Source organism: Blastococcus aggregatus (assembly GCF_900221005.1).
Taxonomy (GTDB): domain Bacteria; phylum Actinomycetota; class Actinomycetes; order Mycobacteriales; family Geodermatophilaceae; genus Blastococcus; species Blastococcus aggregatus.
In genome coordinates this window covers 1,070,678-1,127,083 of the sequence record NZ_OBQI01000001.1, presented here as the reverse complement: position 1 = coordinate 1,127,083, position 56,406 = coordinate 1,070,678, and the positions used below count along the sequence as shown (strand labels likewise).

General features: G+C 74.9%; 51 protein-coding genes (2 of these 51 only partly in view). 22 read left to right on the top strand and 29 right to left on the bottom strand.

Annotation, left to right across the window (positions count from 1 at the left end):
- Positions 1 to 706: the 5' portion of a cryptochrome/photolyase family protein gene (locus tag CRP29_RS05600; RefSeq protein ID WP_217991455.1), read on the bottom strand. It extends 656 nt beyond the left edge of the window; 706 of the gene's 1,362 nt are visible here — the first part of the coding sequence; its start codon is at positions 704 to 706; its stop codon lies beyond the left edge, outside the window.
- 157 nt (positions 707 to 863) lie between these two features.
- On the opposite strand from CRP29_RS05600, the gene CRP29_RS05595 reads away from it, so the two are divergent.
- A complete protein-coding gene (locus CRP29_RS05595; protein ID WP_097193969.1) occupies positions 864 to 1,718 on the top strand; it encodes an Fpg/Nei family DNA glycosylase in 855 nt (284 codons plus the stop codon).
- Between the two features lie 4 nt (positions 1,719 to 1,722).
- On the opposite strand, the gene CRP29_RS05590 is transcribed toward CRP29_RS05595, so the two are convergent.
- The 6 genes from CRP29_RS05590 to CRP29_RS05565 all read right to left on the bottom strand — a co-directional run bounded on the left by CRP29_RS05590 (position 1,723) and on the right by CRP29_RS05565 (position 9,001).
- Positions 1,723 to 2,931, bottom strand: a complete 1,209-nt coding sequence (locus tag CRP29_RS05590; RefSeq protein WP_097193968.1) for an MBL fold metallo-hydrolase — start codon at positions 2,929 to 2,931, stop codon at positions 1,723 to 1,725.
- 104 nt (positions 2,932 to 3,035) lie between these two features.
- A complete protein-coding gene (locus CRP29_RS05585; protein ID WP_097193967.1) occupies positions 3,036 to 5,504 on the bottom strand; it encodes an FtsX-like permease family protein in 2,469 nt (822 codons plus the stop codon).
- 4 nt (positions 5,505 to 5,508) lie between these two features.
- Positions 5,509 to 6,285 (bottom strand): ABC transporter ATP-binding protein, encoded by a 777-nt coding sequence (locus CRP29_RS05580; RefSeq protein ID WP_217991454.1) that lies wholly within the window; start codon positions 6,283 to 6,285, stop codon positions 5,509 to 5,511.
- Positions 6,286 to 6,488: 203 nt separating this feature from the next.
- A complete protein-coding gene (locus CRP29_RS05575) occupies positions 6,489 to 7,187 on the bottom strand; it encodes a response regulator (protein WP_097193966.1) in 699 nt (232 codons plus the stop codon).
- The gene (locus CRP29_RS05570) at positions 7,184 to 8,380 is read right to left on the bottom strand and encodes a sensor histidine kinase (protein WP_097193965.1); all 1,197 of its coding nucleotides are present in this window, start codon (positions 8,378 to 8,380) and stop codon (positions 7,184 to 7,186) included. The genes CRP29_RS05575 and CRP29_RS05570 overlap by 4 nt, the downstream gene beginning before the upstream one ends.
- 75 nt (positions 8,381 to 8,455) lie before the next feature.
- On the bottom strand, positions 8,456 to 9,001 hold the full coding sequence (locus tag CRP29_RS05565; RefSeq protein ID WP_097193964.1) for a copper chaperone PCu(A)C domain-containing protein: 546 nt from the start codon (positions 8,999 to 9,001) through the stop codon (positions 8,456 to 8,458).
- Between the two features lie 106 nt (positions 9,002 to 9,107).
- Between CRP29_RS05565 and CRP29_RS23535 the strand changes: the two genes are divergently transcribed.
- Positions 9,108 to 9,242, top strand: coding sequence for a hypothetical protein (locus CRP29_RS23535; RefSeq protein ID WP_281256775.1), 135 nt, complete (start codon positions 9,108 to 9,110; stop codon positions 9,240 to 9,242).
- A 7-nt stretch (positions 9,243 to 9,249) separates the two neighbouring features.
- Here CRP29_RS23535 and CRP29_RS05560 read toward each other — a convergent pair whose 3' ends face one another.
- Positions 9,250 to 10,521, bottom strand: a complete 1,272-nt coding sequence (locus CRP29_RS05560) for a Rieske 2Fe-2S domain-containing protein (RefSeq protein WP_245852480.1) — start codon at positions 10,519 to 10,521, stop codon at positions 9,250 to 9,252.
- A 223-nt stretch (positions 10,522 to 10,744) separates the two neighbouring features.
- On the opposite strand from CRP29_RS05560, the gene CRP29_RS05555 reads away from it, so the two are divergent.
- The 6 genes from CRP29_RS05555 to CRP29_RS05530 all read left to right on the top strand — a co-directional run bounded on the left by CRP29_RS05555 (position 10,745) and on the right by CRP29_RS05530 (position 16,760).
- Positions 10,745 to 11,893, top strand: a complete 1,149-nt coding sequence (locus tag CRP29_RS05555) for a histidine kinase (protein WP_217991453.1) — start codon at positions 10,745 to 10,747, stop codon at positions 11,891 to 11,893.
- Complete coding sequence (locus CRP29_RS05550; RefSeq protein WP_217991452.1) at positions 11,890 to 12,633, top strand: LytR/AlgR family response regulator transcription factor; 744 nt, start codon at positions 11,890 to 11,892, stop codon at positions 12,631 to 12,633. Before CRP29_RS05555 ends, CRP29_RS05550 begins: the two co-directional genes overlap by 4 nt.
- A gap of 3 nt (positions 12,634 to 12,636) precedes the next feature.
- Positions 12,637 to 13,011: a hypothetical protein gene (locus CRP29_RS05545; protein ID WP_097193961.1), complete on the top strand. Its 375-nt coding sequence runs from the start codon at positions 12,637 to 12,639 to the stop codon at positions 13,009 to 13,011.
- A gap of 10 nt (positions 13,012 to 13,021) precedes the next feature.
- Positions 13,022 to 14,551, top strand: a complete 1,530-nt coding sequence (locus tag CRP29_RS05540) for a sodium/solute symporter (RefSeq protein WP_097193960.1) — start codon at positions 13,022 to 13,024, stop codon at positions 14,549 to 14,551.
- 189 nt (positions 14,552 to 14,740) lie between these two features.
- A complete protein-coding gene (locus tag CRP29_RS05535) occupies positions 14,741 to 15,127 on the top strand; it encodes a DUF485 domain-containing protein (RefSeq protein ID WP_097193959.1) in 387 nt (128 codons plus the stop codon).
- Positions 15,120 to 16,760 (top strand): solute symporter family protein, encoded by a 1,641-nt coding sequence (locus CRP29_RS05530; RefSeq protein ID WP_097193958.1) that lies wholly within the window; start codon positions 15,120 to 15,122, stop codon positions 16,758 to 16,760. Before CRP29_RS05535 ends, CRP29_RS05530 begins: the two co-directional genes overlap by 8 nt.
- Positions 16,761 to 16,870: 110 nt before the next feature.
- On the opposite strand, the gene CRP29_RS05525 is transcribed toward CRP29_RS05530, so the two are convergent.
- Together CRP29_RS05525 and CRP29_RS05520 are read right to left on the bottom strand one after the other, a co-directional pair.
- Complete coding sequence (locus CRP29_RS05525) at positions 16,871 to 18,379, bottom strand: PH domain-containing protein (RefSeq protein WP_097193957.1); 1,509 nt, start codon at positions 18,377 to 18,379, stop codon at positions 16,871 to 16,873.
- Positions 18,376 to 18,888: a PH domain-containing protein gene (locus CRP29_RS05520; protein WP_097193956.1), complete on the bottom strand. Its 513-nt coding sequence runs from the start codon at positions 18,886 to 18,888 to the stop codon at positions 18,376 to 18,378. Before CRP29_RS05520 ends, CRP29_RS05525 begins: the two co-directional genes overlap by 4 nt.
- A 79-nt stretch (positions 18,889 to 18,967) precedes the next feature.
- Here CRP29_RS05520 and CRP29_RS05515 point away from each other — a divergent pair, with 79 nt between their 5' ends.
- Positions 18,968 to 19,276 carry a rhodanese-like domain-containing protein gene (locus CRP29_RS05515; protein ID WP_245852478.1) on the top strand — a complete coding sequence of 103 codons (309 nt, stop codon included), beginning with the start codon at positions 18,968 to 18,970 and terminating at the stop codon, positions 19,274 to 19,276.
- A gap of 55 nt (positions 19,277 to 19,331) precedes the next feature.
- On the opposite strand, the gene CRP29_RS05510 is transcribed toward CRP29_RS05515, so the two are convergent.
- The 4 genes from CRP29_RS05510 to CRP29_RS05495 form a co-directional block, all read right to left on the bottom strand.
- On the bottom strand, positions 19,332 to 19,670 hold the full coding sequence (locus tag CRP29_RS05510; protein WP_097193955.1) for a TFIIB-type zinc ribbon-containing protein: 339 nt from the start codon (positions 19,668 to 19,670) through the stop codon (positions 19,332 to 19,334).
- Positions 19,671 to 19,779: 109 nt separating this feature from the next.
- Positions 19,780 to 21,396 (bottom strand): long-chain fatty acid--CoA ligase, encoded by a 1,617-nt coding sequence (locus tag CRP29_RS05505; RefSeq protein WP_097193954.1) that lies wholly within the window; start codon positions 21,394 to 21,396, stop codon positions 19,780 to 19,782.
- 95 nt (positions 21,397 to 21,491) lie between these two features.
- The gene (locus CRP29_RS05500; protein WP_097193953.1) at positions 21,492 to 21,938 is read right to left on the bottom strand and encodes a hypothetical protein; all 447 of its coding nucleotides are present in this window, start codon (positions 21,936 to 21,938) and stop codon (positions 21,492 to 21,494) included.
- Between the two features lie 74 nt (positions 21,939 to 22,012).
- On the bottom strand, positions 22,013 to 23,212 hold the full coding sequence (locus CRP29_RS05495; RefSeq protein WP_097193952.1) for a cytochrome P450: 1,200 nt from the start codon (positions 23,210 to 23,212) through the stop codon (positions 22,013 to 22,015).
- Between the two features lie 73 nt (positions 23,213 to 23,285).
- Between CRP29_RS05495 and CRP29_RS05490 the strand changes: the two genes are divergently transcribed.
- The gene (locus CRP29_RS05490) at positions 23,286 to 24,218 is read left to right on the top strand and encodes a DUF5926 family protein (protein WP_097193951.1); all 933 of its coding nucleotides are present in this window, start codon (positions 23,286 to 23,288) and stop codon (positions 24,216 to 24,218) included.
- Positions 24,219 to 24,285: 67 nt separating this feature from the next.
- Here the strand turns inward: CRP29_RS05490 and CRP29_RS05485 are convergent, their stop codons facing one another.
- Together CRP29_RS05485 and CRP29_RS05480 are read right to left on the bottom strand one after the other, a co-directional pair.
- Positions 24,286 to 25,731: a M20/M25/M40 family metallo-hydrolase gene (locus tag CRP29_RS05485; RefSeq protein WP_097193950.1), complete on the bottom strand. Its 1,446-nt coding sequence runs from the start codon at positions 25,729 to 25,731 to the stop codon at positions 24,286 to 24,288.
- Positions 25,732 to 25,906: 175 nt separating this feature from the next.
- A complete protein-coding gene (locus CRP29_RS05480; protein ID WP_097193949.1) occupies positions 25,907 to 27,139 on the bottom strand; it encodes an arginine deiminase in 1,233 nt (410 codons plus the stop codon).
- A gap of 118 nt (positions 27,140 to 27,257) precedes the next feature.
- Here CRP29_RS05480 and CRP29_RS05475 point away from each other — a divergent pair, with 118 nt between their 5' ends.
- On the top strand, positions 27,258 to 28,019 hold the full coding sequence (locus tag CRP29_RS05475) for a glucose 1-dehydrogenase (protein ID WP_097193948.1): 762 nt from the start codon (positions 27,258 to 27,260) through the stop codon (positions 28,017 to 28,019).
- On the opposite strand, the gene CRP29_RS05470 is transcribed toward CRP29_RS05475, so the two are convergent.
- The gene (locus tag CRP29_RS05470; RefSeq protein ID WP_176522834.1) at positions 27,971 to 31,207 is read right to left on the bottom strand and encodes an ATP-binding protein; all 3,237 of its coding nucleotides are present in this window, start codon (positions 31,205 to 31,207) and stop codon (positions 27,971 to 27,973) included. The two genes, CRP29_RS05475 and CRP29_RS05470, sit on opposite strands and share 49 nt — an antisense overlap.
- Before the next feature lie 189 nt (positions 31,208 to 31,396).
- Between CRP29_RS05470 and CRP29_RS05465 the strand changes: the two genes are divergently transcribed.
- Positions 31,397 to 32,842: an FAD-binding oxidoreductase gene (locus CRP29_RS05465; protein ID WP_097194136.1), complete on the top strand. Its 1,446-nt coding sequence runs from the start codon at positions 31,397 to 31,399 to the stop codon at positions 32,840 to 32,842.
- Between the two features lie 81 nt (positions 32,843 to 32,923).
- On the opposite strand, the gene CRP29_RS05460 is transcribed toward CRP29_RS05465, so the two are convergent.
- Positions 32,924 to 34,597: an FAD-binding oxidoreductase gene (locus CRP29_RS05460; protein WP_097193946.1), complete on the bottom strand. Its 1,674-nt coding sequence runs from the start codon at positions 34,595 to 34,597 to the stop codon at positions 32,924 to 32,926.
- A 38-nt stretch (positions 34,598 to 34,635) separates the two neighbouring features.
- Here CRP29_RS05460 and CRP29_RS05455 point away from each other — a divergent pair, with 38 nt between their 5' ends.
- Both CRP29_RS05455 and CRP29_RS05450 read left to right on the top strand, forming a co-directional pair.
- Positions 34,636 to 36,162, top strand: a complete 1,527-nt coding sequence (locus CRP29_RS05455) for a glycerol-3-phosphate dehydrogenase/oxidase (protein WP_097193945.1) — start codon at positions 34,636 to 34,638, stop codon at positions 36,160 to 36,162.
- A gap of 57 nt (positions 36,163 to 36,219) precedes the next feature.
- On the top strand, positions 36,220 to 37,014 hold the full coding sequence (locus CRP29_RS05450; protein WP_245852476.1) for a methyltransferase domain-containing protein: 795 nt from the start codon (positions 36,220 to 36,222) through the stop codon (positions 37,012 to 37,014).
- A 3-nt stretch (positions 37,015 to 37,017) separates the two neighbouring features.
- Here CRP29_RS05450 and CRP29_RS05445 read toward each other — a convergent pair whose 3' ends face one another.
- From CRP29_RS05445 to CRP29_RS05435, 3 genes are all read right to left on the bottom strand, one after another.
- Positions 37,018 to 38,100, bottom strand: a complete 1,083-nt coding sequence (locus CRP29_RS05445) for an FUSC family protein (RefSeq protein WP_097193943.1) — start codon at positions 38,098 to 38,100, stop codon at positions 37,018 to 37,020.
- A gap of 84 nt (positions 38,101 to 38,184) precedes the next feature.
- A complete protein-coding gene (locus tag CRP29_RS05440; protein WP_097193942.1) occupies positions 38,185 to 38,937 on the bottom strand; it encodes a MerR family transcriptional regulator in 753 nt (250 codons plus the stop codon).
- Positions 38,938 to 39,046: 109 nt separating this feature from the next.
- Positions 39,047 to 39,643 (bottom strand): TMEM165/GDT1 family protein, encoded by a 597-nt coding sequence (locus CRP29_RS05435; protein ID WP_176522833.1) that lies wholly within the window; start codon positions 39,641 to 39,643, stop codon positions 39,047 to 39,049.
- A 277-nt stretch (positions 39,644 to 39,920) separates the two neighbouring features.
- Here CRP29_RS05435 and CRP29_RS05430 point away from each other — a divergent pair, with 277 nt between their 5' ends.
- Positions 39,921 to 41,060 (top strand): MFS transporter, encoded by a 1,140-nt coding sequence (locus CRP29_RS05430; protein ID WP_245852474.1) that lies wholly within the window; start codon positions 39,921 to 39,923, stop codon positions 41,058 to 41,060.
- On the opposite strand, the gene yczE is transcribed toward CRP29_RS05430, so the two are convergent.
- The 3 genes from yczE to CRP29_RS05415 all read right to left on the bottom strand — a co-directional run bounded on the left by yczE (position 41,057) and on the right by CRP29_RS05415 (position 46,182).
- Positions 41,057 to 41,662: a membrane protein YczE gene (yczE, locus tag CRP29_RS05425; RefSeq protein WP_217991450.1), complete on the bottom strand. Its 606-nt coding sequence runs from the start codon at positions 41,660 to 41,662 to the stop codon at positions 41,057 to 41,059. The genes CRP29_RS05430 and yczE overlap by 4 nt on opposite strands.
- Before the next feature lie 21 nt (positions 41,663 to 41,683).
- The gene (locus tag CRP29_RS05420) at positions 41,684 to 44,362 is read right to left on the bottom strand and encodes a diguanylate cyclase domain-containing protein (RefSeq protein WP_245852472.1); all 2,679 of its coding nucleotides are present in this window, start codon (positions 44,360 to 44,362) and stop codon (positions 41,684 to 41,686) included.
- A 128-nt stretch (positions 44,363 to 44,490) separates the two neighbouring features.
- Positions 44,491 to 46,182: a GGDEF domain-containing protein gene (locus tag CRP29_RS05415; RefSeq protein ID WP_245852470.1), complete on the bottom strand. Its 1,692-nt coding sequence runs from the start codon at positions 46,180 to 46,182 to the stop codon at positions 44,491 to 44,493.
- 115 nt (positions 46,183 to 46,297) lie between these two features.
- Between CRP29_RS05415 and pheA the strand changes: the two genes are divergently transcribed.
- Together pheA and CRP29_RS05405 are read left to right on the top strand one after the other, a co-directional pair.
- A complete protein-coding gene (gene pheA / locus CRP29_RS05410; protein ID WP_245852468.1) occupies positions 46,298 to 47,245 on the top strand; it encodes a prephenate dehydratase in 948 nt (315 codons plus the stop codon).
- Between the two features lie 39 nt (positions 47,246 to 47,284).
- Complete coding sequence (locus CRP29_RS05405; protein WP_097193939.1) at positions 47,285 to 47,629, top strand: hypothetical protein; 345 nt, start codon at positions 47,285 to 47,287, stop codon at positions 47,627 to 47,629.
- Position 47,630: 1 nt separating this feature from the next.
- Here CRP29_RS05405 and CRP29_RS05400 read toward each other — a convergent pair whose 3' ends face one another.
- Positions 47,631 to 49,763 carry an MMPL family transporter gene (locus tag CRP29_RS05400; RefSeq protein ID WP_097193938.1) on the bottom strand — a complete coding sequence of 711 codons (2,133 nt, stop codon included), beginning with the start codon at positions 49,761 to 49,763 and terminating at the stop codon, positions 47,631 to 47,633.
- 76 nt (positions 49,764 to 49,839) lie between these two features.
- On the opposite strand from CRP29_RS05400, the gene CRP29_RS05395 reads away from it, so the two are divergent.
- A complete protein-coding gene (locus CRP29_RS05395; RefSeq protein WP_097193937.1) occupies positions 49,840 to 50,319 on the top strand; it encodes a MarR family winged helix-turn-helix transcriptional regulator in 480 nt (159 codons plus the stop codon).
- A gap of 69 nt (positions 50,320 to 50,388) precedes the next feature.
- On the opposite strand, the gene CRP29_RS05390 is transcribed toward CRP29_RS05395, so the two are convergent.
- From CRP29_RS05390 to CRP29_RS05375, 4 genes are all read right to left on the bottom strand, one after another.
- Positions 50,389 to 50,724 carry a GroES family chaperonin gene (locus CRP29_RS05390; RefSeq protein ID WP_245852466.1) on the bottom strand — a complete coding sequence of 112 codons (336 nt, stop codon included), beginning with the start codon at positions 50,722 to 50,724 and terminating at the stop codon, positions 50,389 to 50,391.
- A gap of 64 nt (positions 50,725 to 50,788) precedes the next feature.
- Complete coding sequence (locus tag CRP29_RS05385) at positions 50,789 to 51,220, bottom strand: rhodanese-like domain-containing protein (protein WP_097193936.1); 432 nt, start codon at positions 51,218 to 51,220, stop codon at positions 50,789 to 50,791.
- 23 nt (positions 51,221 to 51,243) lie between these two features.
- Positions 51,244 to 51,591, bottom strand: a complete 348-nt coding sequence (locus CRP29_RS05380; RefSeq protein ID WP_091990200.1) for a metallopeptidase family protein — start codon at positions 51,589 to 51,591, stop codon at positions 51,244 to 51,246.
- Positions 51,588 to 53,015, bottom strand: a complete 1,428-nt coding sequence (locus CRP29_RS05375) for a GuaB1 family IMP dehydrogenase-related protein (protein ID WP_097193935.1) — start codon at positions 53,013 to 53,015, stop codon at positions 51,588 to 51,590. Before CRP29_RS05375 ends, CRP29_RS05380 begins: the two co-directional genes overlap by 4 nt.
- Before the next feature lie 173 nt (positions 53,016 to 53,188).
- Between CRP29_RS05375 and serS the strand changes: the two genes are divergently transcribed.
- The 4 genes from serS to CRP29_RS05355 all read left to right on the top strand — a co-directional run.
- Positions 53,189 to 54,484: a serine--tRNA ligase gene (gene serS, locus CRP29_RS05370; RefSeq protein ID WP_097193934.1), complete on the top strand. Its 1,296-nt coding sequence runs from the start codon at positions 53,189 to 53,191 to the stop codon at positions 54,482 to 54,484.
- Positions 54,481 to 55,392, top strand: coding sequence for an HAD family hydrolase (locus tag CRP29_RS05365; RefSeq protein ID WP_097193933.1), 912 nt, complete (start codon positions 54,481 to 54,483; stop codon positions 55,390 to 55,392). The genes serS and CRP29_RS05365 overlap by 4 nt, the downstream gene beginning before the upstream one ends.
- A complete protein-coding gene (locus CRP29_RS05360) occupies positions 55,385 to 56,188 on the top strand; it encodes an HAD family hydrolase (RefSeq protein ID WP_097193932.1) in 804 nt (267 codons plus the stop codon). Before CRP29_RS05365 ends, CRP29_RS05360 begins: the two co-directional genes overlap by 8 nt.
- A gap of 149 nt (positions 56,189 to 56,337) precedes the next feature.
- On the top strand, positions 56,338 to 56,406 hold the 5' portion of the coding sequence (locus CRP29_RS05355; protein WP_245852463.1) for a methyl-accepting chemotaxis protein. The gene runs 1,518 nt beyond the window's last position; the window shows 69 of its 1,587 coding nt (coding positions 1-69); its start codon is at positions 56,338 to 56,340; its stop codon lies off the right edge, out of view.

Below are 56,406 nucleotides of genomic sequence, written 5' to 3'. Positions count from 1 at the left end.
GGTGGATGCAGCCGTACTTCAGGTAGGCCGACATGCGGCTGGTCCCGGCCGTGCCGGGCAGGTTGCGGCCCTCGGCGTAGCCGGTCAGCCGCTCGTCGCGGAACCGCTCCCACGCCTCGAGCGCGGCCCGCTCGCCGGCCGGCGGCAGGTCGGCGAGGACCTCGGGTGCCGGGGGCGGGTCGTCGGACCGGACGCCGGTGCGCCAGCGGACGCCGTCGGGCGCACCGGCCGGGGCGCGCCAGCCGTGCTCGCGCCAGGCCCGGGCGAAGGGCGAGAACACCTGGAACGGCGTGCCGGTGCGGGTGGTGACCCGGCCGGGGGTGACCAGGTAAGGGGAGCCGGTGCGCACCAGGGGGACGTCGTCCAGCGCGCGCTCGACCGCGGCGTCGCGCTGCCGGCCGTAGGGCCCGGTGTCGGCGCTGACGTGCACGGTGGTCGCGCCCACCTCGCGGGCGAGTTGCGGGATCACCCGTGCCGGGTCGCCGGACCGCAGCACCAGCGCCCCGTCGAGGTCGGCGTCCAGGGCGGTCAGGCAGTCGAGCAGGAAGCGGCGGCGGGGCTCGCCCGAGGGGCCCCAGAGCCGGTCGTCGAACACGAACACCGGGACGACGTCACCGTCCGGGCCGGCCGCATCTCGGGCGGCCAGCAGTGCGGGGTGGTCGTGCAGCCGTAGGTCGCGCCGGAACCAGAGCAGCGACGTGGGCACCGGTCGAGCGTAGGAGGGGGCACAGCGCATGGCACGCGGAACTGGCAGGTCGTGCCGAGTGGGGCCGGAGGGTCCCGCGCAGGCGCGACGCAGCGGCTTCACCCAGATGGGGACGGCTCCTGGTCGCGGTCGGAGTCCGGAGGACGACAATGTCACGATGCCCGAGTTGCCCGAGGTGGAGGCGCTGGCCGCCTTCCTGCGCGCCGACGCGGTGGGGCGGGTGCTCACCCGCGCCGACCTCGCCGCCGTGCAGGCGATCAAGACCTTCGACCCGCCGCTGTCCGCGCTCGGCGGCCTGGAGATCACCGGCGCCGGCCGGCACGGCAAGTTCCTCGACCTCGACGTCTCCGGCCTGCACCTCGTCGTCCACCTGGCCCGCGCCGGGTGGCTGCACTGGCGGGAGAACCTGCCGACCGCGCCGCCCAAGCCGGGCAAGGGCCCGCTCGCGCTGCGCGTCCATCTGGATGACGGGAACGGCTTCGACCTCACCGAGCAGGGCACGCGCAAGGGTCTGGCGATCTACGTGGTGCGCTCGCCGGCGGAGGTGCCGGGCATCGCGCGGCTGGGTCCCGACGCCCTCGAGGTGGACCTGGAGGCCTTCGCCGCGCTGATGAAGGGCCGCTCGGGCCAGCTCAAGGGCGCGCTCACCGACCAGACGCTGCTCGCCGGCATCGGCAACGCCTACTCCGACGAGATCCTGCACGCGGCCCGGCTCTCGCCGTTCAAGGGCGCCGACAAGCTCAAGGACGACGAACTGGTCCGTCTCTTCGAGGCCGTCCGCGGCACGCTGACCGACGCGCTCGAGCGCCAGGTGGGTCAGCGCGCGGCGACGATGAAGGGCGAGAAGCGCTCCGGGCTGCAGGTGCACGCCCGCACCGGCCTGCCCTGCCCGGTCTGCGGCGACACGGTGCGCGAGGTCAGCTTCGCCGACACCTCGCTGCAGTACTGCCCGACCTGCCAGACCGGTGGCAAGCCGCTCGCCGACCGGCGGATGTCCAAACTGCTGCGCTGAGCCCCTAGCCCGGCAGCAGGGCGGTCAGCCGGGTCAGCGTGCGGGCGAGCACCGAGCTGCCGACCCCGGCGGAGCCCTCGTCCTCCGGGGTGTCGGCGGCCGAACCGACCGCCGTCCACCAGTCGTCCAGCGCGGGGGGAGTCAGGACGTCGATCCGCTCACCCGGCCGCGGGACGACGACGGCGACGTCGCGGGGCCGCGCGGCGGCCAGGAGCCGCTGCACCGGCTCGGCCCAGCGGTGGAACGCCAGGTTGAAGGTGGCCCAGTGGATCGGCAGCAGCACGGCGCCGCCGAGGTCGCCGTGCGCGCGGACGGCCTCCTCGGGGTCCATGTGGATGGCGTGCCAGGCGTCGTTGTAGGCGCCGATCGGCAGCAGCGTCAGGTCGAACGGGCCGAGCCGGGCGCCGATCGCGGCGAACGCGGGCGTGTAGCCGGTGTCGCCGCCGAAGTAGACGCGGTGCGCCGGTCCCGCGATCGCCCACGACGCCCACAGGGTGGTGTTGCGGTGCAGGTAGCGACCGGAGAAGTGCCGCGCCTCGGTGCAGGTGAGCGTCAGCCCGGCGACCTCGTGCACGCCGTCCCAGTCCAGCTCGACGATGCGCTCCTCGGGCACGCGCCACTTGCGCAGGTGCTCGCCGATGCCCAGGGGGACGACGAACGGCGCGGTCTGCGTGGCCAGCAGCGCCCGGACCGTCGGCAGGTCGAGGTGGTCGTAGTGGTCGTGCGAGATGAGGACGGCGTCGACCGGGGGGAGGTCCTCGATCGGCATCGGCGGCTCGTGCAGCCGGGTCGGCCCGAACACCGGCGACGGCGAGACGCGGTACCCCCACACCGGATCGACCAGCACCCGCCGGCCGTCGACCTCCAGCAGTGCGCTGGCGTGCCCGAACCAGGTGACCGCGAGCTCGGCGGCCTCGGCCGTGAACTCGGGCCGCGCCAGCGGGATGGGCCCACCCGGCAGGCCGACGTGCCGCTCCTCGTGCCACTGCCGCAGCAGGCCGTCGCGGGTGTTGGCCGGGGCGAGCGCGGGCGTGGGCAGCGTGTTGGAGAAGGTGCCGTCGGAGAAGTGCGGCGATCCGGCGACGACCGGCCGCAGCCGGCGGCGGTGCGCGCCCAGCGCCGTCGGCAGGCCCCAGGCGGCGGCGGTCAGCCAGCCCACCGGTCCGGCGAGGACGGTGGCGGTGACGGCGGCACGGCGGCGGAGGGATGGCACGTCCCCGAGTGTCCCAGCCCCGCCGACGCCGCCGAAGGTTTCCCGTGGAACGTCACACGTCCCCCAGGGGCAGAAATGGCCAATTCTGCCCCCGGGGGAGGTGATCAGGCGGCGATGGCGGCCACCGGGGAGGTGCGGGCGGCCCGGCGGGCGGGCAGCACGGAGGCGAGCAGCCCGGCCAGCGTGGCGACGACGACGATCGCGGCCACCTGCAGCCACGGGACGTCGAGCACGATCTCGCCCTGGTTGCCGAGCACCGACGCGACGCCGGTCAGCCCGTAGGCGCCACCGATCAGCACGCCGAGCACCGCGGCGACGCCGGCCACCAGCACCGCCTCCCAGGCGAGCAGCCCGCGCAACTGCCCGCGGGTGAGGCCGAGCGCGCGCAGCAGGCCGTTCTCCTGCCGCCGCTCCACCACCGACAGCGCGAGCGTGTTGCCCACGCCGATGAGCGCGATGACCACGGCCACGCCCAGCAGCCCGGTGACGACCAGCAGCAGGATGTCGAGCACCTCGTTGAGCTGGTCCCGCTGGGTGACCACGCCGGTGACCTGCGCCTCGGGGTCCGCCTCCGCCACCGCGTCGGTGACGGCGTCCACGGTGGACACCTGCCCGTCGGGGTCGCCGTCGTCGAGCAGCAGCCACAGCTGGGAGGTGCCGGCGTCGGGGAGGAGGGAGCGGAGCGCGTCCGGCTCCACCAGCACCCCCTGCTCGAAGCCGGTCACCTTCGCCTGCAGGGTCACCGTCCGGCCGTCGGCGGTGAAGGTCACGGGTGCGCCGTCCTGCACCGACCAGGTCTCGGCCGCCCACTCCGGCAGCACGGCCACGCCCGTCGAGGGCAGGTCGATCTTGTCCGTGGACCGGAGCACGGCCCCGGCCTCCGCGGGGTCGACGGCCTCCACGTACGCCGGCTCGCCGTCGGGCCCGGTGACGTCCCCGCCGATCACCCCCGCCGTGCGCTGCACGCCGTCGACGTCCAGCAGCGTCCGGTTCAGCGAGGCCGGCAGATCGGCGTCGTAGCTCCGCACCAGGACGTCGGTGGGGAACTCCGCCTCCAGGCCGGCCTGCGCCGTGGCCTTGGTCGAGGCCGCGCCGACGACGAAGGCGCTGGTCAGCGTCACGCCGATGAGCAGGGCGGTGGCCGTGGCCGCCGTCCGGCGGGGGTTGCGGGTCGCGTTGCCCGCCGCCAGCCGGGCCGGCACCCCGCCGAACCGGCCGGCCAGCCGGCCCGCGGCCGCCACGACCGGGGGGATCGCCCGCTGGGCGAGCAGGACGACGCCGAGGAAGCTGAGCACCCCGCCGAGCAGCCCCACGTACACCGACGCCGTGAGCACACCGGCGGCCAGCAGCAGCACGCCCGGGACGACCATCAGCAGCCCCAGGACCAGGCGCAGCACACCGGGGCGTGACCGCAGCGGAGCGGTGTCCACCGGCCGCAGCGCGGCCAGGGGGGCCACCTTCGTCGCGGCCCGCGCCGGAGCGAAGGCGGCCAGCACGGTCACGACGGTGCCGACGCCCAGCCCGGCGAGCACCGCGTAGAGCGGGACGGCCACGCCGGACAGCGGGATGGCGGAGTTGCTGCCGACGAGCGCCGAGACGCCGGCGGCCAGGCCGATGCCGAGGGCGACCCCCAGAGCGGAGGCGACCAGCCCCGTGGCCAGCGCCTCGCCCAGGACGCTGCGGCGGACCTGCCGGGCCGTGGCGCCGACGCAGCGCAGCAGGGCCAGCTCGCGGGTCCGCTGGGCGAGCAGGACGGCGAAGGTGTTGGCGATGACCAGCCCGGCGACGACGACCGCCACGGTGCCGAACACCAGCAGCACGCCGGCCAGCGCGGTGCTGTCACCCATCATCGCGGCGGCGGCCTTCTCGGCCTGCTCCTCGCCGCTGCGCACCACCGCCTCGGCGGGTGCCGCGGCGGCGAGGTCCGCGCGGACCTGGTCGGCCGAGAAGCCGGGGCCGGCGGCGATCCGCACCTCGAGCGGCTCCGGCGCCTGCCAGGCCCGCGCCTGGTCCTCGGTGACGAAGCCGCGGCCGTAGAGCCCGGCCTCGGGGTCGCCGCGCAGGTCGACGATGCCGGTGACGGTCGCCTCCGCCGTCGTCTCCTCGCCCTCGTCGTCGTAGCTCGAGACGGTGAGGACGTCGCCGACCTCGGCGCGGGCACGGTCGCTGACGGCGACCTCGCCGGTGCCCTGCGGGAGCCGGCCGGTGGTGAGCTCCTGCCAGCGCAGCTGCGGGGCGTCGGCCACCGACTCGACCATCAGGTACTGGGATCCGGAGCGCCCGGGCACCGACGCCTGCACACCGGTCTCGTAGGAGGGGGCGACGGCGCCGACGGAGCCGACGCCGGCGAGCGCGGTGACGTCGTCGTCGGTGAAGGGCCGGTCGTAGGGAGCGCTGACGACGGCGGCGGCGGCCACGTACCGGGCGCCGACGGTCTCGAGCACGGTGCTGCGGGAGGTCTCGTTGAGGACGAGGGTGGCGACGACGAAGGCCACGGCGATGACGACGGCCAGGGTGGAGGCGATCAGCCTCGCCGCGTGGGTGCGGAGCTGGGTGAGCACGACGGTGCGCATCGGGTCAGGCCCCCAGCCCGCGCAGCGCGTCGAGCACGGACTCGGCGGTGGGGTCGGCGAGGTCGCCGGCCAGCCGGCCGTCGGCGAGCAGGACGACGCGGTCGGCGTAGGCGGCGGCCGACGGGTCGTGGGTGACCATGACGACGGTCTGCCCGGTCTCCTTCACGCTGGAGCGCAGCAGCCCGAGCACCTCGGCGCCCGAGCGGGAGTCCAGGTTGCCGGTGGGCTCGTCGGCGAAGACGACGTCGGGCCGGGGCATCAGCGCGCGCGCGATGGCGACCCGCTGCTGCTGGCCGCCGGAGAGCTCGTGCGGGCGGTGGCCCAGGCGCTCGCGCAGGCCCAGCCGGGCCACGACGGCGTCGAACCAGGCCGGATCGGGCCGCAGGCCGCCCAGCTGCATCGGCAGCACGATGTTCTCGCGGGCGTCGAGCACCGGCAGCAGGTTGAACGCCTGGAAGACGAAGCCGATCCGCTTGCGGCGCAGCGTGGTCAGCTGGTCGTCGCGCAGGCTGGTCAGCGCGGTGTCGCCGAGCCACACCTCGCCGGCCGTCGCGGTGTCCAGGCCGGCCAGGCAGTGCATGAGCGTCGACTTGCCCGAGCCGGAGGGGCCCATGATCGCGGTGAACTCGCTCGCGGCGAAGGTGACGTCGACGCCGGCGAGAGCGTGCACCGCCGTCTCCCCGCTGCCGTAGGTCTTGCGCAGCCCGGTGGCCCGGACGGCGGCGTTCGTCGTGGCGGGGGCGGGCGGCTCGCCGGGGACGGTCATGACGGGAACGGACACTTCGGACCTCCGGTGCGGGGGATTCGGCAACGGTGATCACGCTTCCGCTCCGGGCCGTCCTCCCGCGTCGGAGCGGAGGGCGATCCTGCCGCCGCCGGCCGTGCCCCCCGGGGCGGACGCCGTCGTCCACCCCCGGTCGTACATCGGACTTCCTGCACCGGAAGTCCCGGACTTTCTGCACCGAAAGTCCGGAGGGGAGCGGGTCAGGCGTCGCGCAGGAGGTCGGCCGGCTGCACGAGGCCGGTCCGGTAGGCGAGGACGACGGCCTGCACCCGGTCGCGCGAGCCGGTCTTGAACAGCACCCGCCCGACGTGGGTCTTCACCGTCGCCTCGCTGACCACGAAGGACCGCGCGATCTCGGTGTTCGAGGCGCCGAGCGCCATCTGCACCAGCACCTCGCGCTCCCGCGGGGTGAGCTCGGCCAGCGCCGCGTCGTCCCCACCGCCGGGGGCCGGCGCCGCGCCGCGCAGCATCGGCGCGACGTGCTGCAGCAGCCGCCGGGTCGAGGACGCCGCGATCACCGAGTCGCCGGCGTGCACGGTGCGGACGGCGGCCAGCATCTCCTCGGGGGGCGCGTCCTTGAGCAGGAACCCGCTCGCGCCGGCACCGATGGCCGAGACGACGTACTCGTCGAGGTCGAACGTGGTCAGGACGACGACCCGGGGCGCCTCGGGGAGTGCGGTGACCTGGCGGGTGGCCTCGATCCCGTCGACGCCCGGCATGCGGATGTCCATCAGCACGACGTCGGCCGGCGTGCCGCGCAGCAGCTGCACGACGGCCGCGCCGTCGCCGGCCTCCCCGACCACGGTCAGGTCGGGCTGGGAGTCGATCACCATGCGGAAGCCGGCGCGGACCATCTGCTGGTCGTCGACGACGACGACGCGGACCGGGGAGCTCGTCATCGTCGGGAACCGTAGGGCAGCGCGGCGTGCACGCCGAACCCGCCGCCGTGCCGCGGCCCCGCCTCCAGCCGGCCGCGGTGCAGCCGGGCGCGCTCCTGCATCCCGCGCAGCCCCTGCCCGTTGCCGTCGGCGGAGGTCCCGTGGGCGGAGATCAGGGCGGCCGACGCCCCGCGACCGTCGTCGAGGATCGAGAGCTCGAGCGCGTCGGGCCGCCACTGCAGCCGCACCCACGCCCGCGAGGCCGGGCCGGCGTGCTTGAGCACGTTGGTCAGTGACTCCTGCACGATCCGGTAGGCCGCCAGCTGCGGGCCGGCCGGGAGTGGCTGCGGCTCGCCCTCGACGATCAGGTCGACGTCCAGCCCGCTGGCCCGCACGTCCTCGACCAGGGCAGGGATCGCCGCGACGTCGGGCTGTGGCGCGTACTCCTCCCCGCCGCCCTCGCGCAGCACCCCGAGCAGCGACCGCATGTCGGTCAGCGCCTGCCGGCCGGTCGCGGCGATCGCCTCCAGGGCGTCGGTCGCCGCCGCGGGATCGGCCTTCCCGGCGTACCGGCCGCCGTCGGCCTGCGCGATCACCACGGACAGGGAGTGGGCGACGACGTCGTGCAGCTCGCGGGCGATGCGCGCCCGTTCGGTGGTGGCCGCCAGCCGCATCTCCTGGTCGCGCTCCAGCTCCAGCAGCTGCGCGCGTTCCTGGAGGGCAGCCAGTTGCTCGAGCCTCGCCCGGCGCAGGTTGCCCAGCGCCCAGGAGGCGACGACGGAGACGCCGATGGCCAGCGCGACGGGGGCGACCGACGTCGTGACGTCGTAGTTCCAGTACCGCATCGCGGCGAGCAGGGCGCCGACCAGGCCGGCGCCCAGCCCGGCCTGGGCCGCCCAGCGCGGCGCGTACGCGGCCAGCGCGTAGACCGTCATCAGCACGGCGACGTTGGCGGCGAGGAAGTCGGGGGAGACCAGCAGCTCCAGCAGTCCGACGGCCACCACGGCCGCGCCGGCCGCGATCGGCGCGCGACGGCGCCAGGCCAGCGGCAGCACCATCAGGGTGCCGACGAGGAAGGCGATGTTCCGCGACTCCCAGTAGGAGTCCACCGGCAGCAGGACGGCGAAGAACCACACAGCGCCCGCGAACGCCATGTCGACGGCGACCGGGTGCCGGCGCAACCGCTCGGTCGCGCGATCGACGGGGCTCTCCACGCGGTCGAGCGTAGGCAGCCGACCGCGCCGTCTCGTCGTCCCCCGGGATGATCTCCGGGTCCTCCCCGGGGGCGATCAGTCGTCGTCCGGAGTGGGGTCCTGAGGGGTGTCGAAGTCGCCGTCGGCCGGGGACTCCGGCGCCACCGGCGCCTCGATGGTCACCTCGCCCGCGTCCTCGAAGACGAACGTCACCGGGATGGACTGCGAGGAGCGCAGGGAGCGGTCGACGTCCACGAGGACGACCGACGGCGGGCCGTCCGGCTCCAGGTACAGGTTGTCGTCCTCGGCGACCTCGAGGGGACCGTCCGTGCCGTCCTCGCCGATCAGCCGCGCGTCGGCGAAGTTCTCCCCGCGCACGTCGACGAGCCGGGCGGGCTCCTCGCCGGTGTTGGCGATCGCCGCGTACAGCGGTACGTCGTCCCCCTCGGCCCAGAGTCCGTCGTCGGGGAAGGCGAGCAGCACCGCCTTGACGGAGAGATCCTCGGTGACCCGCTCGTCCGGGGCCGCTGCACCGCCGACGACCTCACCCCCGGGGACGTCGAGCGGAGCGTCCTCGCCGCATGCGGTGAGGGACAGTCCGACCGCGAGCAGCGCGGCCGAGGTCCGGGCGTGTCCGGGCATCCGCACAGTTCTTCCTTCCGTCGACACTGGTGCGGAGGGGACTACCCGTGGTCCGGTGACGGAGGCCCGCCGTCACCGGATCGCAACCCGATCGTCAGGAGCCCGCATGACCTCGACCGACGACGAGGGCGGCGACCCGGCCTGCTGGCTGCGCCGGGTCTGCCCCGAGTGCGGCCGGATGGCCGAGGAGGACCCGCCGACGCGCTGCGCCGAGTGCGGCGCGCAGCTGCCGGCGGACTGACCCGGGCTCAGGCGGCCAGCCGCCGCCGCTGCCCGAGCATCCGGAAGTCGCACAGCGCCTGCCGCAGCGCGACCCCGCGCGCGTCCGCGGGCACGTGCACCTCGTCGCGGGGATCCAGCGGCAGGCCGGGCAGCAGCAGCGCCGCCTGGCAGCGGATGTCCTCCTCGAGCACCTGCTGCTGCAGCGCCACCTGCTCGGTGACCGTGGCCGGTGCGGGCAGCCGCTGCCCCGGACCGGTCGCCAGCATCAGGCAGACGTAGATGCGGGTGGAGTCGGCGTCCTCGGGCTGCAGCAGGTAGAGCAGCGTCGTCGTCGCCCCCGAGTCGAGGAACTCCTGCCGCAGCCGGAGCTGGAAGGGGGCGCGGTGCACGTAGGTCGTGCGGCGGCGCTGGCGCAGCGGGCGCTCGCCGGTGGCGACCGCCGGGTCGACCGGGTTGTCCACCTCCTGCTCCTGCACGCTGCGGAAGCCGCCGGGCTCGCGGATCAGCTCGTACGGGCCGGTCTCCGGGAGGGCGGCGAGGGTCGACGGGTGGACGAACGGGCCGTGGGTCGCGTCCAGGAACGTGTCGGCGAGCGGACCGGCCGGCCCGGGAGAGCGCAGCGGGGGCAGCCAGCCACCCACGAAGGACCGGTCCCCGGCCTCGGGCACCTCGAGCGGGACGTCGGCCGGCTCGGCCGGCGCCAGCCAGACCAGGCCCAGCCGCTCGCGGACGGCGAACGCGGGTGGATCGGCGCCCACGCCGCCGTTGCAGCGGTTCAGCGTCCAGGTGCGGCCGAGCAGCCGGACCTGCAGCCAGCCGCCGTCGCGCAGCTCGCGGGAGAGCGCCACGGGGTGCCAGGCGTGCTTGAGGGACGGGTCGAGGTTGCCGAACATCGGACCCGACGGGCGATCCGGCTCGCGGGCGGGCTCGATCCCGGGAGTGCCCGCCGGCCGCGGCGGTGAGGGCAGGGCCGCCCGGTCCGGGGCGATCCACACCCAGCCGTGCCGCTCCTCCACGGCCCAGGGAGTCGACAGGTCGGCGCGTGGCGGCGGCGTGCCCTCGGCGCCGAGCGACGGGATCTCCGCGCACCGGCCCTCGCCGTCGAAGCGCCACCCGTGGGCCGGGCACTCCAGCCGCCCCTCCACCACCGACGCCGTCGCCAGGGGCACCAGCCGGTGGGGGCACCGCGCGGGGAACGCGCTCACCTCGCCGCCGGGTCGGAGCCGGACCACGACGTAGGACCGGCCCGCGGCGCTCACCGGGACCGGCACCGTGCCGACGTCGGTCGCGCGGGCCACCGGGAACCAGCCTGTCGCTCCGCCACTCGTACCCATGCCGTAGTCCAGCAGGCCGGGATTTCCCCGCGGTTACGGCCGTGGAGCGGCCGGCGCACGGAGACGGCGCCCCCGAACCGGTGACGGCCCGCCGCGCCTGGTGGTGTGAGCCAGCTCTCACGGCCTACGGTTCGCTGTCCACTGTCCGGCGGGGGAGGACGGCGGGCGCCGATCGCGGGGAGGGAGGGTGGGGGCGCCGCCCCGACTGTCGATGCGGGATGCACTGCGCTGGCTGCGACGCGGCCACCTCGGGACCGAGGCGGAGCACGCGACCTTCCGGACCCTCCACTCGGCGTCGCTCACCGCCCCCGAGCTCCGCCAGGGCCTGACCAGCGAGTCAGCGGAGCGCTCCGCCCGGCACCTGCGCAACCTGCTCGGCGTGCCGGCGGTCGCGCTCACCGACACGGTGGCGACGCTCGCCTGGGACGGCCGGTCCGGGCACCACGAGCGCGACACGGCTGCCCTGGCGGACACCGTGCTGGAGTCCGGCAACACCGTGGTCCGCGACCGCCGGGACTTCGCCTGCTCCGACCCCGGCTGCGACCTGCGGCAGGTCGTGGTCAGCCCGCTCGTCGTCGAGGACCGGGTCGTCGGCACCCTGCAGGCCTTCACCTCCTCGGCGTCGGCCGGGCTGGTCCGGGCGGTGGCCGAGGTGGCGCACTGGGTGTCGGGGAACCTGGAGCTGGCCGAGCTCGACGCGTCGCGCACCCGCCTGATGGAGGCCGAGGTCCGGGCGCTCCGGGCGCAGATCAGCCCGCACTTCATCTACAACTCGCTGACCGCGATCGCCTCGTTCGTGCGGACCGACCCCGAGCAGGCCCGCGAGCTGCTGCTGGAGTTCGCCGACTTCACCCGCTACTCCTTCAGCCGGCACGGCGAGTACACGACGCTGGCCGAGGAGCTGCGGTCGATCGAGCGGTACCTCGTGCTGGAGAAGGCGCGGTTCGGCGACCGGCTGCAGGTCACGCTGCGGGTGGCGCAGGAGGTGCTGCCCGTCGCCGTGCCGTTCCTCTGCCTGCAGCCGCTGGTCGAGAACGCCGTCCGGCACGGGCTCGAGCACAAGCAGGGGGTCGGGACGGTGACCATCATCGCCGCCGACCGTGGCGGCGAGTGCCTCATCACGGTCGAGGACGACGGCGTCGGGGAGGATCCGGAGAAGGTGCGGCGGGCGCTGGCAGGAGACGCGTCGGTGGACTCGGTGGGGCTGGGCAACGTGGACGCGCGGCTGCGCACCGCGTTCGGCGACGACTACGGCCTCGTCGTCGAGACCGCACCCGGCGTGGGGACCAAGGTCGTGGTGCGCGTGCCGAAGTTCGCGCCGGGGGTGCACCCGTGAGCGGTGACCGGATGACCGTGCTCGTGGTCGACGACGAGCGGCCGGCACTCGAGGAGCTGCGCTGGCTGCTGGAGCGGGACGAACGGATCGAGGCGGTGCTGACCTGCGACTCCGCCACCGAGGCGCTGCGGCTCCTCCAGGAGCGGGGGGTCGACGCCGTCTTCCTGGACATCCGGATGCCCGGGCTGAGCGGCGTCGACCTGGCGCGGGTGCTGTCCCGGTTCAAGGCCCCGCCGCCGGTGGTCTTCGTGACCGCCTACGACGACCACGCCGTCGACGCCTTCGACCTGGGGGCCGTGGACTACGTGCTGAAGCCGGTCCGCGACGACCGGCTGGCCGAGGCGGTCCGCCGGGTCGTCGGCGCGCGGGCCGGGAGCGCACCGTCGTCGGTGGACGACATCGCCGTCGAACTGGGCGGGGTGACCCGGTTCGTGCCCCGCTCCAGCGTCGGATACGTCGAGGCGCAGGGCGACTACGCCCGGCTGCACACCCCGTCGGGCAGCCATCTGGTGCGGGTGCCGCTGGCGACCCTCGAGGAGGAGTGGAAGGACGCCGGGTTCGTGCGCATCCACCGGTCGCTGCTGGTGGCCCTGCAGCACGTGCAGGAGGTCCGGATGGACGCCGGCCGGTGCACCGTCGTCGTCGGCGGAACGCACCTGGGCGTGAGCCGGCGGCACACCCGGGAGCTGCGCGACCTGCTCGTCCGCCGCGCCCGGCCGGGCACCGCGGGCAGGGGGTGAACGGTGTCGGAGAGCGCGCCCCGCCGGGTGCGGGTCACCAGCCCCCGCACCAGCGCCGCCCGCGCGCAGCGGGTGCCGGCCGCCCGGGAGATCGACGCCCAGACCCGGCTCGGCGAGGTGTACATGTCCTCGCTGATCCGCTCGCAGCTGCGCCTGGCGCTGCTCGCGCTCGCCGCCCTGGTGGTGTTCGTCGGCGGGATCCCGCTGGTGTTCTGGCTGGCCCCCGACCTCTCCGACATCGAGGTGCTGGCCGTGCCGCTGCCGTGGCTGCTCCTGGCGTTCGCCGTCTACCCGTTCCTGCTGCTGGTGGGCTGGCTGTACGTCCGCGCCGCGGAGCGCAACGAGCGCGCCTTCACCGACGTGCTCGACCGCACCTGATCGACCGCGGATGACCGCCGCCGGGTACAGCGTCATGGGTGTGACGGCGGTCTTCGTCGCCACCCTGGCGGTCGGTGCGTACGGCTGGCGGTTCTCCCGCACGACCAGCGACTTCTTCGTCGCGTCCCGCACGGTGCGCCCGGGGCTCAACGCGTCGGCGATCGGTGGGGAGTACCTCTCCGCGGCGTCCTTCCTCGGCGTCGCGGGCCTGGTGCTCGCCTTCGGCACGGAGATGCTCTGGTACCCGGTGGGCTGGACGGCGGGCTACCTGGTCCTGCTCGTGCTCGTCGCCGCGCCGCTGCGCCGGTCCGGTGCCTACACGCTGCCCGACTTCGCCGAGAGCCGGCTGGAGTCGCGGGGGGTGCGACGGCTCTCGGCGCTGCTGGTCGTGGCCATCGGCTGGCTCTACCTCATGCCGCAGTTCCAGGGCGCCGGCCTGGCCCTGGCCTCGACCACCGGCACCGGTTCCTGGCTGGGCGGCGTGCTGGTCGCGACCGTCGTGCTGGTCAACGTGCTGTTCGGCGGCATGCGCAGCATCACGTTCGTGCAGGCGTTCCAGTACTGGCTCAAGCTGACGGCGCTGCTCTTCCCGCTGCTGTTCATGGCCGCGATCTGGCTCGGGGACGGCGCGGTCTCGCCCGCCTCGGTGGACGTCGCGGACGTCGGCGGGACCGGGGACTCGTGGGTGTCGCCGCTGGCCGGGGGAGAGCACGAGGTCTACACGACGTACTCGATCATCATGGCGACCTTCCTCGGCACGATGGGCCTGCCGCACGTGGTGGTCCGCTTCTACACCAACCCCGACGGGGCGGCGGCCCGCCGGACGACGCTGCTGGTGCTGGCCCTGCTCGGCCTCTTCTACCTCCTCCCGCCGGTGTACGGCGGCCTGGGCCGGCTCTACGCGCCGGATCTCGTGGCCAGCGGCCGGGCGGAGTCGGTGGTGCTGGAACTGCCCTCGCGGATGCTGGCCGGCACCGCGGGCGAGCTGCTGTCCGCGCTGACGACGGCGGGGGCGTTCGCGGCGTTCCTCTCCACGTCGTCCGGGCTGACCGTCGCGGTGGCGGGCGTCATCAGCCAGGACGTGATGGGCCGCCGGTTCGGTGGGGTGCGCGCCTTCCAGGCCGGCGCAGTCGTCGCCGTCCTGGTGCCGCTGGGCCTCTCCCTCCTCACCGAGGGGGTGGGGGTGGCCCAGGCCGTCGGCCTGGCCTTCGCCTTCGCGGCCTCGACCCTCTGCCCGCTGCTGGTGCTGGGCATCTGGTGGCGCCGGCTCACCGACGTCGGCGCGATCGCCGGGATGCTCGTCGGTGGCGGCTGCGCGGGCGGGGCGGTGCTGGCGACCCTGCTCGGCGTCGGCCCCGAGGGCTGGGGCGGGGCGCTGCTGGCCCAGCCCGCCGCGTGGACCGTGCCGCTCTCCTTCCTCACCATGGTGGGGGTCTCGCTGGCCACGCCGCGGCGGGTGCCGCGGCACGCCGCCCGGACCATGGTGCGGCTGCACACCCCGGAGTCGGTCCAGCTCGACCGCGGGAACGCGCCACGCTGAATCACCGGTCCGCTGCTCCTCCGGGAGGCGACCGCTCGTCCCGCCGGACCTGCCGTACACCGAACGCCGGTGACCGCTCGGCGCACCGGCCGATTCGTCCGGCCTCCGGGACCGAGCGGCTCTCCTACCGTGACGGGGCTCACATCTCCCGGGTGTGACGCCCGCCCACGCTGACCAGGAGGTCGCACCTTGACCGAGCCCAAGGAACGGCGTCTGCTGACGCCCGAGGAGTACCTGCAGGCCCAGAACTCGCCGGAGTTCGCCGAGCTCAAGCGCAGGTTCCGGCGGTTCGCCTTCCCGATGACGTTCGCCTTCTTCGCCTGGTACCTGCTCTACGTCCTGCTCTCCACGTACGCGCCGGACTTCATGTCCACCGAGGTCTTCGGCAACGTGAACCTGGGCATCCTGCTCGGCCTGGCCCAGTTCGTGACGACGTTCGCGATCACGCACCTGTACGTGGCGCACGCGAACCGCAACACCGACCCGATCGCCGACGAGATGCGCGAGCGCCTCGAGCGGCACGACTACCGGTCCGGCACGGACACCACCGACACCCAGGGGGCCACCCGTGTCTGACCTGTTCGCCGCCGACGACACGATCGGCGAGCCCGCCGTCAACATCTCGATCTTCGGGATCTTCGTCCTGATCACGCTGATCATCACGTTCCGGGCCAGCCGCACGAACAAGAGCGCCGCGGACTACTACGCGGCCGGACGCAGCATCACCAGCACGCAGAACGGACTGGCCATCGCCGGGGACTACCTGTCGGCGGCGTCCTTCCTGGGCATCGCCGGCGCGATCGCCGTCTACGGCTACGACGGCTTCCTGTACTCCATCGGCTTCCTGGTGGCGTGGCTGGTCGCCCTGCTGCTGGTCGCCGAGCTGATGCGCAACACCGCCCGGTTCACCATGGCCGACGTCCTGGCCTTCCGGATGCAGGAGCGCCCCGTGCGCATGGCGGCGGCGATCTCGACCCTGGCCGTGTCGCTGTTCTACCTGCTGGCGCAGATGGCCGGGGCGGGTGGGCTGGTCGCCCTGCTGCTCGGCGTCAGCGGTGACGCGGCGGAGGCGCTGGTCGTCACGCTGGTCGGCGGGCTGATGATCTTCTACGTGCTCGTCGGCGGCATGCGCGGCACCACCTACGTCCAGATGATCAAGGCGACGCTGCTGATCGCGGGCGCCTTCGTGATGACGGTCTGGGTGCTCGCCAAGTACGGGTTCAACCTGTCCTCGCTGCTCGGCGGCGCGCAGGACCTCGCCGTCGAGGGCCGGGACGTCCTGTCGCCGGGGGCGCAGTACGGCGCGACGGAGACCTCCAAGCTGGACTTCGTCTCCCTCGGCCTGGCCCTGGTGCTCGGCACGGCGGGCCTCCCGCACGTGCTGATGCGCTTCTACACGGTGCCCACGGCCAAGGACGCGAGGAAGTCGGTCGTCTGGGCCATCTGGCTGATCGGCATCTTCTACCTGTTCAGCCTGGTCATCGGCTACGGCGCCGGCGCCCTGGTCGGCCCGACGGAGATCCTCTCGGCGCCCGGTGCGGTCAACGCGGCTGCTCCGCTGCTGGCCTTCGAGCTCGGCGGCACGGTGCTGCTGGGCATCATCGCCGGCGTCGCGTTCGCCACGATCCTCGCGGTGGTGGCGGGTCTGACGATCACCGCTTCGGCCTCGTTCGCGCACGACGTCTACGCATCGGTGATCAAGCGGGGCAACGTCCCGCCGAACGGCGAGGTGCGGGTCGCCCGCATCACCGCCGTCGTCATCGGGGCGGTCGCGATCGGGCTGGGCATCCTGGCGCTGCAGGCCGGCATCAACATCGCCTTCCTGGTGGCGCTGGCCTTCGCGGTGGCGGCCTCGGCGAACCTGCCGACGATCATCTACACGCTGTTCTGGAAGAACTTCACCACCCAGGGCGCGCTGTGGTCGATCTACGGCGGGCTCATCGCCTGCATCGGCCTGATCATCTTCTCTCCGGTGGTCTCCGGTGCGCCGGTCAACGAGCTGACCGGGAAGAGCACGTCGCTGATCCAGGACGTCGACTTCTCCTGGTTCCCGCTGAACAACCCGGGCCTGGTCTCGATCCCGCTGTCGTTCTTCCTCGGCTGGCTCGGGTCCAAGCTGTCCAAGGAGAAGCCGGACGCGCTGCTCAACGCCGAGCTCGAGGTGCGGGCGTTCACCGGCATCGGGGCGGAGAAGGCCGTCGCGCACTGAGATCGCCGCCTACCCGCTGGGATCAGGTGACCTGATCGTCGAGCGTCCTCCCTCACTGCACACCGTGAGGGAGGACGCTCCGCGGTGCGGGAGGACGCCGGCGCGTCCTGCTACCCCGCCCGCGGATGCTCAGCGGTGGGGGGCGCCGGCACGAGCTGCTCGGCCCAGGGTTCCGACGCCGCGACCGCGAACGCGGCGACCTCGTCGGCGGCCATGTCGAGGGCGATGTAGCCCCCGCGCCCGGCGCCCACGCAGGCGACGGCGGAGGCCAGCCCGGCCCGGCGCTGGAACCACGACTGCTTCACCTGCCAGCCGACCACCGCCCGCCGTTCCAGCACCGCCCGCTCGCGCACCAGCCAGCCGACGCGGACGGCGAACGAGCGAGGCCCGGTCGAGTGCCCGAGCGAGGCGTAGCGGCCCAGCCCGAGCGGCACGCCCAGCGCGGTGAGGACGACGCCGGTGAGCAGCAGCGGCCACCAGCCGGCGGTCGCGGTGAGCACCGCCCCGGCGGCCGTGACCAGCAGTCCGGCCGCCACCGCCCGGACGAGGCGCCGCCGCCGGGCCGCGGCGGGGTGGGGCGTGAGCGGCCCCGGGTCCTCGACCAGCCGGGCGGCGAGCGCCTCCGCCTGCGCGCGCGGTCCCAGCGGGAGCAGCTGGCCGCGGCGCTGGGCGTCGCCGAGGCCGGTGACCAGGCCGGTCACCCGCGCCGCCCCGGCCAACCGCATGCCGGCGCCGTCGGCCACGGCGACGCCGCGGATGCGATCGATCTCCAGCTCGGTGTGCCGCCGGGTGAGCAGGCCGCGCACGGCCACCAGCGAACCCCCGCGCCGCACCAGGCGGAAGCGCCAGTTCACGATGGCGGCGCCGATCACCGCGCCGACCGCGAGCAGCACCAGCGCGACGGCCACCACCGCGATCACGCCGCCCGGGGAGTCGACCGTCGGGCCGTCCACGTCGGGCAGCGCGCCGTCGGGCACCTCGTCGACGACCCGGGACAGCGCGCCGACGGCGGCCAGCGGGACGGCGAGGTAGCCGCCGACCAGCGGGGCGTAGAGCAGCCAGCGGTTGTCGAAGCGGGCGAACTCCTCCTCGGTCTCCTCCGGCGACGGCGTCTCGGCGTCCTCGGCGTGCTCGGGTGCGGCGCTCCGGCTGCGGGAGCTCAGCACGGCCGTCCGCAGCCGGTCGCCCTCCGCGCGGGGGACGCCGTCGATGAGCAGTTCCTCGTCCTTGCCGACGCCGGCGCTGCCACCGGCGGCCGCGTCGATCCGCAGTCGGACCAGCCCCACCAGGCGGTGCAGCGGCGGCGCCTCGACCTCCACGCCGCGGATCCGGTCGGTGGGCACGGTGCGCACCGAGCGGGAGACCAGCCCGCGCGTGACGACGACGGCGCCCGGGCCGTCGAGGTAGCTGAACCGCCACCAGGACAGCGTCGCCGTCGCCAGGGAGACCAGGGTGATGGCCACGACGAGCCCGACGACGGTCCACCGCCCCCCGCCCAGCCCGACCGCCGCCAGCGCGGGGAGCGCGTACGGCACGAACCGCCGCGCCTGCCGGAACGTGGCGGTGTGCACCAGGACGATCCGCGGCGACGTTCGGCGCGCGGGCACCGGTCCGGTCACGTCGCCTGGTCCCGGACCCGTTCGGCGCGGGCGGCGAGGTCGTCGGCGACGCGCTGGGCCATGCCGTGCTCCAGGTGCCAGATGCGCACCGTGCCCTGGCTGGAGGCGGTGAACACCGCGACCGTGGCCAGCCCGAACACCTGCTGCAGCAGCCCGCGGGTGACGTCGACGGTCTGGATGCGGGAGACCGGCACGAGCGTCCAGGTCTGGCTGAGCCAACCGGTGCGGGTGTGGACGGCGTCCGCGGTGATCTCCCAGCGGTACACCCGGTGCTTGAACCACGGGCGGACGGCGACGGTGACCACCACGTCGACGGCGGCGGCGATCGGAACGGCCCAGCGCAGGAACGGCATCGGCCCGCCCAGGTCGTCGGGGATCCAGACCAGCAGCGCGACGACGACGGCCACGGTGATCGCCGCGTTGATCAGGCTCTCGGTCAGCCACAACCCGATGGCCGAGCGGGGCAGCGACCAGGCGGGATCCCGCACGGGGGAGGGGGCGGTGGTCATCGCGGTCATCCTCGCAGTCGGCGGCGGTCCGCCGGCCCGTGCCACGATGGGACGCGTGATGCCGCAGCAGGTTCCGACCGTGTCCGTCAGCGAGCTGCCCGAGAACGCCGTGATCCTCGACGTCCGCGAGGACGACGAGTGGGTGCACGGCCACGTGGAGGGCGCGACCCACATCCCGATGGGCGAGATCCCCAGCCGGCTCGACGACCTGCCCGAAGCCGACCCGCTGTACGTGACCTGCCGCGGTGGCGGTCGCTCGGCGCGGGTCGCCGCGTGGCTGAACCAGAACGGCTACGACGCGGTCAACGTCGCCGGGGGCATGGGTGAGTGGGAGGCCGCCGGCAAGCCCATGGTGAGCGAGACCGGCGAACCCCCGTTCGTGCGCTGAGCGACCGGACTTCCTGCACCGAAAGTCCCGGACTTTCGGTGCAGGAAGTCCGCCCTCAGAAGTCGAGCAGCTCCTCGAGGATGCTCTTGCGCCGCTTCCTCTTGGCGTACTTCGGGTCGTCGCTGCGGCCGTAGTAGCGCTCGTCGTAGCGGTGCTCGCCGTAGTTCCGCGGATCGCGGTCGTACGGGTCGGGCACGGGCGGGCGCGGTGCCTGCGGGGGCGCGACGGGCCGCCCCTCCTCGGCGTCCAGGTAGGCACGCTCGGCGGCGATGAGGTTCTCCAGCTCACCGCGGTCGAGGAACAGACCCTTGCACTCGGTGCACTGGTCGACGAGGACGCGGTTGCGCTCGTACTGCGCCATCACGTTGTGGCACTTCGGGCACAGGAGCTGCATGGCGTCAGGCTACCTGCGCCGCCGTCCTGCAGTTGATCATCGCCTGCGCGCTCCCGACATGGGGTGACACGCCGCAGGGGCGAGCACGCAGACGATGATCAACTCGGGGTCAGGACTTCAGCTCGTACTCGGCGAACTTCGCGCGCAGGTCCTTCTTGGAGAACTTGCCGACGCTGGTCTTGGGCACCTCGTCGATGAACTCGACGGCGTCGGGCAGCCACCACTTGGCGACCAGCGGCTTGAGGTGCTCGAGGATCTCCTCCTCGGTCGCCGTCTCGCCCTGCTTGAGCACGACGCAGGCCAGCGGGCGCTCGTCCCACTTCGGGTGCGGCACGCCGACGACCGCGGCCTCGGCCACCTTGGGGTGGCTCATGATCGCGTTCTCCAGGTCGACCGAGCTGATCCACTCGCCGCCGGACTTGATCAGGTCCTTGGTGCGGTCGGCGATGCGGATGGAACCGTCGGGGCTCATCGCGGCCACGTCACCGGTCTTCATCCAGCCGTCGGCGGTGGTGAGCTCCACGCCGGCGTCGGGGTTGTAGTACTCCTTCGCGCACCAGTTCCCGCGGACCTGCAGCTCGCCGGTGGCGGTGTCGTCCCAGGCCTGCGGCTCGAGCGTGTCGGCGTCGACGATGCGGGCCTCGACGCCGAACAGCGGGACGCCGGCGCGGGCGCGGGCGTTCGCCTTCGTCTCGTCGTCGGCGTCCTGGAGGCGCTGGGGCAGCACGCCGGACGACGCCACCGGCGAGGTCTCGGTCATGCCCCAGGCCTGCAGGATCGGCAGCCCGACCTGCTCGCGGTAGGCCTCGCTCAGTGCCTTGGGCACCGCCGAGCCGCCGCAGCCGATCTCGCGCAGCTGGTGCTTCTTGCCCGCGAGGTGCGGCAGCACGCCCTGCCAGATGGTCGGGACGCCGGCGGTGAAGGTGACGCCCTCGTCGACGATCAGGTTGGCCAGCGCCTCGGGCTGCATCATCGGGCCGGGGAAGACCAGCGCGGCTCCGGCGGCCGGGGCGGCCTGCGCGATGCCCCAGGCGTTGGCGTGGAACATCGGGACGACCGGCATCGCGACGTCGCGGACGCTGAGCCCGAAGGCGTTCGGCGAGAGCGCGGCCATCGTGTGCAGCACCGTCGAGCGGTGCGAGTAGACGACGCCCTTGGGGTTGCCGGTGGTGCCCGACGTGTAGCACATCGAGGCGGCCAGGTTCTCGTCCCGGACGTCGAACTCGACCGGGGAGGCGGCGGCCAGCAGGGTCTCGTAGTCGCTGATCCGCGGGTCGTCGGGGAGCTCGGCGTCGCCGCCGTCCTCCATGACGACCACGTGCCGGACCGTCGTCATGGTGTCGACCAGCGGCCAGAAGAGCGGGAACACCGAGCGGTCGACGAAGACGACCTCGTCCTCGGCGTGGTTGGCGATGTAGGTCAGCTGCTCGGGGAACAGCCGGATGTTCAGCGTGTGCAGCACGCGGCCGGTGCACGGCGCGGCGAAGTAGAGCTCCAGGTGCCGCTGGCTGTTCCAGCCGAAGGTGCCGACGCGGCCGTCGGCACTGATGCCGAGGGTGTCGAGCACGCCGCCGAGCCGGCGGGTGCGGTCCGCCCACTCGCCGTAGGTGCTGCGGGTGACCCCCTTCGGCCCGTTGGTCACGATCGGTACGTCCCCGTAGTGCTGTTCGGCGTGCCGGAAGATCGTGTCGATGGTGAGGGGGCTGTCCTGCATCAGGCCGCGCATGATCCGGATCCTGCCAGTGACCGGGCTCACGATCCACCCGGGAGTCGCCCGGACGGCTCAGTCGCGAGGGAGCGGGCGTCTGCGGGCCCGTGGGTTCAGACGGTCACGTCGCCGTCACCGGATTTCGTCTCCTCCGGTTCGGTATTCATCTTGTCCGGTTCGCTGAGTCGGTGGCGAGTGCCCACCGCCAGCGCCCGGATGGACAGCGCACCGAGGGCAACGACATCGGCGAAGAGCAGGAGGAGAATCGGCCACTCGCCGGGGCCGGTGTCGGGCTGGAGGGCGGCGTTACAGAAGCCGATCAGTGCGGCGATGGTCGAACCGCAGCCGAACACGACGGTGGCAGCCAGGAGAGCGCCCACCGGGTCAGACTTTTTCACGTCCCTCAGCCGCGGAAGCCAGGCGTAGACCTCTTGCGCCTTCATGTCCAGCCCACGCTCGAGGGCCGATCGGTGCACGTCGGAGACGTGGGCCCCCAGTTGGACGACGAGGGCGATGATCAGCGCCCCGGTGAAAGTCAGCAGCGTGGGAAGCACGGTCATGCTGGCGCATCGGCACCCCTGCCCCCCGCCTTTAGCCCATGCGGCTGCGCGTCACAATGTCGCGCCGGACCGCGTCAGCCGAGGACGACGGGCAGCGTCTGCAGGCCGCGGATGACGAACTCGGGACGGCGCTCCGGCTCGCCGCCCAGCTCGAACGTCGTCGTCCGGTCCAGCAGCGCGCCGAACGAGGCCTGCAGCTCGACGCGGGCCAGCGGCGCACCGATGCAGAAGTGCACTCCGGCGCCGAAGGTGATGTGCCCGTTGTCGGTGCGGCCGACGTCGAAGGTGTCCGGCTCGGTGAAGACGGCGGGGTCGCGGTTGGCCGCCCCGAGCAGCGCGGCGATCTTCTGGCCGCGCTCGACGGTGATGCCGCCGATCTCGACGTCCTCGGTGGCGGTGCGCTCGAACAGCTGGAGCGGGGAGTCGTAGCGCATGAACTCCTCGATCGCCGTCGGCAGCAGGGTGCGGTCCGCGCGCAACCGCTGGAGCTGCTCGGGGTGCTGGAGCAGCGCCAGGGTGCCGTTGCCGCTCACGTTCACGGTCGCCTCGTGGCCGGCGTTGAGCAGCAGGATGCAGGTGGTGACCAGCTCGTCCTCGGTGAGCCGGTCGCCGTCGGCGTCGCGCATGGACACCAGGTGGCTGACCAGGTCCTCGCCGAGGTGCTTCCGCCGCTCGGCGGCCAGCTCCCGCAGGTAGGCGACGAACTCGTCGGCGGCGCGCTCGGCGGAGTCCTCGATCTCCGTCGTCCGCCCGTACTCGTACATCTTCACGATCGCGTTGGACCAGGGGCGCAGCAGCGGGCGGTCGGCCTCGGGCACGCCCAGCAGCTCGGCGATGACGGCGACCGGCAGCTGCTCGGCCATGCCGGCCAGCAGGTCGACCGGCTCCGAGCCGCCCGAGCGCTCGACCAGCTCGTCGACCAGGGACCGCGCGAGCTCCTCGACCCACGGCCGCAGCCGCTCGACGTGCCCGCGGGCGAACGCCGAGCTGATCAGCCGGCGCAGCCGGGTGTGCTCCGGCGGCTCCATCTCCAGGATCGCGTTGCGGTGGATCAGGTTGAAGCTCTCGAACCGCTCCGCCGGCGCCTTGTCGCGCCAGATCCGGCCCAGCCGCCGGTCGCGCAGCACCGCGTTGGACTCGGCGTGCGTGAAGGCCAGCCACAGCCCCATCTCCTCGTGCCACTGCACCGGAGCCTGCGCCCGTGCCCGCGCGAACGACGGGTAGGGGTCGGCGACGACGGCGGGATCGGTGAGGTCGAGTGGTGCGGAGGTCACGACCGCGAGCCTAGGAAAGCCGGGCAACGACGCCCGTCACACCCTCGCGGGGAGGCGCACCTACGCTGGCCGCATGGCTTCCCGCAAGCGCTCCGCCGCCCCCGCCGCCGCGCCGGAGGGCGTCAACCCGAAGGCGCCGTGCCCCTGCGGCTCCGGCCGTCGTTACAAGCACTGCCACGGCTCGGGCTACGCGCCGCCGGTGATCCGCTCCTTCGAGGGGCTGCCCGGCGAGGCCGACTGGGTCGCGCTGCGCGAGCTGGTGCCGGCCGCGACGGCCGTGCTCAAGACCACGGACGGCCGTGAGGTCACCCTCGCCAGCATCCTGCCCGGCGGCGCCCCCGCCCTGGTGCGGGCGAACGGCGAGATCATGCTCGGCGTCCAGCTGCAGAGCTCCTCGGACGACGTGAGCCGCGACCTCGGCACCGCGCTGGCCGCCGCGCTCGAGGCGCCGGCCGGCGCGCCGGTGGACCCGGGCCCGATCGGCGGCGCGGGCTCGGCGGGCCCCCGGCTGCAGGAGCTGCTCGACACCTCCGCGCCCTTCGAGGTGACCGTGCGGGACGACTTCGGCTTCTGGCTGGAGGGCACCGACCCCAACCCGGCGGTGCAGGCCGGCCTGGAGCACGCCAACGAGGCGATCCTGCCGACCGTGCGGCTGGCCGGTCTGGACGCGGCCTACTGGGTGCGCCCCACGGACGAGCGCGCGCACCTGCGCTGGGTCCGTCCCGAGCCGGAGGAGAAGCTGCTCGACGCGCTGGCCCGACTGCGGGCGGCCGGCGAGCCGATGCTGCTGGGCGAGGGCACCCGCTACGCCGGCGCGTTCCGGGCGCACGGCCTGGTCGTGCCGGTGTGGGACCTGCCCGCCGACACCTCCGCCGAGGAGTGGATCGAGCCGGCCACCCAGTGGCAGACCCGCCTCGAGGAGGCGCTGGCGGTCACCGAGCCGCTGAACGCCGACGAGCGGCGCGCCCGCGCCGGCCTGCTCTCCCGGCAGATCACCATCCGCTGACGCCGTCGGGGGACTTTCTGCACCGGAAGTCCGCCGACGGGTGCGGACTTCCGGTGCAGAAAGTCCGTCAGACGGTGCGGAGCAGGTGCCGGACGAAGCCGGCGCCGCGGTGCAGCGCCGCGATCGAGATCCGCTCGTCGGCGGCGTGCAGCGCGGCCAGTTCCTCGCGGGTGACGTCGAACGGCATGAACCGGTAGACGCTGTCGCAGATCTCGGCGAAGTGCCGCGAGTCGCTGGCCTGCACCATGAGGTACGGCGCGACGACGGCGTCGGGATAGGCGGCCTTCGCGGCCGCGGCGACCGTCGCGTACGCCTCGTTGTCGGCCCGCGAGACCGGTGAGGGGTCGGCGCCCCCGGCGAGCACGCGCAGCTCCACCGTCGGGTCGCCGATCACCTGCCGCAGCCGCTCCACCGTCGAGGCGACCGTCTCGCCGAGGGCGATCCGGATGTTGAGGTTCGCCTTGGCCGTGGTGGCCAGCACGTTCGTCGCCTTGCTGCCCTCGAGCCGGGTCACCGCCACCGTGGTCCGGACCAGGGCGTTGGCCTCCCGTCCCGCGCGGGCCAGCACCCGCGCGAGCACCGGGCCCAGGACGTCGGCGTGCGCGAACACGGCCCGGAGCGGCCCGGGCGCGTGCCGGCCCGCGGCGTCCACCATGCCGAGGACGACGTCGTTCATCCGGGCGGGGAACGGATGCTCGTCCAGGGCGGTGATCGCCTTCGCCAGCCGCGCCGGCGCCCCACCGGGCAGCGGCGACGACGCGTGCCCGCCCGCGTCGGTGGTCACGAGCTCGACGTCGAGCCGGCCCTTCTCGGCCAGCCCGACCACCGCGACCTGTCCCGGCACCCCGGGGAACATGCCGGTCACGACGGCGCCGCCCTCGTCGAGCACGGCCCACGGGCGGATGCCGCGCTCGGTGAAGGCCGCGACGGCGAGCTGCGCCCCGACCCCGGTCACCTCCTCGTCGTTGCCGAAGGAGAGCCAGACGTCGCGCCGGGGCGTGAAGCCCTCGGTGACCAGCGCCTCGACGGCCTCGAGGATCGCGACCAGGTAGCCCTTGTCGTCGATCGCGCCGCGGCCGTGCACGACGCCGTCCTCGATCAGCCCGGCGAACGGGTCGCGGCTCCAGTCCTGGCCCTCCACCGGGACGACGTCGTAGTGCGCCATGAGCACCAGCGGCGGCTCGTCGGTGCGCCCGCGCCAGCGGTAGAGCAGGGCGCCGTCGCCCAGCTGCTCGCGCTCCAGGGCGGCGTGCGTCCGGGGGTAGAGCTCGGTCAGCCGGGTGCGGAAGCGGGCGAACGCCTCCTGGTCGATCTCCGACCGGCCGCGGGAGGAGACGGTGGGGATGCGGATGAGCTCGGCGAGCCGCCCGGCGGCGCCGTCGGCGTCCAGACCGGCGAGGTCGGCGGGCTCGACCGCGGTGCCCGCCGGGCGGAACCGGGACACCCGTCGCGCGGTGGCGCCGACGGCGGCGGCCAGGGCCGCCGTGCCGGCGAGGGCGGTGGGACGGCGCATGCCGGCTCCTCGGATCCGGGGCCACCCTCGGTGGCCTGGGGAGGTCGCAGCGTAGTGGTGCGGACAGTCGGGCTCTGCCCACCAGGGCTGGGCAGAGTCCGAGGGAACGGGGCCGTGCCTGCTCGGCCTCTGCCCCGTCAGGCGGGGCAGAGCCCGACTGTCCGCGGGACCACTGTCAGCGGGGAGGCAGCGGGGCCCGGGCCACGGGGCAGGACATGCACCGCGGGCCGCCGCGCCCGCTGCCCAGTTCCGAGCCCGCGATCCGGACAACCTCGATGCCGGCGGCCTCCAGCGCGGCGTTGGTGACGGTGTTCCGCTCGTAGGCGACCGCCAGCCGGGGCGCCAGCGCGAGGGTGTTGTTGCCGTCGTCCCACTGCTCGCGCTCGGCGGTGACCGGGTCCAGCCCGGTGTCGATCACCCGCAGCTTGTCGATGCCCATCGCCTCGGCGGCGGCCTCGACGAACGGCCGGGGACCGGTCACCGACAGCTCGACCGGGTCGGCGTCGTCCGCCACGCCGTCGGGGGCGGTGACCGTCCAGGCCCGCAGCGAGTCGGCCATCGCCGGGTACATGACCATCGCGTCGACGTCGACCATCGTGGCGATGGTGTCCAGGTGCATCGTGGCCCGCTGCTGCGCGATCGGGACGACCAGCACCGTGTGCGCCAGCCCCCGGGCGAACAGCCGCCGCGCGAGCCGCTCGGCCCCACCGGGCGTCGTCCGCTCGCCGACCCCGACGGCCAGCACGCCCGGTGCCAGCAGCAGGACGTCGCCGCCCTCGAGGTGCTCGAGGTCCGCGCCGTAGAGCTGCTCGCTGCCGGCGAACCACGGGTGATGGGTGTAGACCGCCGCGGTGATCGTGCTCTCCCGGTGCCGGGCCGGCATGGCCAGCGAGGTGACCGCGACCTCGTCGCCGATCCACACCGAGGAGTCCCGGGTGAACAGCAGGTTCGGCAGCGGCGGGACGACGAAGTCCGAGCGGTCCATCACCTCGTAGGCCAGCCCGCGGCCGCCGCGCAGCTCGTCGTGCGCCAGGCCCCCGATCAGGGTGGCGGCGAGCTCGTCGGGGGCGAGCCAGGCCAGGTGGCGGGTGGCGGCACGCTGCAGCGAGGCGCCCAGCCGCGGGTCGTCGACGGCGGCGCCGATCAGCTCCGCCCGCGCCGACGGGAACGAGAGGACGTCGGTCAGCAGCGCGTCCAGGTGGAGCACCTCGACGCCGCGCTCGGTGAGCGCCGCGGCGAAGGCGTCGTGCTCGTCCTGCGCGCGGTCCACCCACGGGACGCCGTCGAACAGCAGCTGGTCGTTGTTGCGCGGGGTCAGCCGCCGCAGCTCGTTGCCGGGCCGGTGCAGCAGGACCGTCTGCAGCGCGCCCACCTCGCTGGTCGCGCCCAGGGCCGGGGACGGGGTCATGCCCCGAGGCTGGCACAGCGCCCGGCGTCCGGCGCTCGCGGCAGGCCGCGCGGGCGGTCTGGCTAGGGTGCGGGGCGGGCCGGCAGCGCAGCCGGGAGCCCGACGACGGAGGTGCGGCGTGGACCTGTTCGACCTGACCGGCAAGGTGGCTGTGGTGACCGGGGGGACCCGCGGCATCGGCATGATGATCGCCCGCGGCTTCCTCCAGGCCGGTGCGCGCGTCTACATCAGCTCGCGCAAGGCCGACGCCGGCGACGCCGCCGTCGCCGAGCTGTCCGAGTTCGGCACCGTCGTCTCCATCCCGGCCGACGTCTCCCAGGAGGCCGAGTGCATCCGGCTGGCCGAGGAGGTCGGCAAGCGCGAGGAGCAGGTGCACATCCTGGTCAACAACGCCGGCGCCACGTGGGGCGAGGACCTGGAGAAGTTCCCCGAGTCGGCCTGGGACAAGGTCCTCGACCTGAACCTCAAGGCGCCGTTCTTCGTCACCCGGGCGTTCCTGCCGCTGCTGGAGAAGGGGGCCTCGCACGAGGACCCGGCCCGCGTCATCAACATCGGCAGCATCGCCGGCCTGCAGCCCTCCGCGGCGCGCACGTACTCGTACTCGACGTCCAAGGCCGCGGTGCACCAGCTGACCCGCAACCTGTCCAAGGAGCTCGCGCCGCGGCACATCACGGTCAACGCCGTCGCCCCCGGGCCGTTCGAGTCCAAGATGATGGCCGCCACGCTGGCCGCCGCCGGCGACGAGATGGCCAAGCGGGTGCCGCTGGGCCGGATCGGGCGCCCCGACGACATGGCCGGGATTGCCGTCTTCCTGAGCTCGCGGGCCGGCTCCTACCTGACCGGCACGATCATCCCGGTGGACGGCGGCATCGCGACCTGACCCCGGGACAGGTGTGACTCGGCCAGCGCCACCTGGTGCGGCGAGCCGATGAGCACGCCCTGCTCACGGGCGCCGGCCCACCAGCGCCGGGCGCCGTCGGCATCGCCGCGTCGCTCGGCGATCCGGCCGAGCAGCTCGTCGTAGGCGCCCAGGCTGAGCGCCGGCGTCCCGAGCACCGCCTGCCGGCCGCGGTAGGGCAGCAGCGACTCCGCCGCCGCCGCCCAGTCCGGCTCGTCGCCCAGCCACAGCGAGCTCTCCGCCTGCAGGTAGACGGCGACGTCGCTGGCCCAGTCGCGCACCAGGGTGCGCCCCCAGCGGGCCCGCAGCCGGCGGGCCTCGGCGACGTCGCCGGACTCGGCGGCGGCCAGCACCGCCATCTCCTGGAGCAGGGGGTTGCCCTCGTCGCCGGTCTCGACGAGCAGCGGCAGCGCGGCGGCCTCCCGGTGGTCGGCTCGCCGCAGGGTGAACTGGTGGGCGGCGTAGGCGTGCCGCGCGTGCGGCGTCACCCGCCGGAACAGCTCGTAGGCCTCGGTGGTCAGCTCCTCGGCGCGGGCCGCGTTCCCGCGCAGCCAGGCCAGCCCGCCGGCCTGCCAGAGGACGTGCGGGCGCACCTCCGGCCCGCTCAGCGACACCGCCATGCGCCGGGCCGCGTCGTGGTCCTCCTCGAAGCCCGCCAGCCGCCGCTCCGCCGCACCCGGGCGCCCCCACACCGCGAGGCAGAAGTTGTTGAGCGTGCGGCCCAGCAGCTCGGGGTCACCGATCCGCCGCGCCATCTCGACCGCCCGCTGCGCGGCCTGCACGCCGCGGTCGTCGGGGCCGAAGGCGAGCTCGACGCCCAGGGTGCCCAGCAGCCGCGCCGTCGTCGGGTCGTCGTCGTCCCCACGGGTGGCGAGCAGGTCCTCCAGGACGCCCACCATGTCGGCGTCGACCACCCCGTGCGGCCGCCAGTTCCACAGCGTCACGCTGCCCCAGACCGCCGCGGACTCGGCCAGGCACTCCCGGTCCTCGAGCTGGCGGGCCAGCCCGATCGCCTCGGCCACCACGCCGCGCGCCTCGGTCAGCTGCCCGCTGCGCAGCAGGTCGTTGCCCAGGGCGGTGAGCAGGTCGTGCCGGGTGCGGGCGGCGTCGGGGGCCAGCGGGTCGAGCAGCGCCAGCGCCTGCCGCCCGTGCGCCGCGGCCTCGCCGTGCGCCAGGCGGGCCCGTGCCGCGCGGGCCGCCGCGGCCAGGTACAGCAGCGCGGGGCCGGGGCCGACCACCGGAAGCGCCCCGACGAAGTGGTGGGTGAGCCGCTCCACCAGGCCGTCGTCGGTGGAGCCGGCGATCCGCCGCTCCAGCGCCTCGCCGATGCGGGCGTGCAGCCGCGCCCGCCGCAGCGCGGGCAGGTCGCCGGCGAGCACCTCCTGCACGAGCGCGTGCGTGAACCGCCACCTCCACGGCCGCGCGCCCGCGGCCACCAGCCCCACGGCGACCGCGGAGTCCATCGCGGTCAGCGCCTCCTCGGCCGGGGTGCCCGCCGCCTCGAGCAGGTCCAGGGAGACCTCGCGCCCCGCGACGGCGGCCAGCTCCAGCACCGCGCGGGTGCACTCGGGGAGCCGGGCGAGCCGGGTGCGCAGCACCTCCCCGACCGACGGCGGCACCGGGACGTCGTCCAGGTGCCGGTCGTGCGCGCCGATCATCCAGCGGGACAGCTCGACGACGAAGAACGGATTGCCGCCGGTGCGGTCGTGCACCGCGGTGGCCAGCGCCCGGTCGCCGGGGGAGCCCAGCTGCGCGGCCAGCAGCGCGCCGACGTCCTCGGCCTCCAGTCCGCGCAGCCGCAGGCAGGTGGCGGTCGGCTCGCGGGCCAGCCGGCCGAGGCACTCGGCCACGGCCTCGGGCAGCTGCTCGCCGACGGTGCGCGCGGTGACGATCAGCAGCACCGGCGCGCGGGGGAGGTGCCGGGCGAGCAGGCCGAGCAGCGCCACCGACGTCGTGTCGGCGCCCTGCAGGTCGTCGAGGACGACGAGCACCGGGCGGGTCGCCGCCGCGGTGAGCCGGGTGCGCAGGTCCTGGAACAGCCGGAACCGGGCGGCGTCGGCGTCGTCGCCCGCGGTGGCGCCGGCGGGGTCGAGCTCCGGCTGCGCCAGCTGCTCGAGCACCTGGGTCCACGGCCACAGCGCCGGGGCGCCCGCGTCGTCGGCGCACCGGCTCCACGCGACCGACCAGCCCAGCAGCCGGGCGCCGTCGGCGACCGCCTCCGCCAGCCGGGTCTTGCCGATGCCCGCCTCGCCCTCGACGACCACGACCGCCGCGCGGCCGCCGGTGACCTGCTCGGCGACGGCGCGCACCTGGTCGAGCTCCGCGCGGCGGCCCACCAGGGCGTCGACCGATGTGCTCGGCGCCGGCGCGGGTGCGGACGGCAAGACCGGGCGGGGGAGCCGTTCCAGCAGCCGTGGGTCCTGGCGCAGCACGGCCTGCTCCAGGTCGCGCAGCTCGGGCCCGGGGTCGATGCCGAGCTCGTCGCGCAGCAGCTCGGCGCACCGGCGGCAGGCGTCCAGGGCGTCGGCCTGCCGGTCGGCGGCGTACAGCGCGGTGACCAGCCGCGCCCAGAGCCGCTCGCGCAGCGGGTGCTCGGCGACCAGGTGCTGCAGATCGGGGACGGCGGCCTCGGGCCGGCCGAGCGCCAGCAGCGCGTCGCAGCGCCGCTCGCGGGCACGCACCTGGAGCTCGGTGAGCCGCAGCCGGTCGCTCGCCGCGGCGGGGAGGTCGCCCAGCTCGGCGAGCGGCTCGCCGCGCCACAGCCCCAGCGCCTCGTCCAGCAGGGCCACGCCGCGCTCGGGGGCGCCGTCGGTCACCGCGCGGTCCCCGGCCTCGACCAGCTCGGCGAAGCGCAGCAGGTCCAGGTCGGCGGCCTCGGCGATGAGCAGGTAGCCCGGCGACCGCGTGACCAGCACCGTCGGCGCCTCGCGCGGCCCCCGGTCGGGTTCCAGGACGCGGCGCAGGTGCGAGACGTAGGCCTGCAGGGTGCCGGTGACCGTCGGCGGCGGGTGCTCGCCCCACAGCGTGCTCACGATCCGGTCGATCCCGACGACGCGGCCGGCGTCGGCCAGGAGCAGGGTCAGCAGGGCCCGGGGCTTGGCCCCGCCCACGTCGAGGAGCTCGCCGTCGGGACCGGCGACCTCGAGGGGACCGAGGACTCGGAAACGCACGTCCGGCGATGTTCCTCGCCTCGCGACGGCGGGGGTACCCCTGCGCGCGTGCGGGCTGCAAGCCGGCGTCCTAGTCGGCTGCAAGCGGCGGTCAAGCGGAGCGTCCCACCCTTCGTCCGTCCCTCCAGCCGCGGCCGACGCGGCGCCCCCGATCCGCGGCTCGGACCGCGGCCTCGAGAAGGAACCCGCATGTCTCTCCCCACGCCCCGCGAGCCCGAGCAGCCCGTCGTCCTGCTGGACGCGGCGGCCGTCGCCACCCTGGCGCCCCCCGTCCCCTCCGTCGACGTCGAGGGGTTGCGCGGCCGGGTGCACGGCCCGGTCTACGCCGCCGGCGACGACGGGCTCGCCGCCGAGGTCGCCACCTGGAACGTCGCGGTGCAGCACACCCCGGCGGTCGCGGTCGGCGCCACGTGCGCCGCCGACGTCGCCGCCGCCGTCTCCTGGGCCGTGGCGCACGGGCTCGGCGTCGCCGTCCAGGCCACCGGCCACGGGCCGGTCCGCAACGCTGCCGGCGCCCTGATGATCACCACCCGCCGGATGCAGGGCGTCTCCATCGACCCCCGGCGGCGTGTGGCCCGCGTCGAGGCCGGCGTGAAGTGGAAGCGGGTCATGGAGGCCGCCGCCGAGTTCGGGCTCGCCGGCCTGTGCGGCTCGTCCTCCGACGTCGGCGTCGTCGGCTACAGCCTCGGCGGCGGGGTCGGCTCGCTCGGCCGGAAGCACGGCTTCGCTGCCGACGCCGTCCGCGCGGTCGAGATCGTCACCGCCGACGGCCGGCAGCGCACCCTGTCCGCCGACTCCGAGCCCGAGCTCTTCTGGGCGGTGCGCGGCGGCAAGGGCAACTTCGGCATCGTGACCGCGCTCGAGATCGAGCTGGTGCCGGTCGGCGGGCTGTACGCCGGCGGCATCTTCTTCGCCGGCGAGGACATGGCCGCCGTCCTGCACGCCTTCCGCCGGTGGGCGCCGACGCTGCCGGAGGAGGTCGGCACCTCGATCGCCATCCTGCGGCTGCCCGAGGAGGAGTTCGTGCCGCCGCCGCTGCGCGGGCAGACCGCCGTCCACCTGCGGTACGCCTACTCCGGGACCTACGTCGGGGACGGCGAGCGGCTGCTCGCGCCCATGCGCGACGCCGGCCGGGTGCTGCTGGGCTTCGTCGGGCCGATCCGGACCGACGAGATGGACTCCATCCACATGGACCCGACCGACCCGATGCCCGCGTGGGAGAAGGGTCAGGGGCTCACCGAGCTCACCGAGGAGGGGGTCGAGGCGCTGCTGGCCGTCGCCGGCCCGCAGGCGCAGATCCCGCTGGCCATGGTCGAGATCCGGCTGATGGGCGGCGCGCTGGGCCGCCCGGCGAAGGTGCCCAACGCGGTCGCCGGCCGGGACGGCGCCTTCACGCTGATGGCCCTGGGGCCGTTCGTGCCGGAGCTGGCCGAGGTCGTGCCGGCCGTGGGCCGCGCGGTGCTCGGTGCCCTCGCGCCGTGGAAGGCCGCCGGGACGCCGGTCAACTTCCTCGGTGACGTCTCCGGACCCGAGGAGGTGGCCGCGGCCTACCCGCCCGGTGTCTACGAGCGGCTGGCCCAGGTGAAGGCGGCCGTCGACCCGGGCCGCGTCTTCTCGTTCGGCCACGCGTTCTAGGGCCCGCCGTCACCCCGGCATGGGAAGCGATACACCTGTTCTGGGCGCCAGGACGGGTGCATCGCTTCCCATGCCCGTTGATCAGTCGGGGAGCAGGACGCCGGGGTTGCAGATGCCCTTCGGGTCCAGCCGCGACTTGACCGCCCGCAGCACCTCGACGCCCAGCGGCCCGATCTCCCGCTCCAGCCAGGGGCGGTGGTCGGCGCCGACGGCGTGGTGGTGGGTGAGCGTCCCGCCGGCGGCGAGCAGCGCGTCGGTCGCGGCCCGCTTGGCGTTGAGCCACTGCTGGATCGGCAGCTCCTCGTCGCGGTCGGCGAGCACCGTGAAGTACAGCGAGGCGCCGGTCGGGTAGCCGTGCGAGAGGTGCGTCATCACCAGGGGACGACGCCCGCCGGCGGTGAGCGACTCGCGCAGCGCCCGGCGGACGGCGTCGTACACGGTGGGCAGCGCCGCCCAGGTGGCCGCGGTCTCCAGCGTCTCCACCATCAGCCCGGCGTCCAGGAGCGTGTCCCGCGTGTAGGGCGCCCCGAACCGGTGCTTGCGCCACGACTCGCCGACCGAGTGCCCGAGCCGGATGCCGCCGCGCGACCGGAGCAGCGCCGACGCCGCCCGCGTGCGCGCCCGCACGATGTCCGGCAGCCCCTCCCAGCCGACCACGAGCAGGCAGCCCTCGCCGTGCCTGCGGGCGCGCAGCATCCCGCGCAGCACCCGGGCGCCGGTGCCGCCGGACATGAGCAGGTTGGCCCGGGTCTCGTCGACGTCGGAGAGGCGCACCACGTCGGGCAGGAGGTCGTGCCGCGCCAGCCGCTGCAGCGCGGCGAGCCCCGCGGCCCAGGTGCGGAACGACCAGCCCTCGTAGGACGTCGTCGCCGGCTTCGGGCGCACGCGCAGCCGCAGCTCGGTGATCACGCCGAGCGTCCCCTCCGAGCCCAGCGCGAGCCCGAGCAGGTCGGGCCCGGCCGCCGAGGCCGGCGGATGACCCACCTCCAGGACGCCGGACGGCGTGGCCAGCGTGAGCCCGGCGACCAGGTCGTCGAACCGCCCGACGCCGGTGGAGGCCTGCCCCGAGCTGCGGGTGGCCGCGTAGCCCCCGAGGGTGGCGAACTCCCAGCTCTGCGGCAGGTGGCCGAAGGTGAGGCCCTCCTTGCCGAGCGCCTCCTCGAGCTGCGGCCCGCGCATGCCCGGCCCGACGGTCACCATCGACGAGGGCACGTCCAGCTCCTGCACCGAGGCCATCCGCCGCAGGTCCAGCGCGACCGCCGGCCGGTCGTCGGGGTCCACGCCGGCCAGCCCCCCGACGACGCTCGTGCCGCCCCCGAACGGGACGACGACGACGTCGTGCACGCTGCACAGCGCCAGCAGCGCCGCGGTCTCCTCGGTCGTGCCGGGCAGGACGACGGCGTCCGGGGCGTCGGTGGCGTCCCCCGCGCGCCGGCGCAGGAGGTCCAGGTAGCTCTTGCCGCCGGCACGCAGCAGCCGTGACTCCCGGTCGGTGCGCACGTTCTCCTCGCCCAGCAGCGCGGTGAGGGCCGCGAGGGTGGGCTCGGGGAGGCGGGTCGGCGTCAGCCGGATCTCGGGCACCGGCACCGGCGGCGTGCGCCGGGGCGTCCAGCCCAGTTCCCTGGCCAGGTGCCGGCGGGCCGCCTTGGGCAGCGCCTCCTCCAGCCCGGCTGCGCGGTCGCCCGCGGCGTCGGCGGGATGTCCGGCTGGGGACGGACCCCAGCCCTGGATCGTCAGTTCCGGCTGTTCGGCCACGGCTACAGTCTGCCGGTGCCCGTGCGTGGGAGATCACAGTGACCGGCGCGCTGTCGCCCGAGCGGCGTCGGCGGGACCTCGAGGAGGTCGCCGGGTCGCTGGTCGACGTCGTCGTGGTCGGCGGCGGGGTGACCGGCGCGGGCGTGGCCCTGGATGCGGCGGCGCGCGGCCTGTCGGTGGTGCTGCTCGAGCGCACCGACCTGGCCGCCGGCACGAGCCGCTGGTCCTCCAAGCTGGTGCACGGCGGGCTGCGCTACCTGGCCCACGGCGAGATCGGCCTGGCGCGGGAGAGCGCCCGGGAGCGCGCCGTCCTCATGGGGACGACGGCGCCGCACCTGGTCCGCCGGCTGCCCTTCCTCATCCCCGATGCCGCGGGCCGGGACGTCAGCGCGCTCGGTGCGGTCGGGGGGCGGCTCGGCGACCTGGTCCGGCTCTCCGTGGCGGGTGGCCGCGGCTCGCTGCCCTCGACCCGGCGGGTGGACGCCGACGAGGTCGGCCGCCTGGTGCCGGCGGTGCGGCCGGGGCGCGGGGGCGTCGTCTTCTGGGACGGGCAGCTGAGCGACGACGTCCGGCTGGTCGTGGCTCTGGTCCGCACCGCGGCCGCCCAGGGCGCCCGCGTGCTGACCGGGGCGACGGTGACCGCCGTCGACCGCACGTCGACGGCCGCGCTCGGCTCCGCCGAGGTGCACGCCGACGTCGACGGCGAGGCGCTCACCCTGCGGGCGCGGGCCGTGGTGAACGCCGCCGGCGTGTGGGCGTCCCGGCTGGCGCCCGGCATCCGGCTGGTGCCCTCGCGCGGCTCGCACCTGGTGCTGCGCGCCGACCGGCTGGGCTCGCCGTCGGCGGCGCTCACCGTGCCGCTGCCCGGATCGCGGTCGCGGTACGTCTTCGCGCTGCCGCAGGCCGACGGGCTGGTCTACCTCGGGATCACCGACGAGCCCGTCGAGGGGCCGGTCCCCGACGACGACGCGCAGCCCTCCGACGCCGAGGTGCAGCAGCTGCTGGAGACGGTCAACCAGGTGCTCGCCGAGCCGCTGACCCGCGCGGACCTGGTGGGCGCCTACGCCGGCTACCGCCCGCTGGTGCTGCCGGAGTCGGCGGGCACCGGCCCGGGTGACGCCACCGCCGACCTCTCCCGCAAGCACCTGCTGTCGTGGGACGGACCGGTCCTCACCGTCGTCGGCGGCAAGCTGACGACCTACCGGGCCATGGCCGAGGAGACCGTGGACGCCGTCGTCGCCCGGCTCGGTGGCGCCGCCCGCTCGACCACGGCCCGGCTCCCGCTGATCGGCGCGGCGCCCCGGCCGGCGCTGGACGCGCTTCCCGCCCCCGCGCGGCTGGTCGCCCGCTACGGCACGGACGCGCCCCTGGTCGAGGAGCTCGGGCCGGACGTCGTGGTCGCCGGGCGCCCGGAGACGGTGGGGGAGCTGCGGTTCGCCGTCCGCGCCGAGGGGGCGCGCACGGTGGCGGACCTGCTGGACCGCCGCACCCGGTTCGGGCTGGTCCCGGAGGACCGGGCGCGGGCGGTGCCGGTCGCGGAGCAGGTGCTGGCGGAGGAGCTCTGATCCCACTCTGCGAGAAGTCTGTTTCGCTGGATGGGACGGCGGAGTAGGACTGGCGGCGTGGACACCTACACGCACGGGCACGCCGAGCCCGTTCTGCAGTCGCACCGCTGGCGCACGGCCGAGAACTCCGCACCCCACCTGCTCCCGTCGCTGCGGCCGGGCCTCGACCTGCTCGACGTCGGCTGCGGCCCGGGCACGATCACCGTCGACCTCGCCGCGCGGGTGGCGCCCGGCCGGGTGCTCGGGCTGGACCTCTCGCCCGATCCGCTGGACGAGGCGCGTGCCGCGGCCGAGCGCGTCGGCGTCCCGGTGACCTTCGCGGTCGGCGACGTCTACGCCCTCGACCTGCCCGACGCGTCCTTCGACGTCGTCCACGCCCACCAGGTGCTCCAGCACCTCACCGACCCGGTCGCCGCGCTGCGCGAGCTGGCGCGGGTCTGCCGGCCCGGCGGGCTGGTCGCGGTCCGCGACGTGGACTACGCGACGTTCACCTGGTTCCCCGTGAACCCCGGCCTGGACCGCTGGCTGGAGGTCTACTACGGGGTGGCGCGGGCCAACGGCGCCGAGCCCGACGCCGGCCGCCGGCTGCTGGCCTGGGCGCGCGCCGCCGGGCTGCGCGACGTCACCGCGACGACGTCCTCCTGGTGCTACGCCTCGCCGGCCGAGCGCGCGTGGTGGGGGAACTCGTGGGCGGGGCGGGCGACGGCGTCGCCCTTCGCGGAGCAGGCGGTGGCCTACGGGCTGGCCGCACCGGCGGAGCTCGATGCGCTGGCCGACGCCTGGCGCGCGTGGCGGGACGCCGACGACGGCTGGCTCGGGATGATGCACGGCGAGCTGCTCATCCGGGTCTGAGCGTCAGGCGGGGACGACCGGGCGGGGCTCCTCCGCGTGCAGCGCGGCCAGGCTGCGCCGCACACCGACGGCGACCGCGCCGAGGGCGAAGAAGCCCTCGTCGTCGTCCACCGTCGACTCGCGCAGCAGGGTGACCAGCCGGTGCAGCGCGACGCCCGCACGGGCGATCTGCTCGTCGCGCTCGTCCGGAGTGGACCCGTCGGTCGTGTGGTACGGCGTGCAGACGACGCCGGCCAGGCTGTCGAGGGTGTCGGCGAGCACCCAGCCGGTGCCGGCGTCGACCTGGTCGATGCCGCGCCGGTGCGGGTGGAACTCGACGACCAGCGAGGTGAGGTCGTCGACCAGGACGGCGACGCGGTCCACGGCGCGGGCCTCCTCGCGGATCTCCGTGGCGCGGCCCTGCCAGCGCCGGGCCCGCGGGTTGGCCCGGCGGGCGCGCTCGACGCGGGTCGCGGCGAACCGCATCCGGTCCAGCGCGCGGTCCAGCCGGCGGTTGCGGTCGGTCCACTCGGAGGTGTCGGGCACCCGGCCGTCGCGCAGCGTGGCCGCGATGTCGGTGAGGTGCTGCGCGAGGATGCCGCGGGTCCGCGCGATCTGCTCGACCGCGTGGGTCAGCTGCAGCGGCGGGAAGAGCACGGTGGTGACCAGCACCCCGATGGCGGCACCCAGCAGGGTCAGGCCGGCGTAGCGGAGCACGTAGGTGTCGGGGTCGTCCAGCCCGACGGTGAGCATGAGGACGGCGGCGAAGCTGACCCAGCTGGCCTGCTCCCGCCACAGCCGCAGCTGCTCCACCAGCACCGCCAGCGCGACGATCGCGGCGACCGTCAGCGCGTTCGGCACCGCGTGGGTGAGCTCGTAGAGCCCGACCGCCAGGCCGAAGCCGGTGAGGATGGCCGCGACGCTGCGCCAGGCGGCCGAGGCGGAGTCGGCGATCGTGGGGCTGACCGCGATCACCGCACCGAGCGGTGCGTAGTAGGCGTAGTCGGACAGGATCGGCGGCAGGAGCAGCGCCACCTGCCAGGCGAGCCCGGCCGCCAGCGCCGCCCGGATCATCCGCTGCACCCACGGCTGCTGAAGCCGTGCCATCACCCAACCCACCCGCACAAGGATGCGGGTCCGCGGGGGTGGTCCGCCGACCGCTCGTGGTGACGTCGGTCTCCCCGGCGGGGATCAGCCCTGGCGCACCGCGTTGGCTTGGACGGCGGTGCTCACGTACCGCGCCAGCCCCGGCGCGCGGCCGTCGTGGTGCGCCGCGAACCGCTCGTCCTCGACGTACATCCGGCCCAGCGCCGCGTGCATCTCCGGCGGGCAGTCGTAGTAGGTGCCGGTGATCTGCTGCCGGTGCTCCTCGGCCAGGTCCATCGCCTGCGGGGAGTCGGCCGGGACGCCGGCGGCCAGGGCGGCGGCGAACCGCGCCTCGAGGTCCTCGGCCGCGGCCTTGATCCGCAGCCAGTCCTCCTTCGCGTAGGCCGCCGTCCGCCGCTTCGACTGCGCGTAGGCGTCGGTGTCGCCCCACCGCTGCGATACCTCCGCGTCGTACTGCGCCGGGTCCTGCTCGCCGAACACCTCGAACCGCTCCTCCGGGGTCAGGGAGATCCCCATCGCACGTGCCTCCAGTTCCTTCTCGACGGCCGCGACCATCGCCGACGTCCGGTCCCGCCGGTCGAGCAGCAGCCGGTGCTGGCGGCGCAGGTGCTCGGTGGGATCGGCGGACGGGTCGTCCAGCAGGGTCGCGACCTCCTCGAGGGAGAACCCGAGCGCGCGGTACAGCAGCACCGAGTGCAGCCGGTCCAGGTCGGCCGGCGCGTACTGCCGGTATCCCGCCGATGTGCGCCCGGACGGCGACAGCAGCCCGATCCGGTCGTAGTGGTGCAGCGCGCGCACCGTGACGCCGGCCAGCGCCGCGACCTCGCCCACGTTCATCGGGTCCTCCCTTCCTCTGCTGGAGGAGAGACAACTGCCTGACGTCGCGTCAGGGTCAAGCGGGCCGGCGCGACTTCCTGCCCGCCCGCAGCGATTCCACCGTCCCTGCTCAGGTGAGCGTGCGGATCGTCTCCACGACGGCGACCGCCGCGAAGACCAGGAACAGCCCGGCCGCGACCCGCCGGATGAGCGCGATCGGCAGCCGGTCGGCGAGGTTCTTGCCCAGGAACACGGCCAGCGCCGAGACCACGAGCAGCGCCGCCCACGCCCCGACGAACACCGACAGCGGCTCGTCGTACCGGGCGGCCAGCCCGGCCGTGGCCAGCTGGGACAGGTCGCCCCACTCGGCGGCGAACAGCACGCCGAAGGAGATGGCGGCGACCCGCAGGAAGGACCGGCCCTCCTTGCCCTCGCCCGCGTCGTCGGCGTCCTCCGCACCGCTGTTCGCGCTGCGCCAGAGGATGACCGCCCCGACGAGGAACAGCAGCGCGACGACGCCGCTGACCAGGGCCTCGGGCAGCAGCGACAGCAGCGAGCCCGCCGTGACCGCGATGGCCACCTGCAGCCCGAACGCCGCACCGACGCCGACGAACACCGGCACCGGGGGGAAGCGGGTGGCGAGCACCAGGCTGGCGAACAGCGTCTTGTCCGGCAGCTCCACGGGGAGCACCAGCACGAACGCGGCCAGGACGACCGACAGGACCACGAGGTTCCTACTTCCGCGAGGCGCCGCCAGGCGGGGGCAGGGCAGCCTCCGACCGGCAGCACGGGATGGCTGCGATCGAAGGTCTCGCCCATCCGCGCCGGGGCGCGGACCCGCTGACCGGGCGGCCCGCGAGCGGGCGCGCCAGCATGTCGACCAGCGGACGGGGGGCTACTCCCCTTCGCCGGGAAGAGTAGCCGGTGCTGTGCGGAAACCGGCTGCGACGGTCGGACGACGGCGCTAGCGTGCCGTCATGCGCCGACATTGACCCGCCTCGACCGTGCCGCCACCGCCAGCCCGATCCCTCGCCCGGCTCGCGGTGGGCTGGGCCGCGCTCTCCGAGCTGGTGCCCCTCTACCCGCTGTACGCGCTGCTGTTCCTCGAGACCGGCCTGACGACGGCGGGCGTCTCCGGGCTGTTCGCCGTCTGGTCGGTCACCGCGTTGCTCGCCGAGGTGCCGGCCGGTGCGCTCGCCGACCGGGGGTCGCGCCGCGGCGTCCTGGTCTGCGGCGGCGTGCTGCAGGCGGCGGCCTTCGCCCTCTGGACCGTCGCGCCCGGGACAGCGGGGTTCGCGGCCGGCTTCGTCCTCTGGGGTGTGGCCGGCTCGCTCTACTCCGGCACCGCCGAGGCGCTGGTCTTCGACGGCCTCCGCGACGTCGGCGCGGAGGAGGCGTTCGCCCGGGTCAACGGCCGGATGACGGCCGCGGAGCTGCTGGTCCAGGTGCCCACCGCCGCCGCGGCGACCGGGCTGCACGCGATCGGTGGGTTCGAGCTCGTCGGCTGGGTGAGCGCGGCGACCTGCCTGGCCGCCGCGGCGCTCGCGTTGCGCTTCCCGGAGCCGCCGCGCGAGCGGACCGGCGCCCTGCTGACCACGCTGCGGGCCGGCGCGCGGCAGGTGGTGCGGCACCCGCCGCTGCGGATCGCCGTCGTCGCGGTGGCGCTGGTCGGCGGGCTGGACGCCATGGAGGAGTACTTCCCGGTGCTCGCCGCCGACCGGGGCGTGCCGACGGGGGCGGTGCCGTTCGCCGTCCTCGTCATCGCGCTGGCCGGCGCGGCCGGTGCCGAGCTCGGCGGCCGCGCGGCGGGCCTCCGCGACGGCCTGCTGCCCGCAGCGCTGGCGACGGCGGGGCTGCTGCTGGGCGCGGGAGCGGTGCTGCCCGCGCCCGCGGCGCTGACCGCGCTGGCTCTCGCCTACGGGCTGTACCTGGCGGTGCTGGTCGCCGCGGAGGCCCGGCTGCAGGAACGGATCGAGGGGCCCTACCGCGCGACGGTCAGCTCGGTCGCCGGGCTCGGCGTCGAGCTCGCCGGGCTGCTGGTGTTCGCCGCCTGGGCGCTCGGCGGCCCGGTGGCGACCGCGGTGCTGGTGCTCGCCGTCGTCCCGGTGGTGGTGCGGGGGCTGCGGCCGCCGGTGCTCGACTAGCGCGCGTCGACGGTCAGCCGGGGGAGCAGCGGCTGCACCAGGGGCCCGATGGCCAGCGCGTAGACCACCGTGACGACGCCGACCGTGCCCCCGAGCAGCCAGCCCGAGACGACGACGAGGACCTCGATCGTGGTGCGCACCGGCCCGACCTTCCGCCCCGTCCGTCGCACCAGCCCGGTCATGAGCCCGTCCCGCGGCCCCGGGCCGAGCCGCACGCCCACGTAGGCGGCGGTGGCGACGGCGTTGCAGGCGATGCCGCCGGCGGCCAGCGCGATCCGGACCGCCAGGGACGACGGCGGATCGACGACCGCCAGCACCGCGTCGGCCACCAGACCGACCACGATCACGTTGCTGACGGTGCCGAGGCCCGGGCGCTCGCGCAGCGGGATCCAGGCCAGCAGCACGAGCACACCGACGACGATGATCACCGTGCCCAGCGACCAGCCGAGCTGGCGGGCCAGCCCCTGGTGCAGCACGTCCCACGGCATGACGCCCAGATCGGCGAGCACCAGGGCGGCGATCGAGACGCCGTAGAGCGCCAGGCCGAGGAAGAGCTGGACGACCCGCCGCGGGAGCCGCCGCCCCACCATCGAGTTGATCAACTGGGGATGCAGGGTGGCGGGTCAGCGGGCGGCGCGGCGCGCGACACGAGCGGCGAAGACGCCGGCCGACCAGCCGTTGTCCACGCCGGTCACCGCGACGCCCGGGGCGGCGGCGGTCAGCATGGTCATCAGCGCGCCCAGGCCGCCGAGGCCGACGGGCTGACCGGCCGACGTCGGCACCGCGACCACGGGGACGTCGGTGAGCGCGCCCAGCGTCGCGACCAGCGCGGCGTCCATGCCGGCCACCACGACCAGGCAGTCGGCGTCGGGCAGCCGCCCTGGCTCGGTGAGCAGCGCACGGATCCGGCTGCCAGCGACGTCGTCGTGCCGCACGGCCGCGCTGCCCGAGACGCGGGCCACGAAGGCGACCTCGGCGGCGATCGGGGTGTCGGCGCCCCCGGCGGACAGCACGGCGACCCGGCCGACCTGCTCGGGCAGCGGGCCGACGGCGGCGGCCATCGCGGCGGCGTCCATGGTCGTGTACGCGTCGTGCTCCGAGGCGAGCGCGACCAGCGTCTCCGCGCCGGCCCGCAGCACGAGCGCCGGACGGTCGGGGTGCTCGCGGCGCGCCTCGCGCACCAGTGCCAGCACCTGCTCGGTGGTGCGCCCGGTCGCCCAGACGACCTCCGGCTCGGGCACTCGGGGCGTGGCCGGCGGGGTGCTCGCGGGCTCGCGGTCGTCCTGGGTGGCAGGGGCGCTGGGCAGCAGGCCGAGCAGCGGCTCATCCGGCCGGTCCACGCCGAGCGGCGGGTCGGCGGGTTCCGGGACCACCAGCAGCGGCGCGAAGCCGTCGTCGGAGGTCGAGAGGTCCTTGACCACTGCGACGTCCTCGACGGTCTCGACCGCGGGGAGGTCCGCGGCCGTCAGGACCTGCTCGGCCGGCCGCTCCGCCGGGGCGGGGCCGCCGAACAGCACGTCCAGCGGGCTGCCGCCGGCCCGCTTCTGGGTGACCCCGGAGAGGCGCACGACGCGGTCCCGACCGCTGCGCTTGGCGTCGTAGAGCACGCCGTCGGCGGCGGCGAACAGGGTGCGCCGGTCGTCGCCGCGGGCGGCCGAGGCGATGCCGACGCTGATCGTCACCGGCGTGCTCAGCCCGAGCGAGGCCCAGTCGTAGCCGGCGACCTTGCGGCGGGTGCGCTCCAGCGCCCGCTCGGCCTGCTCGGCGGTGGTGTCGGGCAGCAGGACGACGAACTCGTCGCCGGCCCAGCGGCAGACCTCGTCGGTGTCGCGGACGCCCGCGATGAGCAGCTCCGACACCGCGCGCAGCACGGCGTCGCCGCCGGGGTGGCCGATCGCGTCGTTGATCGACTTGAACCGGTCGACGTCGACGACGGCCAGCGCGGGGATCCCACCGCCGGCGAGCAGGCCGTCCAGCCGCGCCTCGGCGTAGCGCCGGTTGGGCAGGTGGGTGAGCGGGTCCTCGTAGGCCTGGCGGCGCAGCTGCCCGGCGGCCCGCTCGGTCTCCAGCAGGCTCTTGCGCCGGCCGAACAGCTCCACCCAGCGGGTGCGCCGCTCGTCCACCCGGTCCAGCTCGTCGGCGAGGTAGGCCTGCAGGTAGGGCAGCGCGCGGCCGGCGTCGTCCAGCTCGGCGTGCAGCGTGCACAGCTCGCGCAGGGCGGCGCGGCGCAGCCGGGGGAGGCCGTGCTCGGTGGCCAGCTGGAGGGTCGAGACCAGGTGCTCGTCGGCGCCGGCGGGGTCGCCCTGCCGGCGCAGCGTCCGGCCCAGCGCCAGCTGGGCGGAGGCGCGCTGGGCGCGGTCGTCGGCGGCCGAGGTGATGCGGACGGCGGAGCGCAGCGGCCCGGTCGCGGCGGCGTGCTCGCCCAGACCGACGAGCGCCCAGCCGTGCACGATCTGCGCCGCGACGACGCCGGGCGCCTCCGGGGGAAGCAGCTGGAGGGCCTCCTCGGCCAGCGTGCGGGCCTCGGCGAAGTGCGGGTTCGCCGACTCCGGCAGCCCGTCGTCCAGCAGCCCCTCGCCGAGCTCGGCGCACAGCTCGCCGAGCCGGGTGGCCGCCCCCGCGACGAGCTCGTCCGGATCGCCGTCGCCCGGCTCCAGGAGTGCGGGGTCGGCCGCCGCCCAGCGCGCCGCCTCGTGCGCCCGGCGCTGGAAGTCCAGCGCCAGCGGCATCAGCTCCAGGTCGGCGAGGACGCCGGCCAGCGTGCCGAGGGTGTCCACCAGCAGCCGGCTCGGCGGTAGGCCGGGGTCGAGCAGGCTGGCCGCCTCGACCGCCTCGTCCATGGCGGCGTCGATCCGGCGGGAGAGCAGTTCGATCCGTGCGTGCCGGGCCAGACCGGCGGCGCGCTGCAGGGCGTCGTCGGTCGCGTCGAAGGCCGCCTTGGCCGACCGGACCAGCGCGATCGCCAGCGCCGCCCGGGAGGCGGACTCCGAGCGCGGGTCGGCGCTCTCGCCGTCCCCGTCGATCAGCTCGGCCACCCCGGCGTGCAGGTCGAGGGCGGGCTCGCGCTCGGACTCGGGGCCGCCGGTGGTCACCGGCTCGCCGACGAGCGTGAACCCGGCGACCCGCAGCCGGCGGACCAGGAGTTCGGCCCGCAGGGTGTCGGCCCAGGCGCGTCGGAGGTCGGAGCCGCCGGCCGTGACCGGGTCGGGCTCGGCCGCCTGGTACGGCGAGGGCTCGGAGTCGACGCCGGCGAGCAACTGCTCGGCGTCGTCCAGCTGCCAGTTCGCCAGAGCGGCCGTCACCCGCTGATGCAGGGCTCCGGGTGGCACGAGCGCACTGTGCACCGGAGTTCCGTCACTGTCGAGCACGTCGTCGCGAACGCGCCGTCCTCCGCCCGTCGCGTCCCACCTGTCCCATCCCGCCGCCGTCGTCACGCTCCGGTCCGCCCGTCGGCCGGGCCGCCGCCGGGAGCGCGCACCCGGTTGCGCCCGCTGCGCTTGGCGGAGAACAGCAGCAGGTCGGCGGTGTCGAACAGTGCCCGCCAGCCCACCACCGGCTCGGGCTGGTCCTCGCCCACCTGGGGCGCGGTCGCGACGCCGACGCTCACCGTGACCGGCTCGGTCAGCCGCAGGTCGCCCCAGTCGGCGGCGGCCACGGCGGCGCGCAGCCGCTCCATGACGACGACGGCCTGCGCCTCGGTCGCCGTCGGCAGCAGCACCAGGAACTCGTCGCCGGCCCAGCGGAACACCTCGTCCCCGGTGCGGCTGTGCTCGCGCAGCAGGTCGGCCACCCGGCGGAGCACGACGTCGCCCTGCGTGTGCGAGGCGCCGTCGTTGACCGCCTTGAACCGGTCGACGTCGACCACCGCCAGCGACAGCGGCTCCTCACCGAACCGCAGGCCGGCGAGCCGGCGCTCGGCGGAGCGCCGGTTGCCCAGGCCGGTCAGCGGGTCCTCGAGGGCATGCCGGCGCAGCACCGCCGCCTGCCGCTCGGCCTCGCGCAGCCGGCTCCGGCGGACGAACATCTCCGCCCACAGCTCGCGGCCGCGGGCGTGCGCGCGGCCGGTGTCGGCGCGGTAGGCCTCCAGCCAGTGCAGCGCCTCGGCCGGGCGGCCCAGGTCGGCGGTGTTCTGCCCGAGCTCGAGCAGGCACTGCCGGTAGCGGCGGCGGTCGCCGGACGCGGCGAAGGCGCCCGAGGCGTCGACGAGCAGCCCCACGGCCTCCTCGCCGCGGATCAGGTCGCCGTCGCGCGCGGCGAGGCGGGCCAGCAGCCGGGCGAGCACGAGGTCGGTGTAGCCGCGCAGCCACACCCCGCCGTCGGCCTGCACGTGCCGGTGCACGCGGCGCAGCGGGCCGAGCGCGCCGTCGAGGTCGTCGGTGCACGTCATGGCCCACGCCTGGACGACGTCGAGCAGGTCGGCCTCGGCCGGCTCGGGCTCCCGGTCGAGCCCGCGGGCGGCGGTGGCGCAGCCGATCGCTTCCTCGGCGAGCTCGGCGGCGCGCTGCTCGTCGCCGCGGCGGTGCAGCGTCTGGGCCAGCTCCACGTGCTGCTGGGCGCTGAGCAGCAGCGTCCGCCACTGGTCGTCGACGTCGGGGAGCTGGGCGGCCACCCGGTGCGCCCGGCCGGCGTGCGCGACGGCGAGCTCCTCGAGGTCGAGGCCGGCGAGGGTGAGCGACAGCCAGCGGTGCGCCTGCAGCAGCGCGCGGGAGGGCTCCTGCGCGGAGGGCTCCTCGGTCTGCAGGCTGGCGTCGACGGCCATGAGCATCGCGGCGTCGACGTGGTCGGCGGTGACCTCGAGGTGGGCCAGGTAGGCCAGGGTGAGCGCGGTCCACACCGAGGGCAGGCAGCCGTGCAGCGCCTCCCGGGCGGCGGTGATCGCCTCGGTGGCCGCGTCGGCGTCGCCGTCGGCCAGGCCGCGGCGGGCCGCCAGCGCGGAGCGCCACGCCACCCAGTACGGATCGGCGCTGGACGAGAACACGTCGTCCACGTCGTCGACGAGGTCGCCGAAGGCGGCGTCGTCCCGCTCGCCGGTGGCCAGGAGGCGCCACAGGGCGGCGTGCAGCCGATCGAGCTCGGACGGCGACGGCGTCGGGGAGGCAGCGGCTGCCGAGGCGGGGGGCACGCCACCTCCAGTCGCGGGTCGTCGTCCGGTTCGTGGGAGCCGGAGTTCCCGATCAGCGAGGCAGCTTCCCCCGGGTCACGCGTTCGTCGTGACCCGCCCGCACTACCCTCGTCGGATGCCCGGGATGCAACCCAGCACGTCTCCCACGCGGTTCGCCTATCTCGGGCCCGAGGGTACCTTCGCCGAGGCAGCGCTCAGCAGTGCCGTTGACACCGGCGGGGGAACGCGAACCCCCCGCCCGAGTGTCCCGGCGACGCTGGCCGCCGTCCGTTCGGGGGACGCCGACGCCGGGCTGGTCCCGCTGGAGAACTCGGTGGAGGGCTCCGTGCCCGCCACCATGGACGGCCTGGCCGACGGCGATCCGCTGATCATCACCCGCGAGGTGTTCCTCCCGGTCGCCTTCACCCTCGCCGTCCGGCCCGGGACGACGCTGGACGCGGTGCGCTCGGTGGCCAGCCATCCGCACGCGCTGGCGCAGACCGGCCGGTGGCTCGAGACGAACCTGCCCGGCATCACGCCGCTCCCGGCCAGCTCGACCGCCGCGGCGGCCGCCGCCGTGGCCGCGGGCGAGCACGACGCGGCCGTCTGCGCGGCGATCGCGGCGGAGCGCTACGGGCTGGAGGCGCTGGCCGACGACATCGCCGACCACGCCGGCGCCGTCACCCGCTTCGTGCTGGTCAGCCGGCCCGGCCCGCTGCCGGCGCCGACCGGCAACGACAAGACCTCGCTGGTCGCCGTCGTCGGGGACCGCACCGGGGCGCTGCTGGACCTGCTGCGGGAGTTCGCCGCCCGCGGCATCTCGCTCACCCGCATCGAGTCCCGGCCCACCCGCCAGCGGCTCGGCGTCTACTCGTTCTCGCTGGACTGCGAGGGGCACATCGCCGACCGCCGGGTGGGCGAGGCGCTGGCCGCGCTGCACCGGGTGTGCGAGGACGTCCGGTTCCTCGGCTCCTATCCCCGCGCCGACGGGCGGCAGAACTGCCCCGTGCCGGCCGAGTCCGCCGACGACGCCTTCGCCGAGGCGGGCGACTGGCTGGACCGGGTGCGCTCCGGCGCGGTCTGACCCCGGGGGCGCGCCGCGCCGCTACGCTCCGCCGCCGTGATGCCCGCGACGCCGCTGGTCCGGCGCCCCGACGAGCCCGGTACCCGGCGCGCCACCGCGATCGAGCTGGGGATCCTGCAGGGCGGCTACCTGCTGTTCCTGCTGCCGTGGTTCTTCCTGGCCATCGGCGGGACGATGAGCCTGGCGAACTGGGACTCGGTCGCCGCCGCGTTCGTGATCCTGGCCTGGTGGGTCTACCCGGTGGTCGCCCTCGCGACGACGGTCGCCGCGTGGGTGCTGTTCGCCAACCGGCTGCTCGGCGCCGCCCGCTGGGTCAACCGCGTCCCGCTGGCGTGGGTGCTGGTCGGGGTCGCACTGGTCGGCTGGATCGCCGTCGCCGGTTGAGCTAGACGCGTTCGAGCTCGCGGTCGTCGGCCTCGGGGGCGGTCGGGCCCTTCGCCAGTGCGCTGGGCCACCAGACCTTGTCGCCGATCAGGTGGACCGCCGCCGGCACCAGCAGCGTGCGGACGACGAAGGTGTCCAGCAGGACGCCGAAGCCGACCAGGAACCCGAGCTGGATGAGGATGACCAGCGGCAGCACCGTGAGCGCGCCGAAGGTGGCGGCGAGCACCAGACCGGCGCTCGTGATCACCCCGCCGGTCACCGTCAGCGCCCGCAGGATTCCGTCCCGGGTGCCGTGCCGCATCGACTCCTCCCGTGCCCGGGTCATCAGGAAGATGTTGTAGTCGATCCCCAGCGCCACCAGGAACACGAAGCCGATCAGCAGCACCTGCGGATCGCTGTCCGGGAACGAGAACAGGTGGTCGAAGGCGAGCGCCGCGACGCCGACCGTCGCCGCCGTGCTGAGCGCGACGGTGCCGACCAGCAGCAGGGGCGCCACGACCGCGCGCAGCAGCAGTGCCAGCACGACGGTGATCACCAGCAGCACCAGCGGGACGATGACCAGCAGGTCGCGGGCCGCGGTCTCCTGGGTGTCGAGGTCCTGCGCGGAGCTGCCGCCGACCAGGGCGTCGGGGTCGACGTCGCTCACCGCCGTCCGGAGGTCGGAGACGGTGCTCTGCGCGGCCTCGCTGTCCGGGGCGTCGTCGAGGGTGGCCTCGAGGCGGACCAGGCCGTCGACCTCGAGCGGCTCGGCGTCGCCGGCTCCGGGCGGACCGGCCTGCCGGCCGGTGAACGGCTCGACCCCGGCGACGCCGTCGGTCCCGGCCGCGGCGTCCGCGACCTCCTGCCAGCCGTCGGCCGGCGTGATGATGACGGCGGGGCTGGCGGCGCCGGCTTCGTAGTGCCGGGCGATGGCCTCCTGGCCCGCTCCGGACTCGGAGCCCCCGCGCACGCCCTCGGACAGCGGGATGCCGTCGGAGTCGAAGGTGGGCAGGAACAGCGCGAGGACGACGAGCGCGCCGACGCTGCCGAGCAGGTACCGGGTCGGACGGCGGCCGACCGAGGTGGAGATCCGCTCCCAGCCCTTTCCGTGGGCGTGCTCCTCGCCGTACTTCGGGCGGAACGGCCAGAACGCGGCCCGGCCGAACAGCACGAGCACCGCGGGCAGGAAGGTGAGCGCGGCGAGCATGGCGAAGGCGATGCAGACCGCGGAGATCGGGCCCAGGCCGCGGTTGGAGCCCAGATCGGAGAAGAGCAGGCAGAGGACGCCGAGGATGACCGTGCCGCCCGAGGCCAGGATCGGCTCCCACGACTGCTTCAGCGCCACCCGCATCGCGGTGTACTTGGACTCCTCCTGGCGGAGCTCCTCGCGGTACCGGGCGACCAGCAGCAGGCCGTAGTCGGTCGCCGCACCGACGACGAGGATCGAGGCGATGCCCTGGCTCTGGCCGTTGACGTCGATCCAGCCCTGCTTCGCGAGGAAGTAGGCGACCGCGAGGGAGACGACCAGCGCCATGCCGGCGGTGCCGATGACCAGGAAGGGCAGCAGCGGGCTGCGGTAGACGACCAGCAGGATCAGCAGGACGACGCCGAACGCCGCGAGCAGCAGCAGCCCGTCGATGCCGGAGAAGCCTTCGGCGAAGTCGGCGAAGATCGCGCCGGGACCGGTGACGAAGGCGGTCGTGCCGTCGATGCCGTCCAGCCCTCGCAGTTCCCCGACGATCTCGGGGAGGGCGTCCCCCAGGTCGGGGTCGAACGGGAGCACCGCCTGCACGGCCTCGCCGTCCTCGGACGGGATCACGGGTGAGGCCTCGCCCTCCAGCGCGCCGGCGTCCTCGGCGATCGCGATCGCCTGGTCCAGCCGGTCCTGCGCTTCGGCCTGCACCGCGGGGTCGAGGGCGCCGTCCTCGCTCTCCCACAGCAGGATCACCGGCAGGGTGCGCTCGCTCTGGAACTCGCGGCTCAGCTCGGTGACCTGGGTGGACTCCGCGCTGTCGGGCAGGAAGGCGGCGGAGTCGTTCTCCGAGACCTCGGCCAGCTTGCCGCCGAACGAGCCCAGGGGGCCGGCCAGGACCAGCCAGGCGACGGCGACGAGCGCCGGGATCAGCCAGCGGAGGAGACGGGTGCGGCGCTGCATGATGTCCTTCGTCGGTCGATAATCTCGATCATCGAGAGATTACGTCGGCGGGTTGGGGCGCGCGAACGGAGGTGGCATGTCCGAGGACACCGCTCGCGCGCGCCAGGAACTGGCGTTGCTCCTTCGCCGGCTGAACGTCGAATTGGATGCAGTCGGGCAGCGATTCGCCCAGCTGCACGGGCTGAACCGCACCGACGTCCGTGCCCTGGTCGCGATCATGGACGCCGCCCGGCGGGGTGAGGCGCTCACCGCCGGCCGGCTCGGCGAGGCCGTCGAGCTGCGCTCGGCGTCGGTGACGGCGCTGGTCGACCGGCTGGAGAAGGTCGGTCACCTGCGCCGGTCGCGCGACGACGCCGACCGCCGCCGGGTGGTGCTCGAGATGTCGGACTCCGCGATGGCCGCCGGGGCGGACCACTTCGGCGGGCTCGCGCAGGACATGACGGCCGCGATGGACGCCTACACGCCCGCGGAGCTCGCCGTCGTCCACCGCTGGCTGGAGGACATGACCGCGGTGATCACCCGCCACGCCCGCGCCGAGCCGCCCGCGGCGCCCTAGGCATGGGAAGCGATGCACCCGTTGTGGGCCCGAGAACGGGTGTATTGCTTCCCATGCCTGCGAGGGGTGTCAGAGGTAGAGGCCGGTCGATTCCTCGATGCGCTCGGCGGCGACGGCGTGCACGTCGCGCTCGCGCAGGATGATCAGGTCCTCGCCGTGCACCTCGACCTCGTGCTGGTCCTCGGGCGAGAAGAGCACCTGGTCGCCGACCTTCACCTGGCGCACGCTCGGGCCCACGCCCTTGGCCTCGCCCCACATCAGCCGCTTGGCCACCTGGGCGGTCGCGGGGATGAGGATGCCGCCGCTGGACCGCCGGTCGCCGTCCTCCTTGCGGAGCGCGACCAGGATGCGGTCGTGCAGCATCTTGATCGGCAGCTTGCCGGCGGCGGCGATGTTGTCGGGCACGTCCCGGAACGCTACCGGCCGCACCTGACCGGACTTTCTGCACCGAAAGTCCGCACAGGGAGGGTCAGCCCGGCGGCAGCAGGGGGCGTCCCTCCGCCGACCAGGCCTGCATCCCGCCCCTGAGGTCCACGATGTCGGCGTAGCCGAGCTCGGTCAGCGTGGCCACGGCGTCGGCGCTCATGCTGCCGGAGCGGCAGTACACGGCCAGCGGCGTACCGCGGTCCGCCGGCAGCGCCGCCTTCTGCTGCTCGATCCGGTCGAAGGGGATGGCGGCGTCCGTGCCCTCGATCGAGCCCTCGTCGGGCACGTGCACGTTGATGACGAAGGCCTCCTCGCCCGCGACGACATCGGCGAACGCGGTCGGCTCCAGCAGTTCGGCAGACGCGGACGGCGGGGCGGCCTCGGTGCGCCCCGTCCCGCTGCCCGCGCAGCCGGTGGTCAGCAGCGCCGTCGCGAACAGGGCCAGGCTCACACGTCGCGTCGTCGGCAGGGGCACCTGTCGAGCGTAAGCCGCCGCCGTCAGCCCCAGCCGAGCTCGTGCAGCCGCTCCTCCTCGATGCCGAAGTGGTGCGCGATCTCGTGGACGACGGTGATCGTGACCTCCTCGACGATCTCCTCGGCCGTCTCGCAGATGTCGCAGATCGCCTCGCGGTAGATCATGATCCGGTCCGGCAGCGCCCCGCCGTACTCCCAGCCCCGCTCGGTGAGCGCGAACCCCTCGTAGATGCCGAGCAGGTCCGGTTCCTCGGGGTTCCGGTCCTCGACCAGGACGACGACGTTGTCCATCAGCGCCAGCAGGTCGGGCGGCACCTCGTCGAGCGCGTCGGCGACCAGCGCCTCGAAGACCGGGAGCGGGAGCGGCTTCACCAGCTGGTCGGCAGGGGGCGGCCCTCCTCGAAGCCGGCCGAGCTCTGCACCCCCAGCACCGCGCGCTCGTGCAGCTCGTCCACCGTGCGGGCGCCCGCGTAGGTGCACGAGGACCGCACGCCCGCGACGATCTGGTCGATCAGGTCCTCGACGCCGGGGCTCTGCGGGTCCAGGTACATCCGGGACGACGAGATGCCCTCCTCGAACAGGCCGGCCCGCGCCCGCTCGAACCCCGATGCGCCGGCCGTCCGTGCCTTGACCGCGCGCGCGGACGCCATGCCGAACGACTCCTTGTAGAGCCGGCCCGAGCCGTCGTCGTGGATGTCGCCGGCGGACTCGTAGGTGCCGGCGAACCAGGAGCCGACCATAACGTTCGCCGCGCCGGCAGCCAGGGCGAGGGCGATGTCGCGCGGGTGCCGGACACCGCCGTCGGCCCACACGTGCCTGCCCAGGGTGCGCGCCTCCGTGGCGCACTCCTCGACGGCGGAGAACTGCGGGCGGCCGACGCCGGTCATCATCCGGGTGGTGCACATGGCGCCCGGGCCCACGCCGACCTTGACGACGTCGGCACCGGCCTCGATCAGGTCGCGGGTGCCCTGCGCCGTCACCACGTTGCCGGCGACGACCGGTACGGAGCCCGCCACCGAGCGCACCGCGCGCAGCGCCTCGATCGCCTTCTCCTGGTGCCCGTGCGCGGTGTCGACCACCAGGACGTCCACGCCGGCAGCGAGCAGGGCCGACGTCTTGCCGGCGACGTCGCCGTTGATGCCCACGGCTGCGGAGGTGAGCAGGTGCCCGTCCGCGTTCACCGCCGGCGTGTAGATCGCCGAGCGCAGCGCGCCCTTCTTGGTGACGACGCCGACCAGCCGGTCGCCCTCGACCACGGGCGCCGCGCTGATCCGCTCGCCGGAGAGGACGTCGAAGATCTTGGGCAGGTCGGTGCCGGCCGGGATGGTGAGCGGCTCGCGGGTCATCACCTCGGACAGCTGGGTGAACCGGTCCACGTCCTGGCACTGCCCGTCGGTGACGACGCCGACCGGCGAGCCGTCCTCGACCACGACGACGATCCCGTGCGCGCGCTTGGTGAGCAGCGACAGCGCCTCGCCCACCGTGGAGTGCGGGGAGAGCGTGATCGGGGTGTCGTAGATCGGGTGCCGCTGCTTGACCCAGGAGACGACCGCGGCGACGACGTCGACCGGGATGTCCTGCGGCAGCACCGCGAGGCCGCCGCGGCGGGCCGTGGTCTCGGCCATGCGCCGGCCGGAGATCGCCGTCATGTTGGCGACGACGACGGGGATGGTCGTCCCCACGCGGTCGGGCGTGGTCAGGTCGACCTCGAGCCGGGAGCCGACCGTCGAGTGGTTGGGCACCATGAACACGTCGGCGTAGGTGAGGTCGTGGTCGGGCCGCTGCAGGAAGCGCATTGCTGCATTGTCGTCCTCCGGACGACACCGCGGCCACGCACCGCCCCCAGCGGCGACGAGCGAGTCCGGCCCACGCCGCCGGGAGCCCTCCGGGCCCCGCGCCGACGCGGGCCCTCGCAGGCGGCTCCCGCGGACGCGGCCGTCGCAGGGGCGGCTCACCTAATGTTGTCCCCGTGATCGACCTGCGGCTCGTGCGTGAGAACCCCGACCTCGTCCGTGCCAGCCAGCGCGCCCGGGGTGACGACGAGTCCCTGGTCGACACGCTGCTGGCCGCCGACGCCACCCGCCGCGAGGGGGTCAAGCGGGTCGACGACCTGCGCGGCGAGCAGAAGGCCGCCTCCCAGGCGGTCAAGAAGGCCACCCCCGAGGAGCGGCCCGCCGTCCTGGACCGGGCCAAGGCGCTGGCCGCCGAGGTCAAGGCGGCGGAGGAGGGCCAGCGGGAGGCCGACGCCGCCCTGCGCGCCGCCCACCTGGCGATCGCCAACGTCGTCCACGAGGACGTCCCGCCCGGCGGTGAGGACGACGCCGTCACCCTGCGCACCGTCGGCGAGGTGCCGGCCTACGACTTCCCGGTGCGCGACCACCTGGAGATCGGCGAGGCCCTGGGCGCCATCGACATGGAGCGCGGCGCCAAGGTCTCCGGCTCGCGCTTCTACTTCCTCACCGGACCCGGCGCGCTGCTGGAGTTCGCGCTCGCGCAGCTGGCCATCAGCCGCGCCGTCGCCGCCGGGTTCACCCCCGTCATCGCCCCCGCGCTGGTCAAGCCCACGGCCATGGAGGGCACCGGCTTCCTCGGCGAGCACGACGAGGAGGTGTACCGGATCGAGCGCGACGACCTCTACCTCGTGGGCACCTCCGAGGTGGCGATCGCCGGCATGCACGCCGACGAGGTGCTCGACCTCTCCGCGGGCCCGAAGCGCTACGCCGGCTGGTCGTCCTGCTTCCGCCGCGAGGCCGGCTCCTACGGCAAGGACACCCGCGGCCTGATCCGCGTGCACTGGTTCGACAAGGTCGAGATGTTCAGCTTCTGTGCACCCGAGGACGCCGCTGCCGAGCACCTGCGTCTGCTGCAGTGGGAGGAGGAGTTCCTCCAGGCGCTGGAGCTGCCCTACCGGGTGGTCGACATCGCCGCCGGTGACCTGGGCACCAGTGCCGCGCGCAAGTACGACATCGAGGCGTGGTTCCCGACCCAGGGCACCTACCGGGAGCTCACCAGCACCTCGGACTGCACCACCTTCCAGGCTCGGAGGCTCGGCATCCGCTACCGCGACGCGGACGGGAAGAACCAGACGGCGGCCACGCTCAACGGCACCCTCTGCGCGATCGCCCGGACCATCGCCTGCCTGCTCGAGGTGCACCAGCGCGCCGACGGCTCGGTGCACGTGCCCGTCGCGCTGCGCCCGTGGCTGGGCGGGGTGGAGGCGCTGACGCCGGGCATGACGCTCGCGGCCCCGGTGCCGACCGCATGACCGGCAGCCCCCCGCGCGCCATCCGGGCCCACGGGGTCCTGGACGGCGCCGACCGCGTGGTCGACCTCGGCGACCTGGGTCCGTGGCGGCCCAAGCTCGTCGCCAGCGACCTCGACGGCACCCTCCTGGACGCCGACGGCCTGGTCGGTGCGCGCACCCGGGCGGCGCTGGAGGCGTGCTGGGACGCCGGCATCCCCGTCGTCGGCGTCACCGGCCGCGGGCCCCGCCTGCTGGACAGCGTGCGCGCGGCCCTCGGCGGCCGCGGGCTGGCCGTGCTGTCGCAGGGCGGGTTCGTCGTCGACCTGGAGCGCGACGAGGTGCTGCGCACCGTGGCTCTGCCGCGGGAGCAGGCGGCCCGCGTCGTCGAGGCCATCGAGCGGGTGGTCGGCGACGTCGTGCTCGCCGTCGAGGACGCCGCCGAGCAGGGCGAGGTCCGCACCCGGCTGCGCGTGCAGCACGGCTTCGACTGGCCCTACCCCGAACCCTCGCACCTGCTGGCGCGGCACGAGGTGCTGCCGGCCGGCGCCGTCCTGAAGGTCTTCCTGCGCTCGGCGACCCTCGACCAGGACGAGCTGCTGGCGCTGGCCCGCACCGTCGTCGACCCCGCCGACGCGGAGCTGACGCACGCGGGCCTGGGCTTCATCGAGGTGCTGCCGCCGGGCATCACCAAGGCCAGCGGGCTGCAGCTGGCACTGGACCGGTACGGCGTCGGCTTCGGCGACGTCCTCGTGTTCGGGGACATGCCCAACGACCTGCCGATGCTGGGGGCGGTGCAGGACGCCGGCGGGCGCGCGGTCGCCGTCGCCAACGCGCACCCCGCCGTCCGGGCCCTGACGCCGGAGGTCACCAGCGGGCACCAGGCCGAGGGCGTGGCCCGCTACCTCGAGGCGGTGCTGCGCGATGTCTGACTGGCGACCGCGGCTGATCGCCAGCGACATGGACGGCACGCTGCTGCGCTCCGACGACAGCGTCAGTGACGCAACGGTCGCGGAGCTGGACCGATGGCGCGCCGAGGGTGTGCCGTTCGTCCTCGCGACCGGCCGCCCGCCGCGCTGGATGCACAACGTGCGCACGGTGCTGGGCAACGGGACGGCGGTCTGCTGCAACGGCGCCGTGCTGCTCGACCTCGAGCCGATGGAGATCATCGACGAGGCACCGCTGGAGCCCGACGCGCTGCAGGCGATCACCGCCGCGCTGCGCGAGCACCAGCCGACCACCTGGTTCGCCGTCGAGTACGGCTGGCAGTTCCGCCACGAGCCGGTCTACCGCCCCCGCTGGGACGTGAACGTGCCGGGTGTCGCCGTCGCCACGCTGGAGGAGATGACGGCAGCGCCGGCCGCCAAGCTGCTGGCCCGCCACGGGTCGATGGACCCCGACGCGTTCGTCGAGCTCATCGAGGCGGTCGTCGGCGACCGGGCCACGGTGACGCACTCGTCCACCGACGCCCTGGCCGAGATCTCCGCGCCCGGCGTCACCAAGGCCACCGGGATCGGGCGGGTCGCGGACCTGCACGGCGTCGGCCCGGAGGACGTCGTCGTCTTCGGGGACATGCCCAACGACATCGCCGCGTTCGAGTGGGTGCGCGACGGCGGCGGCCGGGCGGTGGCGATGGCGCACGCCCACCCGGACCTGCTCGCCGTCGCCACCGACGTCACCGTCGGCAACGACGAGGACGGCGTGGCGGCGTTCCTCGCCTCCCTCTGACCACTCTGCTCAACTTCCGCGCCCGGCGGCCGATAGGCAGTGCGTCGGGTTTCGACGTCCAGTCGTACAGGAAGCGGGCAGGGATGATGCAGGGAGACGACCACGCGGTCGGGACGGACGGGAACTCGTCCGAGGAGTCGGCCGAGCGCGTGCGCAGCACCCGGTTCGGCCTGCGGAGCCGGATGCTGGGCTCGATCCTCGTCGTCGCCCTGACCACC

What these genes read in the sequence shown, in the direction of transcription:
- CRP29_RS05595 (WP_097193969.1), top strand. Translation starts at nt 864, where the DNA reads ATGCCCGAGTTGCCCGAGGTGGAGGCGCTGGCCGCCTTCCTGCGCGCC.
- CRP29_RS05585 (WP_097193967.1), bottom strand. Translation starts at nt 5,504, where the DNA reads ATGCGCACCGTCGTGCTCACCCAGCTCCGCACCCACGCGGCGAGGCTG.
- CRP29_RS05575 (WP_097193966.1), bottom strand. Translation starts at nt 7,187, where the DNA reads ATGACGAGCTCCCCGGTCCGCGTCGTCGTCGTCGACGACCAGCAGATG.
- CRP29_RS05565 (WP_097193964.1), bottom strand. Translation starts at nt 9,001, where the DNA reads ATGCCCGGACACGCCCGGACCTCGGCCGCGCTGCTCGCGGTCGGACTG.
- CRP29_RS23535 (WP_281256775.1), top strand. Translation starts at nt 9,108, where the DNA reads ATGACCTCGACCGACGACGAGGGCGGCGACCCGGCCTGCTGGCTGCGC.
- CRP29_RS05540 (WP_097193960.1), top strand. Translation starts at nt 13,022, where the DNA reads ATGACCGCCGCCGGGTACAGCGTCATGGGTGTGACGGCGGTCTTCGTC.
- CRP29_RS05520 (WP_097193956.1), bottom strand. Translation starts at nt 18,888, where the DNA reads ATGACCACCGCCCCCTCCCCCGTGCGGGATCCCGCCTGGTCGCTGCCC.
- CRP29_RS05510 (WP_097193955.1), bottom strand. Translation starts at nt 19,670, where the DNA reads ATGCAGCTCCTGTGCCCGAAGTGCCACAACGTGATGGCGCAGTACGAG.
- CRP29_RS05505 (WP_097193954.1), bottom strand. Translation starts at nt 21,396, where the DNA reads ATGCGCGGCCTGATGCAGGACAGCCCCCTCACCATCGACACGATCTTC.
- CRP29_RS05500 (WP_097193953.1), bottom strand. Translation starts at nt 21,938, where the DNA reads ATGACCGTGCTTCCCACGCTGCTGACTTTCACCGGGGCGCTGATCATC.
- CRP29_RS05490 (WP_097193951.1), top strand. Translation starts at nt 23,286, where the DNA reads ATGGCTTCCCGCAAGCGCTCCGCCGCCCCCGCCGCCGCGCCGGAGGGC.
- CRP29_RS05485 (WP_097193950.1), bottom strand. Translation starts at nt 25,731, where the DNA reads ATGCGCCGTCCCACCGCCCTCGCCGGCACGGCGGCCCTGGCCGCCGCC.
- CRP29_RS05480 (WP_097193949.1), bottom strand. Translation starts at nt 27,139, where the DNA reads ATGACCCCGTCCCCGGCCCTGGGCGCGACCAGCGAGGTGGGCGCGCTG.
- CRP29_RS05465 (WP_097194136.1), top strand. Translation starts at nt 31,397, where the DNA reads ATGTCTCTCCCCACGCCCCGCGAGCCCGAGCAGCCCGTCGTCCTGCTG.
- CRP29_RS05445 (WP_097193943.1), bottom strand. Translation starts at nt 38,100, where the DNA reads ATGGCACGGCTTCAGCAGCCGTGGGTGCAGCGGATGATCCGGGCGGCG.
- CRP29_RS05440 (WP_097193942.1), bottom strand. Translation starts at nt 38,937, where the DNA reads ATGAACGTGGGCGAGGTCGCGGCGCTGGCCGGCGTCACGGTGCGCGCG.
- pheA (WP_245852468.1), top strand. Translation starts at nt 46,298, where the DNA reads ATGCCCGGGATGCAACCCAGCACGTCTCCCACGCGGTTCGCCTATCTC.
- CRP29_RS05405 (WP_097193939.1), top strand. Translation starts at nt 47,285, where the DNA reads ATGCCCGCGACGCCGCTGGTCCGGCGCCCCGACGAGCCCGGTACCCGG.
- CRP29_RS05400 (WP_097193938.1), bottom strand. Translation starts at nt 49,763, where the DNA reads ATGCAGCGCCGCACCCGTCTCCTCCGCTGGCTGATCCCGGCGCTCGTC.
- CRP29_RS05395 (WP_097193937.1), top strand. Translation starts at nt 49,840, where the DNA reads ATGTCCGAGGACACCGCTCGCGCGCGCCAGGAACTGGCGTTGCTCCTT.
- CRP29_RS05375 (WP_097193935.1), bottom strand. Translation starts at nt 53,015, where the DNA reads ATGCGCTTCCTGCAGCGGCCCGACCACGACCTCACCTACGCCGACGTG.
- CRP29_RS05365 (WP_097193933.1), top strand. Translation starts at nt 54,481, where the DNA reads ATGACCGGCAGCCCCCCGCGCGCCATCCGGGCCCACGGGGTCCTGGAC.
- CRP29_RS05360 (WP_097193932.1), top strand. Translation starts at nt 55,385, where the DNA reads ATGTCTGACTGGCGACCGCGGCTGATCGCCAGCGACATGGACGGCACG.